Annotated in this window: 36 protein-coding genes, 1 tRNA gene and 1 CRISPR repeat array (1 of these 38 cut by a window edge); of the genes, 12 read left to right on the top strand and 25 right to left on the bottom strand. The window is 32.6% G+C overall.

Going from position 1 to position 57,671, the window contains the following annotated elements; genetic code table 11:
* On the bottom strand, window positions 1-732 hold the beginning of the coding sequence (locus tag H3T96_RS02790; RefSeq protein ID WP_144091219.1) for an acyl-CoA dehydratase activase-related protein. The gene continues 3,546 nt to the left of window position 1, outside the view; 732 of the gene's 4,278 nt are visible here — the first part of the coding sequence; its start codon is at window positions 730-732; the stop codon falls past the left edge of the window.
* 194 nt (window positions 733-926) lie between these two features.
* Complete coding sequence (locus H3T96_RS02785) at window positions 927-1,646, bottom strand: epoxyqueuosine reductase QueH (protein WP_065739022.1); 720 nt, start codon at window positions 1,644-1,646, stop codon at window positions 927-929.
* Window positions 1,647-2,049: 403 nt separating this feature from the next.
* Here H3T96_RS02785 and H3T96_RS02780 point away from each other — a divergent pair, with 403 nt between their 5' ends.
* Both H3T96_RS02780 and H3T96_RS02775 read left to right on the top strand, forming a co-directional pair.
* On the top strand, window positions 2,050-3,462 hold the full coding sequence (locus H3T96_RS02780; protein WP_144091217.1) for an EmmdR/YeeO family multidrug/toxin efflux MATE transporter: 1,413 nt from the start codon (window positions 2,050-2,052) through the stop codon (window positions 3,460-3,462).
* 489 nt (window positions 3,463-3,951) lie between these two features.
* Complete coding sequence (locus H3T96_RS02775; protein WP_144091216.1) at window positions 3,952-4,302, top strand: hypothetical protein; 351 nt, start codon at window positions 3,952-3,954, stop codon at window positions 4,300-4,302.
* Between the two features lie 179 nt (window positions 4,303-4,481).
* Here the strand turns inward: H3T96_RS02775 and H3T96_RS02770 are convergent, their stop codons facing one another.
* The 8 genes from H3T96_RS02770 to H3T96_RS02735 form a co-directional block, all read right to left on the bottom strand.
* On the bottom strand, window positions 4,482-5,501 hold the full coding sequence (locus H3T96_RS02770; RefSeq protein WP_144091214.1) for an SPFH domain-containing protein: 1,020 nt from the start codon (window positions 5,499-5,501) through the stop codon (window positions 4,482-4,484).
* A 17-nt stretch (window positions 5,502-5,518) separates the two neighbouring features.
* Complete coding sequence (locus tag H3T96_RS02765) at window positions 5,519-6,913, bottom strand: hypothetical protein (protein ID WP_144091212.1); 1,395 nt, start codon at window positions 6,911-6,913, stop codon at window positions 5,519-5,521.
* Window positions 6,914-6,999: 86 nt separating this feature from the next.
* Window positions 7,000-7,665 carry a 4'-phosphopantetheinyl transferase superfamily protein gene (locus H3T96_RS02760; RefSeq protein ID WP_086327012.1) on the bottom strand — a complete coding sequence of 222 codons (666 nt, stop codon included), beginning with the start codon at window positions 7,663-7,665 and terminating at the stop codon, window positions 7,000-7,002.
* Between the two features lie 65 nt (window positions 7,666-7,730).
* Complete coding sequence (locus H3T96_RS02755) at window positions 7,731-22,613, bottom strand: non-ribosomal peptide synthetase (protein ID WP_144091210.1); 14,883 nt, start codon at window positions 22,611-22,613, stop codon at window positions 7,731-7,733.
* 680 nt (window positions 22,614-23,293) lie between these two features.
* Window positions 23,294-23,818, bottom strand: a complete 525-nt coding sequence (locus tag H3T96_RS02750) for a low molecular weight protein arginine phosphatase (protein WP_144091208.1) — start codon at window positions 23,816-23,818, stop codon at window positions 23,294-23,296.
* Between the two features lie 411 nt (window positions 23,819-24,229).
* A complete protein-coding gene (locus H3T96_RS02745; RefSeq protein WP_144091205.1) occupies window positions 24,230-26,386 on the bottom strand; it encodes a UvrD-helicase domain-containing protein in 2,157 nt (718 codons plus the stop codon).
* 3 nt (window positions 26,387-26,389) lie between these two features.
* Window positions 26,390-28,636 (bottom strand): AAA family ATPase, encoded by a 2,247-nt coding sequence (locus tag H3T96_RS02740; protein ID WP_144091204.1) that lies wholly within the window; start codon window positions 28,634-28,636, stop codon window positions 26,390-26,392.
* A gap of 853 nt (window positions 28,637-29,489) precedes the next feature.
* The gene (locus tag H3T96_RS02735; RefSeq protein ID WP_144091202.1) at window positions 29,490-29,834 is read right to left on the bottom strand and encodes a MerR family transcriptional regulator; all 345 of its coding nucleotides are present in this window, start codon (window positions 29,832-29,834) and stop codon (window positions 29,490-29,492) included.
* Between the two features lie 75 nt (window positions 29,835-29,909).
* On the opposite strand from H3T96_RS02735, the gene H3T96_RS02730 reads away from it, so the two are divergent.
* Window positions 29,910-30,281 (top strand): EthD domain-containing protein, encoded by a 372-nt coding sequence (locus H3T96_RS02730; RefSeq protein ID WP_144091201.1) that lies wholly within the window; start codon window positions 29,910-29,912, stop codon window positions 30,279-30,281.
* Between the two features lie 126 nt (window positions 30,282-30,407).
* On the opposite strand, the gene guaA is transcribed toward H3T96_RS02730, so the two are convergent.
* The 4 genes from guaA to H3T96_RS02710 form a co-directional block, all read right to left on the bottom strand.
* Window positions 30,408-31,991 (bottom strand): glutamine-hydrolyzing GMP synthase, encoded by a 1,584-nt coding sequence (guaA, locus tag H3T96_RS02725; protein WP_144091199.1) that lies wholly within the window; start codon window positions 31,989-31,991, stop codon window positions 30,408-30,410.
* A gap of 844 nt (window positions 31,992-32,835) precedes the next feature.
* Entirely contained in the window at window positions 32,836-33,312 is a 477-nt protein-coding gene (locus H3T96_RS02720) for a toxin-activating lysine-acyltransferase (protein ID WP_144091197.1), read from the bottom strand.
* 372 nt (window positions 33,313-33,684) lie between these two features.
* A complete protein-coding gene (pta, locus tag H3T96_RS02715) occupies window positions 33,685-35,835 on the bottom strand; it encodes a phosphate acetyltransferase (RefSeq protein ID WP_039126948.1) in 2,151 nt (716 codons plus the stop codon).
* Window positions 35,836-35,900: 65 nt separating this feature from the next.
* Complete coding sequence (locus tag H3T96_RS02710) at window positions 35,901-37,106, bottom strand: acetate kinase (protein ID WP_144091195.1); 1,206 nt, start codon at window positions 37,104-37,106, stop codon at window positions 35,901-35,903.
* A gap of 195 nt (window positions 37,107-37,301) precedes the next feature.
* Here H3T96_RS02710 and yfbV point away from each other — a divergent pair, with 195 nt between their 5' ends.
* Window positions 37,302-37,754, top strand: a complete 453-nt coding sequence (yfbV, locus tag H3T96_RS02705) for a terminus macrodomain insulation protein YfbV (protein ID WP_039126954.1) — start codon at window positions 37,302-37,304, stop codon at window positions 37,752-37,754.
* A gap of 13 nt (window positions 37,755-37,767) precedes the next feature.
* A complete protein-coding gene (gene priC, locus H3T96_RS02700; RefSeq protein WP_144091194.1) occupies window positions 37,768-38,274 on the top strand; it encodes a primosomal replication protein PriC in 507 nt (168 codons plus the stop codon).
* Between the two features lie 515 nt (window positions 38,275-38,789).
* Here the strand turns inward: priC and H3T96_RS02695 are convergent.
* Both H3T96_RS02695 and H3T96_RS02690 read right to left on the bottom strand, forming a co-directional pair.
* Window positions 38,790-39,002, bottom strand: a complete 213-nt coding sequence (locus H3T96_RS02695; protein WP_144091192.1) for a hypothetical protein — start codon at window positions 39,000-39,002, stop codon at window positions 38,790-38,792.
* 33 nt (window positions 39,003-39,035) lie between these two features.
* Window positions 39,036-39,680, bottom strand: coding sequence for an SMI1/KNR4 family protein (locus H3T96_RS02690; protein ID WP_039126957.1), 645 nt, complete (start codon window positions 39,678-39,680; stop codon window positions 39,036-39,038).
* A 338-nt stretch (window positions 39,681-40,018) separates the two neighbouring features.
* Here H3T96_RS02690 and cysK point away from each other — a divergent pair, with 338 nt between their 5' ends.
* Window positions 40,019-40,984, top strand: a complete 966-nt coding sequence (cysK, locus tag H3T96_RS02685; RefSeq protein ID WP_025315738.1) for a cysteine synthase A — start codon at window positions 40,019-40,021, stop codon at window positions 40,982-40,984.
* A gap of 78 nt (window positions 40,985-41,062) precedes the next feature.
* Here the strand turns inward: cysK and ruvB are convergent, their stop codons facing one another.
* The 4 genes from ruvB to dnaX form a co-directional block, all read right to left on the bottom strand.
* On the bottom strand, window positions 41,063-42,067 hold the full coding sequence (gene ruvB / locus H3T96_RS02680) for a Holliday junction branch migration DNA helicase RuvB (RefSeq protein ID WP_025315739.1): 1,005 nt from the start codon (window positions 42,065-42,067) through the stop codon (window positions 41,063-41,065).
* A 13-nt stretch (window positions 42,068-42,080) separates the two neighbouring features.
* Complete coding sequence (gene ruvA / locus H3T96_RS02675) at window positions 42,081-42,689, bottom strand: Holliday junction branch migration protein RuvA (RefSeq protein ID WP_025315740.1); 609 nt, start codon at window positions 42,687-42,689, stop codon at window positions 42,081-42,083.
* A gap of 259 nt (window positions 42,690-42,948) precedes the next feature.
* Window positions 42,949-43,287 (bottom strand): YbaB/EbfC family nucleoid-associated protein, encoded by a 339-nt coding sequence (locus H3T96_RS02670; RefSeq protein WP_025315741.1) that lies wholly within the window; start codon window positions 43,285-43,287, stop codon window positions 42,949-42,951.
* A gap of 32 nt (window positions 43,288-43,319) precedes the next feature.
* A complete protein-coding gene (gene dnaX / locus H3T96_RS02665; protein WP_144091190.1) occupies window positions 43,320-45,386 on the bottom strand; it encodes a DNA polymerase III subunit gamma/tau in 2,067 nt (688 codons plus the stop codon).
* A 405-nt stretch (window positions 45,387-45,791) separates the two neighbouring features.
* Between dnaX and H3T96_RS02660 the strand changes: the two genes are divergently transcribed.
* A complete protein-coding gene (locus H3T96_RS02660; protein WP_144091188.1) occupies window positions 45,792-46,730 on the top strand; it encodes an acyltransferase in 939 nt (312 codons plus the stop codon).
* Between the two features lie 278 nt (window positions 46,731-47,008).
* Here H3T96_RS02660 and H3T96_RS02655 read toward each other — a convergent pair whose 3' ends face one another.
* The 3 genes from H3T96_RS02655 to recQ all read right to left on the bottom strand — a co-directional run bounded on the left by H3T96_RS02655 (window position 47,009) and on the right by recQ (window position 51,515).
* Window positions 47,009-48,187, bottom strand: a complete 1,179-nt coding sequence (locus H3T96_RS02655) for a M20 family metallopeptidase (RefSeq protein ID WP_039126970.1) — start codon at window positions 48,185-48,187, stop codon at window positions 47,009-47,011.
* A gap of 150 nt (window positions 48,188-48,337) precedes the next feature.
* The gene (locus H3T96_RS02650) at window positions 48,338-49,570 is read right to left on the bottom strand and encodes a hypothetical protein (protein WP_144091254.1); all 1,233 of its coding nucleotides are present in this window, start codon (window positions 49,568-49,570) and stop codon (window positions 48,338-48,340) included.
* A 106-nt stretch (window positions 49,571-49,676) separates the two neighbouring features.
* Window positions 49,677-51,515, bottom strand: coding sequence for a DNA helicase RecQ (gene recQ, locus H3T96_RS02645; protein WP_144091185.1), 1,839 nt, complete (start codon window positions 51,513-51,515; stop codon window positions 49,677-49,679).
* Window positions 51,516-51,809: 294 nt separating this feature from the next.
* Between recQ and H3T96_RS02640 the strand changes: the two genes are divergently transcribed.
* Window positions 51,810-51,886: transfer RNA gene (locus tag H3T96_RS02640), tRNA-Val, on the top strand.
* Between the two features lie 1,016 nt (window positions 51,887-52,902).
* Window positions 52,903-53,358: direct repeats of the CRISPR family, unit length 29 nt; unit sequence CGGTTTATCCCTGTGTATACAGGGAACGC.
* 702 nt (window positions 53,359-54,060) lie between these two features.
* On the opposite strand, the gene H3T96_RS02635 is transcribed toward H3T96_RS02640, so the two are convergent.
* Entirely contained in the window at window positions 54,061-54,201 is a 141-nt protein-coding gene (locus H3T96_RS02635; protein ID WP_186279201.1) for a hypothetical protein, read from the bottom strand.
* 24 nt (window positions 54,202-54,225) lie between these two features.
* Window positions 54,226-54,555 carry an SHOCT domain-containing protein gene (locus H3T96_RS02630; RefSeq protein ID WP_039128880.1) on the bottom strand — a complete coding sequence of 110 codons (330 nt, stop codon included), beginning with the start codon at window positions 54,553-54,555 and terminating at the stop codon, window positions 54,226-54,228.
* A 385-nt stretch (window positions 54,556-54,940) separates the two neighbouring features.
* On the opposite strand from H3T96_RS02630, the gene H3T96_RS02625 reads away from it, so the two are divergent.
* From H3T96_RS02625 to H3T96_RS02610, 4 genes are all read left to right on the top strand, one after another.
* On the top strand, window positions 54,941-55,171 hold the full coding sequence (locus H3T96_RS02625; protein ID WP_144091183.1) for a hypothetical protein: 231 nt from the start codon (window positions 54,941-54,943) through the stop codon (window positions 55,169-55,171).
* Between the two features lie 63 nt (window positions 55,172-55,234).
* Window positions 55,235-55,615 carry a S24 family peptidase gene (locus tag H3T96_RS02620; protein ID WP_144091181.1) on the top strand — a complete coding sequence of 127 codons (381 nt, stop codon included), beginning with the start codon at window positions 55,235-55,237 and terminating at the stop codon, window positions 55,613-55,615.
* A gap of 177 nt (window positions 55,616-55,792) precedes the next feature.
* Window positions 55,793-56,137, top strand: coding sequence for a hypothetical protein (locus tag H3T96_RS02615; RefSeq protein ID WP_144091179.1), 345 nt, complete (start codon window positions 55,793-55,795; stop codon window positions 56,135-56,137).
* Entirely contained in the window at window positions 56,110-56,712 is a 603-nt protein-coding gene (locus tag H3T96_RS02610) for a hypothetical protein (RefSeq protein WP_144091177.1), read from the top strand. The genes H3T96_RS02615 and H3T96_RS02610 overlap by 28 nt, the downstream gene beginning before the upstream one ends.
* Window positions 56,713-57,671: the final 959 nt, after the last annotated feature.

Below are 57,671 nucleotides of genomic sequence, written 5' to 3'. Positions count from 1 at the left end.
TTTAACGATTTGATCTTCTGCTAATTTTAATGTCTCTAAAGTCGCCTTGCCTAAGGTTGGAATAAAGGAAAATGGCCCACCAATTAACATAACTTTCGGCACAATATCATAGCCGCGAGCTAAAGTATTAATGAGCTGAATACAAACAGCATGTAAAACAGAATAGGCAATATTTTCTTTGGAAACGTTGCGACTGATTAGATTTTGAACATCGGTTTTGGCAAATACGCCACAGCGGGAAGCAATAGGAAAAATTTGGGTATGATTTTGAGCAAGTTGATCAAATTGTTGAATTGGAATATTAAGCAAAGTTGCCATCTGATCAATAAATGCCCCTGTTCCCCCTGCACAACTGCCATTCATGCGAATATCAGGTGAACGATCAGGGAAGAAGAAAATCATTTTGCTATCTTCACCGCCAATATCGATTAAAGTTCGTACTTCCGGATATTTGCGCTGCACCACTTCAGAAGCGGCTACAACCTCTTGTATAAAAGCAATATCGGCTTTCTCTGAAATACCCATTCCAGCAGAACCCGTTACTTTTACCGATAAATGAATATCATTACCCAACTTTTGTTTGATTTCATTCAGTAATTCAAGCACTGTTGCTACAATATGGGTATTATGACGTACATAATTGGTGTAAACAAAATTATCATGCTCATCAAGCACAACACATTTTGCAGTTGTAGAACCAACATCCAATCCTAATCTATACTTTTTTGTCATAATAAACTCACACATTGTAAAATCAAACAGCCACACTTCACTATAAATTTTATTTATAGTAACAATATTATAGCTAAATACGTTAACTATTTACTATGTTTGTTTAGTATTTTTATTATGTAAAAATGTCAGTTTTGTCAAAAAGTTTCAGGTTAAGGCTACGTTTCAGTATAGTTATATCAGTTATTGAAAAATTAAGCTTGTTTTTCTAATCCTTGTTTAGCAATAGCTATCACATTTTTTAAATCGACACCTTGGGCTTTAGCTGCAAAAATACAACCACAATAGCACTGCCTGTATACATCATACTCTTTGCAAAGTTCTATTGAACGCTTATAACCATTATTTTTTTTAAAATCGGAAGGTAGATAATTAACTGAAAAAATTTCTTGAATTTCAAAACCAAGTTGATTAATTTTTTGACTGTTCTTTTTAGGACTGAGTGTTAACGCACTGGCAAAATAATCAAATCCCAATTCTTGAGCTTTGATTGCAGCTAAATCCAAACGCATTTTATAACAGAGATGGCAACGTTCACCGCCTTCCGGAGCATCACGCAGATGTTCAACTTGTTTAATAAATTCAGCGGGTTGGTAAGGTGCTTCTAAAAACTGAACATTGTTGCCCGTCTTTTCATTAAAATCAGCAATAAATTTTTGCTGTACTACACTCCGATATTCATATTCAACACGAGGATGAATATTTGAATTAGCAAAATAGATAGTAATATCTGCATACTGTGCCAAATACTCCAAAACATATGTGCTACAAGGGGCACAGCAGCTATGAATTAATAATTTAGGGCGAATAGATCCAGATTGCCAATCGGCAATGACTTCTTTAAGTACCGAGTCATAATTGATTTTATTATGTGGGTTTAATTTTTCGAGAATATCTTTAGCATTAATTAACATAAGGACTCATTTATTATTTTGGTGATCAAAGTCTTTAAAGCTCGCTATAATATAGTTATATAAATCACCATTCAAGAAAAGTATGTGAATTTTTATACTGAAACATATGCGTCTCCTCAAACTTTTTGACAAATTTTTTTATATGGTTTAATTAATACTAAAATTCAACCACGATAAGATAATACTGACTATTGTTTCAGGGCTGAATCAATTTATTTTATCAATAGCCTTTTTATTGTCCATTTTTTAATGATACATCAAATTTCGCGATGACTTTAGATGATCAATTTTTTAGTTAACAGTATTATATTTATAAAGTTTATTTTTGAAACATAAGTTCATTTTTATGAAATAAAAGAGTTATAATATCTGCAAAATTTTATGGACAAATTTAGGCTTTAAATTGAATGTTCAATTAGTTGATCGCTTAAAAAAATCACAATTATACCAAAAAAGACATTCAAACAATGTTTTGCTTTGGCGTGAGATTTTCCCCTTAGCCATGCCAATTTTTATTGAAAACCTATCGGTCATATTGATGGGAATTTTCAGTACTTTTCTTGTAAGTTGGATTGGTAATGCTGAAATGGCTGCCGTCGGTATGGCGGAAAGCTTTAATATGATTATTATGTCCTTTTTTATGGCTGTCGCACTAGGAACGTCCGTTGTAGTTGCTTTCAGTTTAGGGCGTCACAATCGAAAAAAAGCAGTTTCAGCGGCACGACAATCCATCACTTTACTGATAATAATCTCACTTTTACTTTTTGTTTTTGTAGAATTTTCAGGCTATTGGATTGTTGAAATCATCGCTGGAAAAGCTGAACCAAAAGTCAAAGAACTTACTTTAACCTTTCTTAAATTAACGGTATTAGGTTATCCTGCATTAGCTTTTATCTTAGTGGGTTGTGGTGCATTAAGAGGTGCAGGTAATACTAAACTACCAATGTATTTAAACATCATTATGAATATATTGAATTTATCAATAAGTTACGTATTGATTTATGGTGTATTTAATTGGGAGGGTTTAGGTTTTATTGGTGCAGGCATTGGTTTAACGGCATCACGTTACTGCGGTATGATATTTATATTAATCGTATTAACGATCAAACCGAGTCGAGCACTATTTATACCATTTAGAAGCTATTTTCACTCGTTCAATGCGAAAATTCTTATTGATATTCTGAGCATTGGTATCCCAGCAAGTGTTGAATCCGTGATGTTTAATATTGGCAAATTATTGACTCAAACTTTTGTAGCCGGTATGGGAACCTCAACCATAGCAGCTAATTTCATTGCCTTTTCGATTGCTGGATTACTGAATTTACCAGGAGGAACACTGGGATCGACATCGACCATTATAGTCGGTAAACGACTTGGAATGGGACAAACCTATCAACCGACCAGACAACTGAAATTTATCTTCCATTTGACCAATATATTATTGTGTTTTTTGGCGTTTCTATCCGTCCCATTTGCGGGTCTATTAAGCTCAATGTATACCGATAATCAAGAGGTTATTCAAATATCTAAACATTTACTTTGGTTAAATGCTTTATTCACCCCATTTTGGGCATCTTCTTTTGTCTTGCCTTATGGTTTTAAAGGTGCAAAAGATGCCAGCTACACCATGTGGGTAGCCATTGGCAGTATGTGGATGTGCCGAATTGTAGTGGGCTATATTTTTGGTGTATACCTCGGCTTTGGTGTTTTTGGTGTTTGGTTTGGTATGTTTTTAGATTGGATTATTAGAAGTATATTCTTCTATCAACGATTAATCAGTGGCAAATGGCTATGGCGTCATAAGCAAAGAATCTAGTTGAATAATTTAAACAAAGCAAATCATTGTATAAAGATAAATTAAATGCAATTAAGCTCAACACATAACATATTGATAAAAATAACTTATTGAATAATTCAAATATTTCAGAAACGACGATCTCTATTTTGTCGACATATCCTATTTATTATAGTCAATAGTGATAAATTTAATGTAACGATTAGATATTATTCTTTTAACCACAACATAAATATTCGATTAGCAAAGAACAATAATAATTAGTATCAAATGATAGTAATCTAATTAGCTCATAGATCAACTTTACCCACCTCTCTTGTTCCACAAACTGATTATTTCCTATTTATTACTATTTTTAATGATAATTTTTCTTACTTGTTACTTCGGTGGTTAATTTTTATAAATGAAATGACAAAATGATGGAAAAAATCCATAAAGATTTACTAATGATAAAAAAGTGTTGAAAATCATAATTAGGATAGAAACTTTCGTAAATAATGAGGTTTAAAATTGGGGGAGGATTTAATTATCTATGGTGAACGTTATGCGGCAGCATTGACCATTATCTTCAACCATGACAAATATATTTTGTGCTATCGTTACAGGTGGATAAAAGATTCAGGTATCGTTGATGAATATCAAGAAGAAATTATGCAACTCAGTATATCTGTTTGCCAATTTAAAGTTGATGTTGGACTCAAGGGGATTTGCCAATTTTATTATGCCAAACAAGATAATCAATGGATAAAAATAACCCGTAATTTTGTCGCAGGTAAAGGGAAATGGGGAGGTGCCAAAGTTGCTATTTTTGCCTCAACTCAAGCAAGACAACCAACGGTAAGTATGAATTCGAATATTTGATAAAATAGATAACTAATTGGTTAGAAAAATTGCTCAATAACATATTGATGAATTGAGCAATTTATTGATATAGATTAAGTTTAAATGAATAATCACATCTATTCTTAATTTTAACTTATAACTGTTTTGGTAAAATAAACAATTATCAACAAACTAATAAATTTCTGTTACATCATTTTTTAAATCTTTTCAAGCAATTGCGCTTTTTTCGCAGTAAACTCCTCTTGGGTTAAAATCCCAGCATCCGCTAGCTCTTTCAATTGTTTTAATTGCTTGATGATTTCTTCATTACTATTTGCTGTATTATTCGCTGTTGAAGCCGTATTAGTATTGTTTAGATCAAACGATTTAGCTAACTCCACACCCGCACCGATTTGTAAACCAGCTCCAGCAAGTCCACCTTCATTTTGTGCAGCATCACGTAGAGCTTTAAGTTTTTCATGTTCAACATAATTCAAGCCAACTTCTTTGGCCGCTAGTGCGTCAGTTCTTGAATCGGCAATTCTATTGATTCGATCCAATGTTTCTTGATTAAACGATGTTGCTTCAACTTGAAAATCATCCAAAACAAGACCTAATTTAGTAAAAGGAACTTGAAGATTATCTTTAATTTGTTGAGATAACATAATTAACTGAGAATCTATATTCTGATATGAATAACTTTCAGTCGCTAACTGTGATGAGATGGTAGGTATAATACGTGACATCATCAACTTATTAAGATCTTTTGCTGTATAAATTGAATTGGCCCCAACAATTTCTTTGAAAAACAACCCAGCATGCTCAATTTTGATCGAATAGGTACCATAAGCACCAAGCTCAATTGGAAATTGATATACACTATCAACATACTTAATTGGTGTTGCTGTTCCCCATTTCTGATCAACTAAGCTAGCTAATCGGAAAAAGTAAACATGCAGTTTATTTTCACTTTCAAAACTCTGTAATATTTTCACCAAGTTCGTAATAAATGGATGGTTTGATGTTGAAAGTTCGTAAATCCCCGATTTGATAATTACATCAATTACTTCGCCTTTGTAAACTAAAATACAACCTTGCCCAGGATTAATAATGAGTTTACTGGCATTTTTTATTTCGCTTGTTGGGGTTGGAAACTCATAGAATAAGACATCCGGCTCTTGGTTTGTCCATTCTATGACTGTTTTTAATTGTCTTTTAAAAAAATTGCCTAAAGCCATTTAGATTACCTTATATTTTATTTTTCTTGAGTTAATGTTATTTCTTTTGAAATCGTTCCATCGGAACTAATAATTGCATATTTATCACAGTTTTGTTTAGCAATAAAATTATCATTTAAATGAGTGACCTCTTTAATCCTAATCTTATCTTCCGATAGTGTCCACAATACTTTGCCTGTGTTTGTATCAAGTCTTTGGTAATTGTAATGTGAATCAGGGCTCGCACTCGCTTTAGTTTTTATGATTAATGAAGTATCGTCAAAATAAACAATTTCAGGGCTAAAATATAATCTGTTCGGCGTTAAATTTTGATGAGAAACTAATCGATATTTAGAATTTCGATAAAAAGTATTATCAATGTTATAAGCACTTGCCTCATCAGTGAATTTACCAGAACCATCTGTTCTTTCATCGCCTACATCAGCGGAAGTAAAGGTATAATAACTTTTGCCATCAGGGCTGACATAGGTGAATTTAATTAATTTAAAATCTTTATCATATCGTTGAGCAAAGCTAAAAGCCGTATGTTCACTGCTATCATTTACTTGATCAAAGTTCTTAAGTGCCATGTAAAAATCGTTATTATCGACATAAGCTTTGTCCTGAATTGGAAAATAATAAATTTTTTGCCCATCATCAGTAAGTATATGGAAAACACGAGCACCTCTTGTACTTTGAGCAGTGGTAATATTAATCGATGCGATACCCGTATTGTATTGAGGGTAATTTTCTAATAATGATGAGGTTACTTCCGTCAAAGTAAGTTTCTTTTTATCAAGTAGGAAAGCGGATCGTTTTCCTGCTGTTAGATAAGTTTTATCTTGAGTAAAATCATAGGAATCCCATTTTACGTTCCCAAAATTATCCAATTTTAAATCTGCAATTTCACTTTCTTGAATAATTTTATTAGCAAGCAAATCATGAACAACAAAAAAGTATTTACTTTGGCTTGATTGGCTGTATTTGCGTTGAGCAATGCTAATAATGAAAGGTTTGTTCTCAACTACTGTTAATGAACAATAATGATAATTAACTTCTTTGATACTATTTTTGGTCTCAGCAGGTAAGGTTGTATTACTCTGTGTTGATTTTGTTGTTTGAGTTACAGGAGGATTTGAATATGAATTATTCGAATAGGATTTTGATTTGAAGAATATTGAAATCAAACTACCGAAAACGATAGCAACAACGATACATGCAACAATAATAATAATTGATTTAATGTTAGCTTCATCAAGATAATTTGTTTGTGTACTATTCTGATTATGATATTTAACATTTACATTTATATCATCACTATCTAAAAAATATTCGGTATTACAATTTTCACAACGATAATGTTCAGGTTTTATTTCCGTTTTTTCTATACTGCCGCAATTTGGACATTTTATTACTTTAATTTGCTTTGCCATTCCGATTTACTCTAATTGTTATTTTATAAATGTATAATTTTTGCTATTTTATCTATTTTATAATTAAGTGTCACTTCAATAATTAATTACTGCCAAAATTGATCGAGTTGCAATGGAATGACTTGTACATTTTCAACGATTGGATATAAAGAAGCCAACGACAACTTATATTCATTGGCAAAGCTTTGACTATAAACAAACCAACGTGTGTGGTTAATTTCCACAATCTCATCATTATAAAAGGGGAAAGGTAACTCAAACGAAGATGGTGAGAGATAGAATCCCTGCCCTTGAGCTTTCATAATTGCTTCTTTTAATGTCCATAATTGAAAGAAGTCAAAATTTGGATGATTAAGTGCTCTTTGGTACTCATTTTCTGTCATAACATCCTGATAATCAATAATATTGATGGGTTTAACATGTTCAATATCAATGCCAACTTCACCGTTACTACTGTATACACAAGCAACCCAATCATGAGAATGTGAAATATTAAAATGCCCTTTTATTGAACGAATAAATGGCTTTCGATAAAGACCATAATCCATGATGGGTAAGTGGGATTGTTGAAATTGTTCATGACATTGTAAAGAATAGAGCAACAGCATTTTGCCAACTAAACTGCGGCATTTATCTTGCTCAAATCTGAATTTCTCGATATCTAACTGCGCGGAGTGGCTAAGTATTTTTTTTTGATCTTGTAAAACAGACCACGATAGGTTATTGATATTCGCTAAATAAATGAAGTTCATTATCTTTACCTAAAAAGCATCCCCTTAAAATAAACTTTATTTTAAGGGGATAGTTTATATTAAGGTTATAAAATTTGAGCTAAGATCTCTTGTTCATGAGATAAAATTGTGTAGTGATCACAATCTAACTTAACCAATTTTAATTGAGAATTATCCTGCAAATAAGTATCAATATTATTTAATACATATTTTTCAGCTAAATCTCCACCTTGTTCAATCTGTTCAGCTTTAAACAACACAACTTGAGTCTGTTTCAATTGAGCAGATATTGGCTGTATAACGAGCTTGTTATCAATTTTTGCATAAACCTCAATCTGATCGCGTACATGGGCAGGTAGATTTAATCGATCCATAGCATGAGTAATGTTTACTGGATGATTATATTGTTCTAAATCCTGCTCTTTTAATAGCCAAGTGTCCAATAGATAAACTTCAATCTTTTCGATTCCTTGCTGCTCAAGTAGTACTGCAATTTGTAACGCAATGTTGCCTCCTAAAGACCAACCAAGTAATTTGATTGGCTGATCTTTTGTTGCAACTTTACTGATATGATCCAGATAATATTGCGCTAATACATTGAGATCCTCAATAGGTTTGTCATGATATAAATTGTAAGAATCTACACCAAAACAGCTGTATTTTGAGGATAACTTATTCGCTAATGATTGATAAACATCACAACCGCCTAGTCCAGGGTGAATCATAAAAATTTGTGGTTTTTCATGATCAACTCTTAATTCCACAATAGGATTAAACTGCTGTTTAGCCGTTGAGATTTTTTTCGCTAATTCCCGAATTGTGTTGACACCTAAAATATCAACTAAACGCATTTTAACTTTAAACGCATCATTAATTCGGTTATTAAGCATCATAGCCAAGATACTATTACCACCTAATCGGAAGAAACTATCTTGCATACTAATTTCTTCAGCAGGAATTTTAAGGATATTAGCAAGGACTTCACATAATGTTCTTTCAGCATCATTTTCTGGCGCGACATATTCAACCTTATCGGTAAGCTCTGGTTTTGGTAGAGCTCGACGATTTAACTTACCATTTGAAGTAATAGGTAATTCAGTTAAATATATAAATGCTGACGGAATCATATATCCCGGTAAAGTTTCATTTAAATGAGCTTGTAATAATTGGCTATCAATCTCCTCATTAGCAAGATAGTAAGCAACCAAATACTTACTGCCCGAAGCCTGTTCATAAGCGATAACAATGCTATGTTTGATTCCATTATACTGGGTTAATCGAGCTTCAATTTCACCAAGTTCAATTCTGAATCCGCGAATTTTAACTTGGAAGTCATTACGACCTAAATACTCAATATTACCATCAGCTAAAGAACGAACAAGATCGCCAGTTTTATAAATTCGACCGTTGTAATCTTGTGCTTTTTCTGCTTCCGTTTGGAACGGATTAGCAATAAAACGTTCATTTGATAATGGAATGTTATTTAGATAACCTCTAGCGACATTATCACCACCGACATACAACTCACCTATTCCGCCAATAGGCACTGGCTGTAATAATTCATTAAGAACATAAGCCGAAGTATTAGCAATCGGTTTACCAATTAATACTTGTGAAATATTCGGATTATTACAATCATAATAAAGTACGTCAATGGTTGCTTCTGTTGGTCCATAAAGATTATGTACCTCACAGTTTGGCATCAACACTTGACATTTTTTCACTTCATAAAGATTAAGTGCTTCACCACTACAGAACAGATATTTTAATCCCTGAACTTTTGGAACCAAATTAGGTTGCGCTTCTAATGTTTCCACAAATGCAACTAACATAGATGGTACAAAATGTAATACAGTGATTTGTTCAGCTTCAATCAACTCTGCAAGATAGACATTATCTTTATAAAGTTCTGAATGAGCAAACACAATACAAGCACCATACCAATTCGCCCAAAATAGCTCCCACACCGACACATCAAAGGTATAGTTTGTTTTTTGTAAAATATGATCCTTTTCAGTAATCGGATATTCGTTATTCATCCAAATAATACGGTTTACCGCACCTTGGTGCTCTAACATTACACCTTTTGGCTTACCGGTCGTACCACTGGTATAAATCACGTAAGCTAAGTTTTTAGGTTGTGCCAATGGCGTTGGATTAGTTGTTGGATATTTACTTAAGCAATCAATCGTTTGTGAGGATTGCAAGTTCAATGCAACTTGATCCTTAGAAACTAAAGAATTGATCTTTTCGTAACTTAAGTTAGTCGTTAATACAACCTTAGCTTTGGTATCTTCTATCATATAACTGAGACGATCTTCAGGCATATTAGGATCCATTGGTACATAGGCCCCTCCTGCCTTCAAGATAGCTAAGATACTTACCAACATATATTTACAACGTTCAAGACAGATCGCTACCAAATCATCAGGCTGAATATTAAAGTTTTCACGCAAATAATATGCTAGCTGATTAGCTTGTTCATTAAGCTCTTGATAGGTCAAGCGATCATTTTCATAAACTAAAGCTAGATTATTTGGTGTTTTTAATACTTGTCTTTCAAACAATTGATGCATTGTCACATCGGTTGGATAATCGCAACGCGTCTTATTCCAATCAAAGATCACTTTTTGATAAGTTAAGTTATCAATCAAACGTAAGTCTGTCAGAGTTTGTTGCTGTTGATACATCTTAGTAAATTGCTGCAAGATTGATTCATAAATAGTGATATAGTGTTCAATCGTCTGCGACTTATAGAGTTTAGTCGCATAATTGAACAAGCCCGTTATCGCTGGTTTAGAATCATCAAGCATCACGGTCATATCAAACTTAGCCGCTTGATAACTTGCATTGTCATTATAATAACGTTGCAATAAATTATCCTCTTTCCCATCTTCACCAAATGACTGTACGCCAAACATTACTTGGAAAATAGGATGCCTTGAAGTATCTTTTTCAATCGATAATGCATCAACTAAGCGCTCAAATGGTAGATCTTGATATTGTTGAGCTTGCGTAATTAATTCACTGGTCTGCAAAATGAACATTTTTAGGCTGTCACTTGGTTCAATACATTTTCTTAATGCTAATGTATTAACAAAGAAGCCAATGGTATTTTCTGTACCCTGATAATGTCTTCCAGCAATTGGTGAACCAATGACAATATCTTTTTGATTGCTAAATGAACTAAGTAGTAAATAGAAACCACTTAGTAGCACAGAATAAACACTAACATTAAGCTCTTTTGCTAATGACCGTATTTGTTGGCTGATATCATAATCAAGCTCAAACATGAGATTTTGACCAGTATAATCAATTTGCTGCGGACGAACATAGTCAGTCGGCAAATTAAGCGGTTCAAAATCAGCTAGTTGATCTTGCCAGAACCGCAATTGCTGATTCAAAATATCACCTTGCAAATACTGTCGTTGCCATAAAGCAAAGTCTTTATATTGCACTTCGACAGGTGGCAAGTTAAGTGCAACCGCTTGATTACTATCACCTAAAGATAAAGCTTCATAGTATTGATATAACTGTCTGAACTCATTAATGAACAGATCAATTGACCAACCATCAAATGCAATATGGTGGATCACAATACTCATATAATTCTCTTGAGCTAATTGATAGCGACAAATCGAGATCGGTAATTCATGAGATAACATGAATACTTTGTATACATGATTATGAATCGCTTTATCTAATTCAGCTTGACTATCACAATAATGATTTTCGATTGCTAACGGTTGTTGTTGCAAACTCATCACTTGTTGGTAGGCAACACCATCTGCGGTATTTTTAATTAATGAACGCAATACTTCATGGCGTTGAACAATTTCTTGTAACGCTTGCTCAACAAACGAGATATTAGTCTCTGGCAGAAGTTTAAATACTAATGGTATATTGTAGGCGTTGCTACCACTTTCATAACAATCAATAAACCATAAACGTTCCTGCGCAAAGGATAATCTCTGTTCTTGTTCATTAGCCACCTGCTGTTTGGTAATTGATTGACGTTTTTGGTGATTACTGTCAATAAATTTCGCAATTTCCTGAATGGTACGATAGGTAAAAATATCACCCACACGCACATCACGTTCGAAAGTTTTAGCTATTTTACTTGACAATTTAATAGCTAAAATACTGTTACCACCTAATCTAAAGAAGTCATCGGCCACACTAATTGAGTCGATATCCATCCCTAATAGTTCAGCAATATCTGCAACTAACTGTTGTTCAGTCTCTGTACTAGGAGCAACATAACTTTCTTGCATAACAAAATTAGGCATTGGCAATGCTTTACGATCAATTTTGCCATTCACATTAACAGGCATAACCATTAGATGAACAAAGGCTGCTGGAACCATATACTCAGGTAATGTTTGTTCTAAATAGCGGGTTAATTCAGTCTGATCTATGGCTGTATCAGATACATAATAAGCAGCAAGATATTTATTACCTTGATTATTAGTCAGCGCCACAACAAGCACCTGCTTAATTTGAGGATGACTGATTAATCTTGTTTCAATCTCACCTAATTCAATTCTGAAACCGCGTATTTTAACCTGAAAATCATTACGACCAATATATTCAATATGACCGTTCGGTAAATAACGAACCAGATCGCCCGTTTTATAAATTCGAGCATTATAATTTTGCGCTTTTTCTTCACTGGTTTGGAATGGATTTGCGATAAATGACTGATTTGTCAATTCAGGGTTATTTAGATAACCACGACCGACACCCGCACCACCGATATATAATTCTCCAATAACACCAGGAGGCACAGGACGCAAATATTCATCAAGAACATACAAAGTAACGTTTTTAATGGCTTGTCCCAAATCTGTATTTAGGTCATCTTTACTATAACGATGAGCCATAGCCCAGACAGTCGTTTCACTTGGTCCATAAACATTAATTAACTTGATACCCTGCTGACAATATCGATTCACTAATTTAGCATTAACAGCTTCACCCCCCACTGTTAAAACAGGGACTGAAAGCAGCTCATCTTGATCGAGTAACGCTGGTGGGATAAAGGCAAAATCAATATGTTGATCTTGGGTATATTTTGATAATGCTATAAAATCTAGACGTTTATCTTCTGACAGAATGTGCAACTGATGACCATTAAGTAAGGCGTTATATATTTCGAAAGCATGCGCATCAAAAATATAATTTGAATACCACAGAACGTTTTTCTGATCTTGTTCATGATGACATGGTTGTAGATCTAAAATGTCTTGCTGAACTGTTGCTAAATTAGCTATTCCATGGTGTTCAATCATCACACCTTTTGGTAGTCCAGTGGTACCACTCGTATAAATAACATACGCCAAATGATGGGCTTGTGTTGAAGTAACCATATTGTGTTTATCAAACTGTGAAAGTTTGTTACCCATAGATGGATCATCAACAGCAATAACTTCTGGTTGCCATTCAGTTTTTAATTGGGTTAATTCTTTAGCATAATGAGCATGAGTTAACACACCTTTTGCTTTAGTATCATTAAGAATTAACTCTATTCGTTCTGCTGGCGTACTTGGACTAATTGGTACATAAGCAGCCCCAGCTTTAAGCACTGCTAAAATACTGACTATCATGTATTGCGATTTATCTAAATATAACGCAATTAAATCATCAGGTTGAATTGATAATTGTGATCGTAAATAATTTGCCAGTTGATTCGATTGTTCATTCAAACTTTGATAAGTTAATGTTATTCCTTCATAAACAACGGCAATAGAGTCAGGTGTTTTCTGAACTTGCTCTTCAAACAATTGGCTCGCGAGTTTATGATGTTCAAATGGAACGATATTCTTTTGTTGGTTAACAATTAATTGGTCATACTCTTGCTCAGTTAATAAGTTAAGCTTAGATGCCTCTATAGCTGGATTTTTAGCTAAATGTGTTAAGGTTAATTCTATTCCTTTCAATACACGTTTAATAGCTAAGTCATTAAAGAGTTCTCCAGCATATTTGATTTTAATCGATAGCTTACCAGCAGCTTCGAAGACCACAATTCCGAGAGGATAGTCGAGTTTTTCATGACCGCCTTGGAACACAATTTTTAATTCATCTTCTTCGCTTTCTGATAATGGGTAATTTTCAAATACAAATAATGAATTAAATAGACGTGTACCCGATTTTTGTAATTCAATCAGATTAATATTACTGTTATTATTCACATTATTAATGTGTGATTGTAACATTTTGATGGTTTCAATGACGCTACCATCACTATGCTCTAAAATTACAGGTAAGGTATTAATATAAAGCCCGATAGAATTTTCTATACCGTCAATCGGCAAATTACGACCCGATACCGTCATACCAACAACGGTAGTTTTACTATTACCAAAAATGCTTAATTGTTGATGCCAACAATATTGAACCAAAGCATTTAATGTAAACTCATTATTTTTACATAATGATTTTAATTGTTCACATTGTTGGGAACCAATCTCTATCGAAATTTCTTGTGGATTTTCAACATATTTATGGTCAGCTAAGTTAATATGCCTTAAATCCGCTTTAAGTAAGCTCTCTAGATTTTCAGGTTCAAGTTCAACATTAAGGTATTGTTTCCAGAATGATGCTGTCTCATTGGTTTTACTTTGTAAGTAAGATTGTGCAGCTAAATAACTGCTATCTTCTTGGATAGTCATCTCTTTTTGATGTAATAAAGCTAAATAATTTTGATGCACATCATTTAGTAAGACAGGTAAACTCCAACCATCCAAAATAGCATGATGATTATTAAATAAACATCGATAATTCTCATCAGAACATTTAATTAAGGTCACTCTAAATAGTTGGCCTTTCATTAAATCATAACCGATTTGTTCATCTTGCTTAATCAATTTATTCATACTGACTTGTTGTTGCTCTTGAGTTTGATTGCTAAGATCAACAAATTGCCAAGCAAAATCAGATTGTTTATCAATAATCTGTACCAGTTCTTCCACCCATGAGAAACGTAATCGTAATGATGGGAATTTTTGCTGTGTAAAATGCCATGCTTGTTCAAGCAAATTAATATTCAGTGAATTGTGATAATCCCAAATCATCTGAATTCGATAAGCGTTATCTGAATCTCCCTGCGATACAGCATGATATATAAACCCTTGCTGTAAACTATTTGCAGGATAAATTGCTTCTATTTCTTTATCACTCTGTAATGAATTAAGCAGTGTTGGAGAGATCACGTTATTAATATCAGATTGTGTCAAATAGCTACGTTCAATCAGTACTAATTGATCAATGAGCTCATTAAGCTGTTGAGTAAAGACCGTAACTAAAGCTTCACCGTGTACATTATTGACGTATCCTGTAATAGCAAATTGTAATTGATCATCCAAAATACCGCCATTAACGGATAAAAAGTCAGTCATGCGATTATTAGAAGACATTGCTAAACCGCTATCTTCATCACTAAATCGCCATTTATTAGCTTTTTCAGTACTGTCAAATTGACCTAAATAGTTAAAACTAATCGCTGGTAAAGCTTGTTTAATATAACCTACCAAATAGCCATAACCTACACCATGGTTAGGTATTTGTCTTAAGGTATCTTTAATCATGGCAACATTATTAATAACATTATGGTTATTCACCATTAGTTTAACTGGATACATACTGGTAAACCAACCCACCGTGTTATTAATATCCATTTCAGTGTAGAGATCTTCTCGTCCATGACCTTCTAATAAAATATAGTGATCATTACCACTGAATACCAATTTTAACGCTTGTGCAAGTGCGGTTAATAAAATATCGTTAATTTCAGTTCCATATACCTTATTAACCTGACTAAGTAAACGAGATGTTTGCGTCTTAGACAGCTGCATTTTGGCTTGATATAGCGTATCAAAACGATATTGATCAAGGTGATTATGATACTGATTAATATCTGCCAAAATAGTTTGCCAATAAGCAGGCTCTTGCGCATTGGCAATAAGCGTTGGATATTGCTGTTGTTTATTGACCCATTGACGATAACTACTACCTTTTTCACCTAAAATATCTTTCACATTGATATGGGCATCAACGGATGATTGTTGGCTTAAATAGTGATAAATAGCTTCTAGATCATCTTTAATGATACGCCAACTTACTGCATCAATATTTAAATGATGCGCAGCAACATGGATACGAGCAGAATTATCATCAAAACCGATTAAATAACCAAAATGACATAATACCCCTTGATTAAAGGTAAAATGACTTTGCCAATCGGTCAATAATTGGTGAATCTTATCTTGAGACCAACCAGAAATATTTTGAGTAGAAAATGGAAATCTCTCTGGTAGTGATTGATAAGTTGCAACTGAATCATGATAATTAACTCGTAACATATCATGATATTCAAGCAATTTTTGGACACTTAGTTTGAGTAAATCAACGTCAAGCATTGGAACTTTAAGCAAAAATGCTTGATTCCAATGGTGATAGTCAGGGAACCGGCCAACTGCAACTTCTTTAAAGAACCACTGCTGAATAGGTGAAAGTTCAAGAGTTCCAGTTAAAATGCCTTGTTCGGTTTCCACTCTGACTTTGGCTTCATGGCGATTATTAATTACATGATTACTTAAAGCTTCTACCGTTCTTAAATTGAAAATATCTTTAATTGATAGATAATAATTAAGAGCCTGTTTAATTCGGTTGGTAAGTTGAATGCTGCTAATACTGTCTCCACCGAGTTTGAAGAAATCATCATGAATACTGATTTCATTGGCCTGTAAACCAAGTATATTTGCAAAGGTTTGACAGAAAATAGCCTCAGTTTCATTTGTTGGGCCGACATAGTTTTGCTCATCCAGAAGCTGTGGTGTTGGCAACGCCTTACGATCCAATTTACCATTCATGTTCATTGGCATAGCGTCAAGATGAACAAACGCAGCCGGAATCATATATTCAGGAAGAGATTGCTGTAAATAACCAACGAGTTGTTCTTGGCTCAATGGTTGTTTAGCCACATAATAAGCAGCAATATATTTAGCGCCAGCACTATTTTTCAAAGCTAGCACGACAGCTTGCTTAATATCAGGATGATTGACTAAACAAGTTTCAATTTCTGCAAGTTCAATTCTAAATCCACGAATTTTAACTTGGAAATCATTACGACCAATATAATCAACATTGCCATCCGCTAAATAACGCACTAAATCGCCTGTTTTATAGATTCGCGCATTATAATTTTGCGCCTTTTCAACAACAGTTTGGAATGGATTTTGGATGAATACTTTATCGGTCAGTTCAGGTTTATGTAAATAACCATGACCAACACCATCTCCACCAATATAAAGTTCACCAATTGCCCCCTCAGGTACAGGACGACGTTGTTCATCTAAAATATACAGTGATACATTTGTTAATGCTTTACCGATTGGTACACTGTAAGTAAATGGTTCTTGTGCTAAGTTAGTTAAATAAGAAACACTAAATACAGTGGTTTCTGTTGGGCCATAAGCATTAACAACATTTAAATTCGGATAAAGTTGATGGCACTTATTAACATGATGTGCGGATAAAGCTTCACCACCAACGAATAGGTAATTTAATAATTTTAAATTAGCAACTTCATTATCGACTAATGCATTGAAGAAAGTGGTGGTACAGCAGAAATTAGTGATTTTTTTATCAGCAATTAACTCGTTAAACTGCTCTAAATCTAAAAATGTCTCTTTTTCAACAATAACCAGTGTCGCACCATTAAGCAAAGGAGTGTAGAGGTCGTAAACAGAACCGTCAAATTGATAACCCGAGATGCTTAGTAAACGATCGTTAGAATTGATTTTGACATAATTAGCATTAACAATAAAGTTATTAAGATTTTGATGCTCAATCAACGTTCCTTTTGGATTTCCCGTTGTTCCACTCGTATAGATAACATAAACTAAATCATGCGGTTTCACTTTAATCAAAAGATTATCTTTCGCATAATGTTTTAGATTATCGACAAAATCAGCTTGATCAACAGCGAGTATGGATACATTAGGGGCTAAACCCGTTACTTTATCACAATGATTTTCGGTTGTAAGAACGGCTTTAACTTGAGCATCTTGCATTATGAATTCGTTACGTGTATCTGGAGCATTAGGATCCATTGGAACATAAGCTCCACCAGCTTTCAAAATAGCTAAGTAGCAAATCAAGATATATTGTGAACGATCAAGATAAAGACCAATCAAATCGTTAGGTTTTATATCAAAATGTTCTTTCAAGTAACGCGCTAACTGATTGGCCTGCTCATTAATTTGTTGATAAGATAGCTCAGTATTTTGGAAAATGACTGCAATATGATCAGGTACTTGCTGGGCTTTTTCTTCAAACAGTTGTGCAATAGACTTGTCTCTTGCATAAATTTGAAACGGTTTATTTTTATCAAAGATCAGTTTATTGAAAGTCGCTGCATCGACTAAACGCATTTCAGTTAACGATTGTTCTGACTCACACATTTGAGCAAACTGTTCTAAAATAGTTTGATAAATAGTGATGTAGTGCTCAATGGTTTCTTGTCGATACAGTTTGCAAGCATAATTAAATAAACCAGTAATAGCTGATTTAGAGTCATCAAGCATTACCGTCATATCAAACTTAGCAGATTGATAAGTGACAGTTTCACTTTGATATAAAGTTAATAGCTCTTCAGTTTTACCATTATGTATTGCTGACCCAAATGATTGTACGCCAAACATTACTTGGAATATTGGGTGCCGTGAAGAATCTTTCTCAATCGCTAATGCATCAACTAATCGCTCAAATGGCAAATCTTGATATTGTTGAGCTTGAGTAACTAATTCACTGGTTTGTAAAATGAATGATTTTAAACTATCTTTCGGATCAATACATTTGCGTAATGCGATAGTATTAACAAAAAAGCCTATCGTATTTTCAATGCCTGAATAATTTCTACCCGCAATTGGAGAACCCACAACCACATCTTTTTGATTGCTAAACGTACCTAATAATAAATAGAAACCACTCAATAATACTGAATAGACACTCACATTAAGTTCATTAGCTAATGAACGAATTTGTTGACTTATTTGTTCATTAAGTTCAAAAGGAATATCATGACCCGTGTAATCAATTTCCCTTGGCCGTGGATAATCTGTAGGCAAATTAAGTTGTTCAAAATCTTCTAACTGTCCTTTCCAGAAATTTAATTGATTATTTAAAAAATCACCTTTTAAAAGATTACGTTGCCATAAAGCAAAATCTTTATATTGAACTTCGACTGCTGGTAAACGTAATGTTTCAGCGTATTGGTCATCTCCTTGAGATAGCGCCGTAACATAATGATAAAGATTGACTAATTCTTCCAAAAAGATATCTGTTGACCAACCATCAAATGCAATATGATGAATGACAATGCTTAAGTAACTGTCACCAGCAAATTGATAACAACAAACATAAATCGGTAATTCTTCAGATAAAATAAATATTCTATGCAGATCATCATAAATTGCAGCTTCAAGTTCTGCTTTGCTTGAACAGTTTTGTTTATTAACCTTCCATGGGAATTGTTCTAAATCAATAATTTGTTGATAACCAATTCCTTGTGCATTGGTTTTAATTAATGAACGTAAAACTTCATGTCGTTCAATAATTGCGTATATTGCTTTTTCAAGTAGATTAATATCTGTAGTGCTTGTTAGTTTAAATACCAATGGAACATTATAAGCATTACTTCCGCCTTCATAAGAATCGATAAACCATAGACGTTCTTGTGCAAAGGACAATAATTGTTGTTCAATATGATCAACAGGCATTACACTAATTGACTGTCTTTTTTCCTGATTCTTATCAATAAATTGGGCTATTTTTTGTGCAGTACGGAAAGTGAAAATATCAGCCACTCGAATAGAACGGTCAAATTCTCGAGTCAACTTACTGGATAATTTGATGGCTAAAATACTATTACCACCTAAACGGAAGAAATCATCAGTAACACTGATAGCATTCGCTTCAAATCCTAATAAACTGGCTATTGCCTCTACGATTTTATGCTCAGAAGTTGAGCTAGGAGCTACATAGCTAGTTTGGGTCAGTAAGACTGGTTTTGGTAGTGCTCTTTGATCAATTTTACCATTAATCGTTACAGGCATAACGAATAAATGAACAAATGTTGAAGGAACCATATAATCCGGTAACAGATTGATTAAATACGCAGCCAATTCTGCTGAATCAAGTTCATTATCCGCAACATAATATGCAGCTAAATATTTATAACCACTTTGATTATTGAGTGCTAATACTGTGGCTTGTTTAATCTGTGGGTGCATCATTAATTGCGCTTCGATCTCACCAAGCTCTATACGGAAACCACGGATTTTTACTTGGAAGTCATTACGACCGATATATTCAATATTACCATCAGGCAACAAACGGACTAAATCACCTGTTTTATAGATACGATCATTGTAATTTTGCTTTCGTTCATCTTCTGTTTGAAATGGATTTTTAATGAACACTTTATTGGTCATCTCAACATTGTTCAGATAACCACGCGCTACCCCTGCACCACCGATATAAAGCTCACCAATACAGCCAATAGGTAATGGGCGTCGTTGTGGATTCAATACATATACCGATGTATTAGGCAATGGTACACCAATAGGAACATTGTTACCGAAAGAGGTTTGACTTTGATTTGTTAAATAAGTCGTAGCAAGCGTTGTTGTTTCTGTCGGACCATAAGCATTAACGAGGTTAACATTCGGGTATAATTTAAGGAATTTATTTACGTGAACGGCTGATAAGGCTTCCCCTCCAGCTAGAATATAGCGCAATTTTGCTAAATTAGGCAACTGAGCATCAACTAACGTATTGAAAAATGTTGATATAGCAAGGAAGTTGGTAATATGATATTGCTCAATCAACTGATTAAATTTATCTAAATCTAAAAGATTTTCTTTAGCAGTAATAACAACTCCAGCACCATTGAGTAAAGCACTGAATATTTCATAAATCGATGCATCAAAATGATATCCTGCAATACATACTATACGATCTGACTCATCAACCTCGACATAATTAGCATCAACAATTAATCGATTAACACTGTGTTGTTCAATTAATGTTCCTTTCGGATTGCCTGTTGTTCCACTAGTATAAATAACATAAGCTAAATCACTAGGTTTAGTTTCGATAATCGTATTATCGGTTGAATAATTTTGTAAGGTTGCAATAAAAGATGAATCATCAACCGGAACACTTTCAACGGCTGGCATTAACACATTCAATTTATCGACATAATGAGAATGTGTAATAACTGCACGAATATGGGCATCCTCTAAAATATATTTATTACGCTCATCAGGTGCGGTTGGATCGATCGGAACATAAGCGGCTCCAGATTTAAGCACAGCTAAAATAGCAACAATAATTTGCTCGGTACGATCTAAATAAAGACCAACTAAATCATTTGGTTTGATAGAAAAATGATCTTGAAGATAATGTGCAAATTGATTAGCTTTGTTGTTCAATTCAGCGTAAGACATCTCAATTTGTTCAAAAAGCACAGCGGTATTGTTTGGTGTTTTTTGGCATTGTTCTTCAAATAACTGAGCAATTATTTTATCACTCTTATAAGGTTGTTGAGTTTGATTTACATCATGAATTAAAAATTTCAAATCATCTTCAGTCAGTAACTCAATATCATTTACTAAAATATCGGCTTGATCATTGCTTAAATAGTTAAGTAATTTTATAAACAGTCTTTGATAGAACATCACTAATTGTTCAACCAGTTGTTTATCTAATTGCTGTTCACTAAATTTAACACGATAGTTAATTCGGTTGTTATGTTCTTCTTGTTCAAACACCAATTTATTAGATAAATCTATTTGAAATTCATGATTAACCCCTTCATCAATCATCCCATTGAGATTCATTTTATGGTCTCGAACAAAGGTTTGCACAAACGCTACATCCAGAATATTAGGATTTTCAGCAAATTGCATAATATCGTAAACTGGTAAGTATTTAGCACTTGTTTGTTTAACCTTTTTATAATGAACCAGAATATTTTGAATAACAGATTCTAAGGTTGAATTTTCTTCAAAATGGTAAACAACAGGTAATGTATTAATATGAGCCCCGTAGATTAATTCTTTACTTTCATTAAAAGCAATTGGATAAACAAGGGGAATTGCGCTTTGAGATGTCATTTTGTTTAATAACAAAGCCATTACTAATTGACCGAATAAATAAGGTGTTATCTTATGTTTACGTCGTATTGTTTTAACTTGATTATAAATATTTTCGTCATAGCTAAAAGTAAATTCACTAATATAAGGCTTAAATTGATTTGATTGCTTTGGTTTTTCGGTTGATAACTTTAAGAAAGTAAAATCGATATTTTTAACATCTTGTAACTCTTCTTTCCAGAAATCTTCCATCTGTTGTTTTTGAGTTGATAAAATTTCATGATACGAATCATTAAGTTCTTGATGCATTTGAGCTTGTACTTCATAAGACGGCAGCTCATAAGGTATATCATTATAGTATTGACTTAGTTTATCCCAAAACTCCTGAGTACTTACTCCATCAACTAAAATATGATGAAATACTAAAATACTTCGATATTGTTCATGACCGACTTTTATAATATGGAATCGTGCAGGAATATCTTTCTCTAAATCAAAGGGCTCCGAAACTATTTTACTGATATCTTCGTTACTTAAGGGTTGATCGTGATAGACTAAAAGCGTTTTTAAATTCTCTTCGGTAATTGATTCTCTTTTTTTCCAAAAAATACCATCGTCCTGATTTACAATGAAACTGCGAAAAACAAAATGCTCATTAATAACATTCCTGAAACTGTCAAAAAGTTTTTCTTTATTAAGCTCTCCAGAGATTATATTATCAGAGACAATGTTGTAATCGCTTCTTGACGGGTTGGCTAGCCATTCATAATAAAATATTGATTGATAAGGAGTGAGTTTTATTTCTTTCATTTTTTTGCCTGCAAAATTGTATTAACTTTATTAATTTATAATCATTATGTATTTCTACTTTTTTTATTCTATAAAACAAGCTTTCATATTTTTTATAAAAGCTTAGTAAATAATGCTTTTAATTTGTGCATTCTTTACAATTTATAATATTATATAGATTATCGGTTTATGTAAACTGTTTAAGTAAAATTTACATTAACATCTTGATATTTATGATTTTTCATTGATTTAGTAATGTGTGAAAAGATTTTTTAGTAGGCTCCAAAAATGGAGTATTTTTGACAAAATAAAATATGTTTAAAAAAATTAGAAAGTTGTGAAATATTATTAATATTTACAAAATTTTAATTTTCTTTACAAAACTTTTTTGATGGACAAATATTGGTGACTTTGATTAAACTTTAATCTACCCTAAAAAAGTCATGTATAATAATATACCATATTAGCTATTTTAATTAGCCACATTTTTTTTCTTTTTTTGATAAATAGCAAAAATTAGATTAAAACAAATTTTTTGTATTATTGATCTATAATTTTTTTAAACTAACAATGTTACGTAAACTAATTTTTCTTAATTCTATTAAGTTGCTTTAATAACACCCAAAGATTTAATTCCATAATTATTAAGTAAAAAATATCTGGGTATTTATAAACTGACTAAACTAAATTTAATTTATGAATTATTCCTCTTTTGCAATTTTATCAAGCGCTAATGGTAAAAATTTATCTAATTGATTTTCAACCTTGATATAAGCAGCTATTGGCATTTTATAAGGATCAGAAAGATCTTCATTTTTACCTGTTGCAAATTCAGCCAATGTATATACTTTACCTTCAGCTTCTGGGTATTTGCTTAAAATACGATCTTTATGGTTTTGTGTCATTGTTAATAAATAATCTGATGAATCAATATCTTCTTTGACTAATTGAGTCGCTTTGTGCGAAGAGATATCAATGTTTCTATCTTTTAATATTTTAACGGTGCCTTCTTCGGGATTGATTTCATTAGGATCAACATTCACACCACGTGATTGAACTGAAATATTTAAATTATGTTTTTTCACATAATCTTTAGCTAAAGCTTCTGCCATGGGGCTACGTCCAGTATTACCGGTGCAAACAAACATGACAACACGATCAAGCGAAAAACAAGAAGCACTAAACAGCACTAATAAACCAAGTAAATATTTTTTAAGATTAAACATCAAATTGCCTTCATAATTAACTATTTATTAAATTTCATGATATCAAAGATAGATCTAATGGAAGTCATATGCAATAACTTTTCTGAATGTAGAATTGGTTTTCCAGTTGTTTAAAAGTTTCTTATGATTATGCTAATTAAGCATTGATAATTTTATTTAAGATCAGTGGTATTTTGTTACAAAACAAAGATCTTTATTAATAATTATCCAATTATATAATTAATATCACTTGTTTCTTAGATTTTACTTAATATTAACTGCCAAAAAAGATTAATTCCGATTCTAATATAGAGCCATATTTTAATTTTTAAAAACAGTAAATTACAATTTTTTCAATTAATTATACTGATTAAATTACCATTGTTTAACTAAAAGTAAAATATTAAATCTACTTAATTGAATTATTTCAATCTAATTAAACTCTTTTATTTTACAAAATAACATTTTAAGACCTTTCTCTATTTCCTCTATATCATCTAAATATAAAATTTGAAGATTTTTCTTTGCTCGAGAGCATGCTACATAAATTAGATTCTGAGTATTTTCTAATTGTTTCTTATAGTTTTTATCCTGTAAATTTTGTTCTTGTTCTTCAGTAGAACATTTAATATGAGAAAAATAGTTTTTAAACTTATTTTTACCATTTCTTATACCACCAAAATCATGCTCCATGATAATGGCTACATTATCGTATTCCTCGCCTTTAGTACCATGGTAAGTATGATAAATTACCTTTGTATTATCATCTCTTTCTTCATTAATAAATGAGATCCAATTTAGCCACTCGCCTAAATTTACATTCAGAATTATTTGTATCTTTTGGTCAAGTTCTTCTTTGATTTGCTCATTTTCATTTTCATTTTCATTTTCATTTTCACTTTGATTTTTGATTATATTTTTATAAATAATATCTTTCATATAGTTATAAAATGAATCATATTTTTTAATGTCGTAATAACTTATTGAAAGAGAGTTATTAAGACAATATTTAATTGCAGGATTAGTATAGTCAGCGTCATTTTGATGTATAATTTGAGATATATTTCTTAGTAATTCTTCCAAAGTTGTAACTTTCATATCTTTAAATAAATTAATTATTCTTTTAGCATTATCAAATGTAACATCATCATTTGTTTTTCCTAATAATTCATAATATGTTGTGTTCGTACTTTTTAAATTTTTATAAAACATAGCTAAATGATAAAAAATAAGTACCGCAGGATGGAGTTTCTCTAACTGATGTGATAAAAGCTGAGAATTAAAATCAGCCCAATAAATAATCTTAGAGTCATAAATAGACTTATAAACTTCCCTAAAACCTCCTAAATTAGCTAAGGAACGATTAACAGGAACTAAGCAGTCTATCTTTTGATCTTGAGGAATAGATTTTTTAAACTGTTTTATAAATTCTTGTATTTTACTTGTTCTATTATCTTCATTCGTATTCTTTAAATAGAAAAATTTAATGTCCCCATTTGTACGACTGGGATCAATAGGTACTTGTTGGATACTGTCACTTCTAATTTTATTAATTAGATTAGTGAGTTGCAAATGAGCTCGTCGATTGAATAATTTGTCAATATTTACTATGTTTGGATGAATTGCCTGAATATTACTACCGACACCATCATCATAAATATTTTGTTTAGTATCTCCAAAGTAACCTACCAGCCATTTTTTATGGCTCTCTTGCGCATAAAAATGCAATTTTTGAACTAATTTTATAACATTCTCATGAGTATCTTGATACTCATCAATAAAAATATAAGGATATCTATCAACAATAATTCTTCGAAGCATTGGATATCGATCAACCAACAAATGGCTATATTCCAATAAAGTATCATGACTAAACTTCATCAAAGTTAGACGATCTGAATTAGATTTACTGTCATATTGAATTTTAATTTTTTTACGTTCTTGAGGGTCATTAATTCTCTCTAATGCTTTTGTGTAACCCTCTTTTTTATAAAAAAGTGCTACGAGTTTCTTAAAGTTAGCTACATTTTTTAAGGCTGAGGTTAGATAATCGTGTTCAGATATATAGCTTTCATAACATGCCCTAAATGTATTTGCAGAATAATCTCTATTTTCATAAAACAATTCTTTTGTTTCTTTAATTAGAGATAAAAATGACTTTAATCTTTCATTAAAAATATCTGAAAGATTTTGATCCTCTTTATATTCTTCTAATTTTTCTTTAATATTACTTAATTCATTATTTAACTTTTCCTTATGTAAGTCGATTAATTCGCTCTTTTGATATAATTTTATCTGTTCCCATAACATCTCATGAATAGTTGAAACTAAAGTAAATTGTGTATTTCCAAGACGTTTTTTAATTTCATGAACAGCTATATTTGTATATGTAATACAAATTATTTTTTGATTATTCTTTCTCAGTTCTAATTGTTTTCTACTTAGAATATAATTTATAGATTCAATGAGTGCATATGTCTTTCCTGCCCCTGCGCCTGCATTAAAACGAAAACTATTAAATTCATCAATAGCATTAAAAATTTGTTCTTGTACTAGATGTTCTTTCTCAAGATTTTGTGCTAATGTCATCACTTATATCTCTTTCCTCAGCTTATTTTCCAACCAAGAAAAGCCATCCTGAATATATTTAGGTAATTTAGGTTTTTCGGTATCATCAGAAGTAATTAGCTCATAGAGTAACTTACTTGCAAATTCAGATTTACCACTATTATTGCCAAAACTTTGTTGTAGTCTAAAAGAATTCTCTTTTAGTAGATCTTTATTTTTTCCATTATTGGTTATATTTTTATAAATTGTTGGTTTAAGGCTGGAGATTAAGTTATGAAGAAGATTATTTTCGTGATTAGTTAGTATAATTGCTTCTTCTAAACTTGTTGCAAATTGCCCCTCTATAGGATCTTTCTGATAAACAACATAGAGAAAATCTTTTTCAATATAATCTTTTATTTTAATCAAGCTGATAGTTTTATTTGAATTTTTTGAATTTTTTGAATTTTTTGAATTTTTTGAATTTTTTGAATTTTTTGAATTTTCTAACAAATAAATTAATGTTGAATTAGTGGTTTGTCTATTATCTAAAGATGTTATTTGTGCATATTTGATTGGATAAGAACCATCATTATTACAAATAGGACAATCAGAATCTTCTTTTTTATGCTTTTTATTTCTTTCACAACGATACCGTTGTATATCTAAATCAGTAATGATTAAACAGGGAATATTTAGTTTTTTAATCAATGGAAAATAAACTTTACTATGAGCCCCATCAACTCTAAACATTGATATATAGTAATTATTTAAAATTTGATTTTGTTCTAAATAATAATGTAATAGTGTTTCCTCGGTTGCTCCTTCCACAAAAACAACAGCATCTGAAAAAAATAATTCAGATACTTTGTATTTAATATGTTTTTTCAAAAATAGAATGTCATTCTCTTTTGTCGGACTATTTTTTTCTAGAATATTTTTATCATCTAAAGGGATTACAATTGAATATTTATCTTTTATTGTTAAGTAATTAATATTATTAAAAGAATTACAACTATGAATTTTGCTATTTACAATATGAGAAGAGTGCGTCGTAACCACAATTTGACACTGTAGTGATTTTTTATTTTCAGGTACAGTATTAGCCAGATCCAAAGCTTTATTGACAGCATTATCAATACGAGAAATAAAGAACTCCTGCATTTGCGGGTGCATAAATATCTCTGGCTCTTCAATAAATAATAAATTTATTTTGCTTTGATGGCTATTTTCTTCATAATTATCAATATAATGAATAATTTCACCTATAATATTAAGTAAATTTACATATCCCAAACCAAATTGATCTTCAGGTATGAAATCATCACCATCAGTAAAGCTATATTTAATCAAATCTCTTAAAATAGTTTGTTGGGTTACATTGCCTCTTAATTGCATACCAACGTGATTTTCTTGTTCAATTTTTTTTAAGATTTCAGAAACAGATTCATTTCTACTTTCGACTTTATGGGTAATAGCTTGATTGATTTTTTCAATATCATCCTTAAAAAAATCTTTAGAGCTATCATTATCAAATTGAGAAGACACAATTCGCTGAAACACTTTTGTAAGTATATTTTCATTTAAATGCCGATTAGCTCTTATATTTTTAATTGAAAATAGATTACTTAATGAAAAAGAACTAATGTCAGTATCGTTTATGTTTTTATACATAACTTTATATTCAATGAGTTCTTTATCATCAAGTAGCTCATGCAATTTCTCTAATTGTATATTGGTTTTAGAAAAACCATCAGTTTGGGGGTGATTAGTTTCAGTTTCTTTAATAATTTTTCTAACATTTTCATAAAAAATTTGTGACTCTTTGAGTTCATATATAACTTTAATTTCAATCGGTTCTTCTAAGGAATCATTACTCAATGTAATAAAATTAGAAAGATTAGTGATGAGATCCTCACCTCTATTAGAATCAATTTTTATTTTTAAGATGAATTCTAACTTAGGGATTGGGAGATTATCAAAAGGTTCGTTTTTTTGATAAGCTACTTGATATTGCTCGAGCAATTTCTTTAGATAATATACATTAAAATCAGAAGATTTAGGCGACTTATTTTTTTCCTCAGTAATAAAGATTAATGCATTAGTTATTGTTGTTTTACCTGAATTATTTTTACCAATTATTAATGTACTTGACGGAGATATTAAAGGCTTTGTTTCCCCAATACTTTTATCAAAGGAATGATAAATCTCATTAGAATTAACAAAATATATTGTATTATTCTCTTCACCAAACTTTCGATAATTTATAATCTTCAAACTCTCCAGATACATTATTTATTCCTTATTTCAAACATTAATACATATTTTTATATCTAATACCATATTTTTTATGAGATTATTTTTTCCTATTTTCTTTAAAAAAATCTATTAATTATCTAATAATTTCTGAAAAACTTATTATAAATACATAGTTACATTATATATCAACACATAGTATACTTACTAGCCAATTATTTTAAACTAGCTTTAATTAAATTGTTCTTTTATGTTGTTTTTAAACGGCATTCAGATCGACACGAATTATATAAATAATATGTATACATTTATTTTATTCTTGTCTTACTAATCTAATGTGTTGTAAAAACTTTTAGTGATAATTATAACTTTCCTGATAAAATGTGCTTAATTGCTTTAACTCATAATCTCATCTCCAACAAAGAGCTTTTTAATATGATTTTCTAACTCAATTAATTTCATTCGTTTAACCTCATTCACTTCAAATATATATATATTTAGCATCCCTAATTAAGGATAAACATTAATGGGATTTGGACTATTTATATAACCATTCTGAACAATTTAATAACAGGCTTTTATTGGCATTATCACCTTTATAGTTCCATCAATTTTGCTAGCGGAATTTATCGCACCCGTTAGATGTATACCGATATTTTTACAATACTAAATAGAAACCCAACCTAATATGCCATTTTTTAGAGTTGAAAAACAAATATACTTAAAAGATGTCAGTTTTGACATTATCAGGAAAGGCTTATAGAAGCTATATGTGATAACTTTTCATAGTGGGGGTTAGTTTATTAGTTGTTTAAAAGATTTGTGTAATTACCTACTCTATTTTAGCATTTTGCTTTTAAGAACCTATTCAGGAATTGAAAAATGAATCTTAATTTTCTTCTAACAAGGTTAATAAACGATTACGACTTTGCTGTAAAAGTTGAATTTGCTCATCTATTTTTAATAAAGTGTCACTCAACCCCATTTTGAATTCTTCACAGGGAGAAAATTTTTTTTTCTGATTTTGCCAACAAGGGAGGATCCTACGAATCACTTTTAATGTTAATCCAGCCTTATTTAACTTATGAATTAGTTTTACTCGGTCAATGTCCTCTATTTCAAACTGACGATAACCTGAAACTGTGCGTTTTGGTGAAAGAAGTCCTTCTTCTTCATAATATCTAAGCATTCTAACACTGATCTGACTTAATTTTGATAATTCACCAATTTTCATATCACTTCCTATTGACTCTTACAGCAATGTCATACTTTATCATATGATTAGATTATTTTTAAACGGAGGTATTAAATGATTAAATTAATAACGCTAGTTAAACGCAAAAAGACATTAAGTTATCAAGAATTTGATGATTATTGGCGTAACCATCATGCAACTTTAGTTAATTCACAAAAAGAAGCACTGGGAATTCTTCATTATGTCCAAAGCGTACCATTACAAGATAAAAAACCGGGAAATGCTATGCGCAATAGTAGAGGTGCACCCATTTTTGATTTTGATGGAATGGCAGAAATTTGGTGGCAAAGTAAAGAAAAGATGCTAAATATCAGAACTTCGCATGAAGCAAAAAAAGCTATACAACTACTATTGGATGATGAAAATCAATTTGTCGATCATTCACAATCGTTAATCTGGTATGCAACGGAACGAACGATTTTTTAAATTCACATGTTTTACTATAATTTGTTGTTATCATTTTAAATTCTAATAATTTTATTCTAAGTAAAAAGCCATTCTGAAATGAATGGCTTTTATATAGATTAACAGAAATTAATAACTGTAAAATCTTTACTCCCACTCTATAGTCGCAGGTGGTTTTCCGCTTATGTCGTATACAACTCGTGATATACCATTTACTTCATTGATAATGCGGTTCGACACTCTTCCTAAGAAGTCGTATGGAAGATGAGCCCAGTGGGCGGTCATGAAGTCGATGGTTTCAACGGCACGCAGTGAGACTACCCAATCATATCGGCGTCCATCGCCCATGACGCCAACCGAGCGTACTGGTAAAAATACAGTAAATGCTTGGCTAACTTTGTGATATAAATCGGCTTTGTAGAGTTCTTCGATAAAAATCGCATCGGCTTGTCTTAATAAATCACAATACTCTTTTTTCACCTCACCCAATACCCGAACACCTAAACCCGGTCCAGGGAATGGATGGCGATAAAGCATATCGTAAGGTAAACCAAGTTCCAGACCGACTTTACGTACCTCGTCTTTGAATAATTCACGTAATGGTTCAACTAAGCCCATTTTCATATCTTCAGGTAATCCACCCACATTATGGTGAGATTTGATGACATGAGCTTTACCTGTGTCAGCAGCAGCAGATTCAATAACATCAGGATAGATGGTTCCTTGAGCAAGCCATTTGACATCTTTTAATTTTGCTGCTTCTTCATCAAAAACGGCAATAAATTCACGACCAATAATTTTACGTTTAGCTTCTGGATCGGTTTCGCCTTTTAATGCAGCCATAAAACGGTCTTCAGCATTGACAGCAATAATATTTAAACCAAATTTATCGCCAAACATCTCCATTACTTGCTTTGCTTCATTTAAACGCAGTAAACCATGATCAACAAAGACACAAGTTAGCTGATCCCCAATAGCTTGATGTAATAATAATGCGGTAACAGATGAATCAACACCACCAGAAAGACCTAATAATACTTTATCTTTGCCAACTTTTTCTTTAATACGAGCAACTGCATCCGTGATAATAGATGAAGGTGTCCATAATTTTTCACATTGGCAGATATCAATAACAAAACGTTGCAGTAACTCTAATCCCTTAACAGTATGCGTTACCTCCGGATGGAACTGCACGCCATAAAACTGTTTTTCATCGTTAGCCATAATGGCAAATGGGCATGTTTCTGTTTGTCCGATTAAAGTAAACGTGTCGGGTAATGAAGTGACTTTATCGCCATGACTCATCCAAACATCGAGTTGATCAAGCCCCGCATCACTTGTGCTATCTAAAATACCTTCGGTTAATTTGGATTTTGCAACAATATCAACTTTAGCATAACCAAACTCACGTTGATTAGATGCTGTAACTTGTCCGCCCTGACCTACTTGGATTGCCATAGTTTGCATACCGTAGCAAATACCTAACACAGGCACGCCAGCGTTAAATACATATTCAGGCGCTCTTGGGCTATTTTGTTCGGTCGTACTTTCAGGGCCACCTGATAAAATGATGCCTTTAGGATTAAATTGTTTAATTTTTTCTTCCGAAACATCCCATGGCCAAAGTTCACAATACACACCGATTTCACGAACTCTTCGAGCAATTAATTGCGTTACTTGTGAACCAAAATCCAAAATCAATATACGTTGTTGGTGGATGTCTTTATTCATCAATTTTAATTCCTAAAATATAAGCCAATATAAAAATTGCTTGGTATTGTATCATCTAATCATTATGCTTAAATAGCGTATCAGCATTTTTTATGTAATAAATATTCATAAAAAAGATATTTAGCATATTAGGGAAATAAAATTTGCAATTAAGGTGAAGCATGGCTGAGGGATTTGCAGGCTTACTCACTGATCAATATTTAAAGGAAAATATCTGAATAATAGAAAAATATACACAGTAAATACAATTTCACTAGGTATATATTAATTAGGATGTTAGTTTATTGTTTGCTTTTTATTTGAACAACAATTACCATTTTTTCAACACCTATATTATTTCGATATTTTCGGGGATAGTATTGCCAAGATCATGTTCAAAACGTGCATCAATCTACAAATAAGTATCTTTAATTATGGTTGTTTGCACCTACCAATTCCCCCCAGTATTATTATATTTTTCAAATTGGTATTTACTTATATCTACGTGACTAGATTTTTTAAAATTAATCCAAACATTGGCGACGCTATAAATCATAGCCCGCTGTCAAAATTTATCCTAATTATGATAAGTTACTCATGCAATTTACTTTGAGTTCAAGTATAAAACTTACATGAGACTTAGAGTTTAGTTGCAGTATTGATATTGTTATCACCGTACTAGTTTGTCACACTCAACAGAATCCATAAGCACTTTTGTGCAATATAAGTAAAAGGTTAAATCGGCAAAATTAAAACTGTTATGATTTATTGAGTAATACCTCTTACTAATTCAGAAGAAACAAAGCCCGCTCCAATAATATTAATTTTTTTAGATATTTGTTTCAAAATTCTTGGCTAATATACCCTAACATTGAACTGTTTTAATAACAGGTTTTGCTTTTGACTTGTGATAACCAAAAAAGCAAAGATTATTTTTTAATACTTTTTTACATATTGATTTCATAAGTAAAACTTCATTCAATCCAAATGGGCAAAAAAAAGATAAAAGCCATAGCCGTTTCGTTTCATCCTTTTCGTTGCATTGGACAAAATTGAGATAACTTTTCATTTTATTTAAATATTGCCATTCTTCTTCCTTATTCAAATAAGCCCAATTGAGGTACCCTAATGGTCTATTATTTTTAATCAATAAAATAAAGTTTTTAGACTTGATGATAGGAAGTAATGCTTCTAATGCTGAACTTATCGCCGCATTTCGATAATTAGGGTTTCTATTCCATAACCACATGGTATAGCCTAATACTTCGGATTCATTCCACGCAGTATCTTGATAAATATTTGGTGCAATGATTTGGATTAAGTTTTGATTAGAACGGTTCATTTAGTTTTACCTCTAATAACATTAATTTAAAACCAATTTATTAAAAGATAAGAGTTATTTTTATGTAGTAAATTAGAATTACTGACATAAACATTACTTGTTTAGTCATTTAAAAATGAATGAAATGAGCAAATACAAAAAATAACTATTTAATTAGATCACTAAAAATAGAATTAGCTTAAAACTAAAAATAAATTAAACTAAATAAATTATTCTTAAATGTAATGAATTTGAACGCAATAACAGCTATAAACAATATATAACAAACATTATTTTTAACTATTTTTGTTTTTATAAAGGACAAAACGTTATAGTTTGGTTGAAATGAGAGGTTATTGAATAACCTCTCACAAATTGAAACATCAATATAAACTATTTACCAGCATTTTGCTCTTGCGCTGATTGAATAGCTGTTAATGCAATAGTATAAACGATATCGTCAACTAATGCACCACGAGACAAGTCATTAACAGGTTTACGCATACCTTGTAACATTGGACCAATTGATACAAGATCAGCAGAACGTTGTACTGCTTTATATGTGGTATTACCAGTATTTAAATCAGGGAAGATAAACACTGTTGCTTTACCCGCTACTTGTGAATTTGGTGCTTTAGATTTAGCCACATCAGGCATAACTGCTGCATCATATTGTAATGGACCATCAATCATTAGATCTGGGCGTTTTTCTTGAGCAATACGAGTCGCTTCTTTCACTTTTTCAACATCAGCGCCTTGACCAGAACTACCTGTTGAATATGAGATCATCGCAACACGTGGTTCAATACCAAAGGCAATTGCAGTATCTGCTGATTGAATAGCAATTTCAGCAAGTTCTTGTGCGTTTGGATCTGGATTGATTGCACAGTCACCATAGATATAAACTTGGTCTGGCATTAACATAAAGAAGACAGATGATACAAGTGAACTACCTGGGGCAGTTTTAATTAATTGTAATGGTGGGCGAATGGTATTGGCAGTGGTATGAACCGCACCTGATACTAGACCATCAACCTCGTTAGCTTCAAGCATCATTGTACCAAGCACAACATTGTCAGCTAATTGCTCACGCGCAATAACTTCAGTCATACCTTTATTTTTACGTAATTCAACTAAGCGCGGTACATATTTTTCACGGATATTTTCTGGATCAACAATTTCAACGCCAGCACCTAATGTAACGCCTTGAGACGCTGCTACTTTACGAACTTCATCAGGATTACCAATAAGTACACATTTTGCAATATTACGCTCTGCACAGATAGCTGCAGCTTTGATTGTTCTTGGTTCATCACCTTCTGGTAAAACAACCACTTTTTTCGCATTACGTGCAAGCTCAGTTAGCTGATAACGGAAAGCTGGCGGAGATAAACGACGAGTTGAATTCACCACTTCATTTAATGATTTGATCCAATTTGCATCAATATGGTCAGCAACAAAGTTTTGTGTATTATCCATACGTTCTTTGTCATCAACCGGAATTTCTAAATTGAATTGTTGTAAATTAATTGAAGTTTGGAATGTATTTGTTTTAACAGTAAATACAGGTAAGCCTGTATCAAAAGCTGGTTGGCATAATTTATAGATTTTTTCATCAATTTCATAACCGCCAGTTAACAATACACCACCAATTGCCACACCATTCATAGCAGCTAAACTGATTGTTACTAATACATCAGAACGGTCAGCTGAAGTCACAAGTAATGCATTTGGTTGCAAATGGCTGATGATGTTTTGCACACTGCGTGAGCAGAATGAGATATGTTTAATACGACGGCTTTGAATTGAACCTTCATTAATGATTTTGGCATCAAAATGTTTAGCGATATCAATTGCACGGCAAGCACTTAAATCAATATTCCAAGGAATACAACCAAGCACAGGAATTGGGCTATGACGATTTAAATCTTCAATTGTGATTTTTTCACCATCAAATTTATGAGTATGGTAAATTTCTGCAACATCTGGACGAGCAAGAGATTGCTCTTCTACAGGTGCATTTACTTTATTAACAATGACACCCACGATTTTTTCATTTTTAACGCCACCAAAATTAGAACGGGCAATTTCAATACGATCTTTTAATTGTTCTGGTGTGTCTTTACCCATATTAACAACAAAAACTATTTCAGCGCCAAGCGTTTTAGCGATGTTATTATTTAATTCATTAGCAAACGGATAATCAGCAGTTGGAACAATACCTTCAACTAATACAACATCAGCACCTTTAGTATTTTCAGCATAAAGGGCAACGATTTCTTCCATTAACACATCTTGTTGATTTAAACCTAATAGGTTTTCAACATGGCTCATTTTAAGTGGTTTTAAAGCGGGAATTGATGTGTTATTACTCACTAATGTCGTGGTGTTGTCAGGGGCATCACCACCTGCTCTTGGCTGCGCAACTGGTTTAAAAACGTTTAAGTTAATACCTTGACGCTCCATAGCTCGAATAACACCAAGACTCACACCTGTTAACCCTACATTGGTTCCGGTTGGAATTAGCATAATAGTACGAGACATAATTATTTTCCTCTTAATTCTTTTATGTAAAAACAAACCGCCATTTCGGCGGTTTTAATCGTTTATTAAGCAGTTAGACGCGCAGCATCCTGAGCGATAACAAGTTCCTCATTGGTTGGAATCACCATTGCAATAGCAGAGCCGTCTTTAGTGATTGTACCACCTTTGCCAAAACGTGCAGCAAGGTTACGTTCTTGATCAAGTTCAAAACCTAGAATACTTAATTTTTGTAAGGCCATACGACGAACTTCTTCAGAATTTTCACCAATACCACCAGTAAATACGATTGCATCTAAACGACCGTCTAAAAGCATTGCATAACCACCAATGTATTTAACTAAACGGTGAACAAAGACATCTAAAGCATTTGTTGCATTTTCATCTTTGCCATAGTTGTCAGTTACATAACGACAATCGCTACTTACACCTGTTAAACCTAATAGACCAGATTTTTTATTTAAAAGATTGTTGATATCAGCAACTGACATATTTAAGTTATCGTGTAAGAAGAACATGATAGCAGGATCGATATCACCACTACGTGTACCCATTACTAAACCTTCAAGTGGAGTTAAGCCCATTGAAGTCTCAACGCATTTACCGTTTTTAACAGCAGTAATTGATGCACCATTACCTAAATGACAAGTGATTACATTTGTTTCTTCAACTGGTTTATTCAATAATCTTGCAGCTTCACGGCTAACATAATAGTGGCTAGTGCCGTGTGCGCCATAACGACGAATACCGTGTTTAGTATAAAGTTCGTTAGGAATAGCATACAAATAAGCTTCTTTTGGCATAGTTGTATGGAATGCAGTATCAAATACAGCAACATTTTTAGTTTTTAGATGAGGGAACTCTGCAAAAGCTTCACGAATACCGATTAAGTGCGCAGGATTATGTAAAGGTGCAAATGCTGCAGCTTCTTCAATACCTTTTAATACTGAATCATCAATTACGACAGATTGAGTATATTTTTCACCACCGTGAACGATACGGTGTCCAATAGATTTAATACTATCTAATAATTCTGGTTTTTGAGGGAAGATGCTATTAACAATAAATCTGATTGCTTCACTATGAGCAGCGCCAGCACCTAAAGAAGCTTCGTTCTTAACACCATCAAGTTTCCACTTAATACGTGCATCAGGAAGATTAAAACATTCAGCTAACCCCGATAAAAACTCATCACCATTTTCAGGGTTAATAATGGCAAATTTTAATGAAGAACTTCCGCAATTAAGAACAAGAGCGTTATTACTTGATGACATAGTAATTCCTATAAATTGAATAAAAAGATATATACCAATCAAAATTGGTAACTCAACACATGATTTAAAAATCGATGTGACTACGTTAAGGTGACTTCTGATATCTTGCTTTTTGAGATAAAATAGAGAGAGTCTCCAATTTGAATGACATTATTTTAAGACAATAAGAAGTGAATGTCGAGGAATCCCAACAAGATGAATTTAGTTAATACATTTAAGGCTGGACAAAGGTATATGAAGCTTTGTCCGACTGATCAGCAATTGATGCATTCGTTTCCTGAATTAAAAATCATTAACCACATAAAAACCATAACAAAATATTTGCCACCCTGCATTGTAGGGCTAATTGTTTGGCAATATTATATGCCAGCGCAGCTTGCAGTAACAATCTTAACTATTTTGTTTGCCTTGAGCTTACCATTACAAGGTATATTTTGGTTGGGTCGACGTTCACAATCACCTTTACCCCTAAATTTAGTGGATTGCTATAATCGAATCAAATTACAACTCATTGAGAAAAAAGTATTAAATGTTAACGCAAACCCAAATGAAAAATTAACATTTGAATCATTAATGCAACTTATAAACTTATCTAAAATTCATTTAGGTAATTATTTTGGACAAGATGATGATGCATCTAACCAATAATGAAGATTAACTCATGCAAAATTTTTTGGAAAAATTAAAAAATCAAATAAATGTACTTGAACAAGAGATCAATTTAACAGATCAACAATCTTTTCAAGAACATTATTTCGATGAACATTTGTTTAACACTAGCAAAATCGAATCCAATAACCAATTCTATCTTGATAAAATAAAGCAGACTTATCAAGCCCTTTGCGATGCGGTACTCTCTCAAAAATTGATGCAAATTGAATTTTTTTCAGAAAAGCTTATTGATCAAATCTCCGCCCTTACCCGCGAACTTGCTACTGGACATTTACGTAAGCAGCCTACCGACTATGTTATACTGGAAACACTTGCAGAAAAACACTCAAGACATTTGGATTATCTAAGACGATTACAAGATATGAAATATGAATTTGAACTTTCATCTGATTCAATTGATCATATTAAAGTTGCTACATTGGATAATCGAATCTACCGCTGTGAACAAGCGATAAAAAAAATTGAATTAGAAATGGAAAACGATAGCCTAGATTAAATTATTTGCTTACATCTGCTCTTTTTTAATACAGCTTTTAACATCTGTCTCGCTCAAGAACTAGGTACTTAAAAGAGTTGTTTCATTACAATAAAATAATATGATTCAATAGAATAGAATTTGAAATTACATTAAACATCAATATTTCTTATAAATTTAGGGCTTATTATATCGGCTTTATTATCTAATTCGTCTTGCTTTCCACTTTGATTTTTTTCTTCTCTTTTTTTATATACTGTCCGATAACAATCACGATTACCAACATAAATCTCATTTAGCGTTAAATCTGATGGAATATCTTTAAAATAGTCATCGAGTTCATCCCATGGAGAAGGAAGTGCAATAGCTATACCATAGTCGTCATCAGGAATAAGTTCATCCCAAAAAAATAAGCTGTTTTTTTTTTAAATTAAGCAGTTCTCCCATTGAAATGCCAGAATATAATTCATTTTATATTTATTTGTGTATTTTCCTTTATAATTTTGATTACACCATAACTCTTCAATTCGGCCATTTCAATTTGTAGAAATAGTTATTGTTCCATTATTCAAGCAATACAAATATTTTAGTTCGTATCCAACTTTATTTGAAGAACTTGGTTTTTCCCACGTGCTTTCTTCAACATCAAAATTTTCATATAATTCGTCTGCATAAAATTCCACATAACGACCAATCTCAATATTACCCAAAGATTTATAGCTTATTATATCTTCATTAAAATCTATCATTTGGATGATCCTTTTTAATGAAATTATCCTTTTTTATCTTATAAGCCCTTCTCTTTTAAATTTCGCTATCAACTCACGTCCTTTTTCAGAAAGTTCTAATTTTTTTAAACGCACCTGAATTATTTTTTTCGAAGACATAAAAAAGTATTTAGAATCGTTCATCAAAAAATCTATGTAATCATCAGAATAAGGAACATTAGGATCAAAATCTTCGATTTCGGTTTTAATAATTTTTGTTAGAAATTCATCAAAGGAATTAGCGACAAGCTTTAAATCTAGATTCTGCTCTAAATAACCATTTCTGACTGTCATATCAAAATATAGATCATTTACTTCATGATCCCAATGATAAACTTTGCCATTTGGATACAAACAAAGTAAATCTCCGAAATTTAAAGATGCTATAGCAATGGACCGTTTAGGGATTCTATTTAAATACATCCAGTTATTAGCAATTACATCTTCCCGATCTCGTTTCTTAGAGAATCCGAACATTACTTCAAGCGGAAGTGATTCACCTTGACAGTCAATGGAATAATCAAACACATCCTCATCAAAGGCAATGACATTATATTTCTTTAAAAATTTAATATAAGAATTATGAGAATCTGTTGTAATTTTTAATTTAGAAATAAGCTTATCAATATTTCTTGGCACAGCATATTTTGATTCAAACATTCGATTTCCTTAAATAACATCCATCCATAAATAAAATCTTATTTCCTACTAATCTAACAGTACCTGTTTTATCGTTTTGCTTCATTAAAAGTCAATAATTTATCAAATAATTCTGAATTTTTATACTGGGATGATATCAAATTATATTAACTTCAATTGTGTACTATTTTATGAATACATTTTTAGTTATCAATAAAATTACATCTTTCTTATATCAAAAACGAATATTGTTATAATTATTATTTAGTATCATCTTTTTAAGTAATCTTTATAATATTGTTATCGTCAGCGATTATTAAAACGCTATTCCCTTTAAAGTTATTTATAAGGATTATTTAATGAGTAAAATATTTGATGATAATTCTCAAACCATCGGTCACACGCCTCTAGTTCGTTTAAAACATTTTGGTAACGGTAATATTTTAGCCAAAGTGGAATCTCGCAATCCTAGTTTTAGTGTTAAATGTCGTATTGCATCAAATATGATTTGGGATGCAGAAAAACGCGGGTTATTAACATCGGATGTTGAATTAATCGAACCTACTAGTGGTAATACGGGTATTGCTCTTGCAGCAGTCGCTGCAGCACGAGGTTATAAACTAACCTTAACCATGCCAGAAAGCATGAGTATAGAACGTCGAAAATTACTTAAAGCTTTAGGTGCTAATCTAATTTTGACTGAAGCGGCAAAAGGCATGAAAGGCGCAATTGAAAAAGCCGAAGAGATTGTTGCTAGTAATCCTCAAAAAAACATCATGCTGCAACAATTTAGTAATCCAGCCAACCCAGAAATTCACGAAAAAACCACTGGACCAGAAATTTGGAACGATACGGATGGCCAAGTAGATATTTTTATTGCTGGTGTAGGTACTGGAGGTACTTTTACAGGTACAGTTCGGTATATTAAAAAGACTCAAGGCAAAAACATAACAGCCGTAGCTGTTGAACCGGCTACATCTCCAGTTATTAGCCAAGCCCTAGCGGGTGAGCCAATTAAACCAGGACCACACAAAATTCAAGGTATTGGAGCTGGGTTTATTCCAGAAAATTTAGACTTAAGCTTGATTGATATAGTTGAAAAGGTCACAAATGAACAATCCATTGAAACTGCGCGAGAATTAATGGAAAAAGAAGGTATCTTAGCAGGTATATCATCCGGTGCAGCCGTTTATGCAGCTGATCGTTTAGCAAAATTACCTGAAAATGCCAATAAAACCATTGTGGTAATTTTACCGTCATCTGGTGAGCGTTATCTTAGTACGGATTTATTTAGTGGTATTTTTACTGAAAAAGAACTTGGTTAAACCAAATCTCGAAACGAAAAGCGCGACCAAGTTTGAGTCGCGCTTTTGTATATCTTTTTTACTTTTTTAAAAAAGTAATCACTCATCTTGAATAATACCAAAATGTCGATAAGCATGTGGTGTTGCAATTCGACCCCTTGGCGTTCTTTGAATATAACCTTGTTGAATCAAAAACGGTTCGAGCACATCTTCGATGGTTTCACGCTCCTCACCTATGGCAGCTGCAATGTTATCAAGACCTACAGGCCCACCCATAAACTTTTCAATAATGGTGAGTAATAATTTACGGTCCATATAATCAAAACCTTCGTTATCCACATCTAACATATCAAGTGCTTGGGACGCAATTTTTTGATCAATCACACCTTTTGATTTTACATCAGCATAATCACGCACGCGACGCAATAAACGATTAGCAATTCGAGGCGTTCCGCGTGAACGTTTGGCAATTAAATGAGCACCCTCATCAGATAAGTCCATACCTAAAAATTTAGCACTACGACTAACAATATATTCCAAATCCTCAACCCGATAAAACTCAAGGCGTTGCACAATACCAAAACGATCACGTAATGGCGAGGTTAACGAACCCGCTCGCGTTGTTGCACCAATAAGTGTAAATGGAGGCAAATCGATTTTAATTGAACGTGCTGCGGGACCTTCCCCTATCATAATATCAAGCTGATAGTCTTCCATAGCTGGATATAAAATTTCTTCTACTACAGGTGAAAGGCGATGAATTTCATCAATAAATAGCACATCGTTAGGCTCTAAATTGGTTAACATTGCAGCTAAATCACCTGCTTTTTCTAATACAGGGCCGGAAGTGGTACGTAAATTAACGTTCATTTCGTTGGCAACAATATTAGCTAAAGTTGTTTTACCTAGTCCAGGCGGACCAAAAATTAACACATGATCAAGTGCATCGCTACGTTGCTTGGCAGCTTGAATAAAAATTTTCATCTGTTCACGTACTTGTGCTTGCCCAATATATTCATCCAAACTTTTAGGACGAATAGCACGATCCAGTGATTCTTCTTCCTTTTTGGCTTGAGGTGCAATCAAGCGATCCGCTTCAATCATAGTAAATCCCTATTTATAATGCTGATTTTAATGCTTCGCGAATAAGCGTTTCACAATCCATATCAGGTAATATAACTTTATTAATAATTCGACTGGCTTCTTGTGGTTTATAACCTAATGCGATGAGTGCTGATACAGCTTCGCTTTCTATTTGGTTAGATGATTTTTTAACGCTGCTGGCTTCTATAACGGTACTTATCGGTGAAAGCTGCTCAGCAAAACGTTTAAGGCGATCTTTCATTTCCACAATCAAACGTTCTGCTGTTTTAGTGCCAACACCTGGCAATTTAACTAAAGTTTTAATTTCACCCTGCTCAACGGCACTAATAAATTGTTGTGCAGACATTCCAGACAAAATTGCCAACGCTAATTTAGGGCCTACGCCATTAACCTTAATCAATTCACGAAACAACTCTCGTTCTTGTTCTTGATTAAAACCATATAAAATTTGTGCATCTTCCCGCACCGCAAAATGGGTTAATACTATCACTTCTTGCCCATTGTCAGGAAGTTCATAAAAACAGGTCATCGGCATAAAAACCTCATAGCCGACGCCACCCACTTCAATCAGAACTTTAGGTGGTTGCTTTTCAATAATGGTTCCACGTAGACGACCTATCACAATTTATCCTTAATAATTTACTGTTGGTTGAAATAATTGACGGCTCTTGAAAATAACATATTCATTATTTAATCATTAATTTTTTATTGACGAACAAGAGTAGCAATTAATTTGAAAGTAAGTGGTTGTTAGTTTACCTGATAGAAAAAAATTAATAAAGAAAAACTGTATAAATAGACAGGCAATAGCTGAAAAGAATTTGCCGATTGCTGTTAATAATCGGCAAAAAAGTTAGATTAAATTAATATAATAAAATCAATTAAAACGGCATTTTAAAGCCTGGTGGTAACTGCATACCGCCAGTTACTTGTGCCATTCGCTCTTTTTGTGCGTCATCTAAACGACGAGTCGCATCATTGTAGGCAGCAGCAATTAGATCTTCCAACATCTCTTTATCATCTTCCGTAACTAAAGAGGGATCAATTTCAACACGTTTACAGTTATGTGAACCATTTATTGTTACTTTAACTAAACCAGCACCTGATTCACCTGTCACCTCTAATTTGGCAATCTCTTCTTGTGCTTGTTGCATTTTTGCTTGCATTTGTTGAGCTTGCTTCATTAAATTGCCCAAACCACCTTTTCCACCTGAAAACATATTTATTCCTCATTAAAAAATTTAGCCCATAATTATACAGGACGAATGCTCGCCTCATCAATCTTCGCTTCAAAATATTGACAGATCATCGATACTTTTGGATCTTCATTTATGGTCACCTTAGCTTGTGCAAGCTTTTGTTGATAAAGATCTTCACGCATTTCTAAAGGCGTTTTATTATCCTTATTATCATCAAGAATGATCTTAACATTTAATGCTCGTTGGCGATAATTAGCTATCGCTTTTTCAACTTTAGCCACATTACTTGATGAGTTGATCAGATGTTTTACCGCAGATCGCATATGTAAAATGATATTATTTTCATCTGTCTGTTCAATAAACGAATTACTGACAATCTGTTTGATAAGTGGCGATAAATCCAACTGTTCTATTTCAAAACACCACGCATCTTTCTCTGCCATTTCCTCAATTAATTTTTTTGTCATTTCAGGTGTTTTATCACCGTTAAGCGATTCCCGAAAAGTTTTAGTGTCAATAATTAAATCATCTTTAGTCTCAACATAACCACAAGCTTGCCACTGATAATTTTCAGCCGTAATGACTTCCTCTGTCTCGTTATCATGCTCATCTTCATCATTATCTTTAATATCGACTTGTTTATTATCAGCGAGTTGAGTGATATTTTTAGCATGAGTTAATGATGAATGAATTACCTCTGATTTTGGCTGCAAAGGCTCGACTTTGGGTTCAGACTTTTTTGCTTTTTGTTCTCCTTTGATTAACTGCATCCTCATTTCTAATATGTTTTTTGTAACAGAGGATGCATCATCAGGAATAGATAGATCTTGAACATTTGATTGAGCAATCGGTACAGGTTGAGAGTCAACAGGTATGTTGCTATTTTGATTTGAAGTTAAGTTAGATTCCGATTCTGGATTGCTCTTTTTTTTTGATAAAAACTGAGTTGATTGTATGTGTGACTTAGGTTCAGCAACAATTGATGGCTCAACCTGTGGTTTAATACTTGGTTTAGGTGCTATAGTTGTATCATTATTTTTAGGCATGAAAGCTAAAGCACGTAAAAAACTCATTTCAGTACCTATTTTTTTATCTGGAGCATACGCCAAATCTTTTCTACCCATCAATAGGATTTGATAATATAACTGCACGTCATTTGGCGCCATATATTTTGCTAGAAAACGAATTCGTTCTTCTTGATCGGTATAATCGCCTAATGCGGTTGGTACAACTTGCAACAAAGCAATTTGATGTAAAAGTGCAATACTTTCTGCTAATAAATTATCCCAATCTGCACCTTGTGCTGCTGCCATATCAATTTGCTGCATTAAGACATTACCCTCATTATGGTACAGTGCTTCGATCAGTGAAAAAGGGATGGATTTATCAAGAGTACCTAACATCAACGTCACTGATGCTGTATCAACTTCGCCATTACCAAGTGCGATGGCTTGGTCAGTTAAACTTAATGCATCACGCATACTGCCATTAGCCGCTTTAGCCAATAACGATATCGCTTTTGGATCGTTTTTAATCTGCTCCAATTTTAAAATATGAGTAAGTTGCTCACCAATGAGCGACGTATCAAGAACATTTAAGTGTAAATGCAAGCAGCGCGACAATATAGTAATAGGTAATTTTTGAGGATCAGTCGTAGCTAACAAAAATTTGACGTGTTCTGGTGGCTCTTCTAATGTTTTAAGTAGTGCGTTAAAACTACTGCGTGATAGCATATGCACTTCGTCAATTAGATAGACTTTAAAACGCCCCTTAGTAGGAAGATATTGAATGTTATCCAAGATCTCCCTAGTATCCTCTACTTTAGTTCTAGAAGCAGCATCAATTTCAAGCAGATCAACAAAGCGTCCTAACTCAATATCACGGCAATTATCACATTCACCGCAAGGTGTGGCGGTTATACCTGTTTCGCAGTTTAAACCTTTTGCTAATAGACGAGCAATAGATGTTTTTCCAACGCCTCGAGTACCCGAAAACAGATAAGCATGATGAACACGTCCTAGAGATAGCGCGTTAGATAAAATTTTTAAAACATGCTGTTGACCAACCACTTCAGAAAATGATTTAGGCCGCCATTTACGTGCTAGAACTTGATAACTCATAATCACCATTGCTTATTACTAATGAAATTGGTTTTTATCATAGCATAAAGTCCTAAGTTAGTCTGCAACAAGACAATAACCGGCCTAATATTAGACAGCATCTTTTTACATAAACGTATGCTTAACCTGAAACTTTTTTACAAAGTAGTGATAAACTAATTAATTTAATATTAGACTTAATAAAATTGAAAAAGTAAATTCCTTTCGTTAAAAAATCCTTATTTAATAAAAAATAAGCAATCAATTTTAACTAATAATTAAGAGCGAGTATTCAATTATGTACAGTCTCTTTATGATATGATATTTTTTAAAACATTTTCTTATTAATGGAGAAAAATTTTGAATATATTAAAAACTCTAGACAATAAAACTGATATACCGTTTGAAATTTCAAAAGGAATTGAGATGAATTCCTCATATATTGAATTTTTAGATACCAACCCAAAAATAAAAATAGGCTATGGAACTAAACTCAATTCCGCATCGATAACCGTTCGAAACGGTGGAGAGTTAGAAATCGGCGATCTATGCGAATTAAGAGGTCGAATTATCATTGAACCAAATTGCAAATTATTTATAGGTAATGGATTAATTTGTAATGATCTGATTTTTATACATGTGGCTGAAAATGGAGCAATTCATATCGGTGATGATTGTTTATTTGCCAACTGTAGGATTTATAACTCAGACCTGCATGGTGTTTATGATATGCAAACACGCAAAAGAATAAATCCTTCTAAAGATGTTATCATTGAAGATAAAGTCTGGTTAGCCCGCGATACGATTGTATTAAAAGGAGCAAAAATCAATAAAGGCTGCGTTGTTGGTGCAAGAACTATCGTTAATAGATCATTTTCAGATTTTTCAATGATTACTGGCTCTCCAGCCAAAACAATAAAAACAGGAATAATGTGGACACGCAACGCTTACGAAACACCTCCTGAACTTATTCATCCTGATTTTCCCCTCAGTAAGTTTTGTTCACTTGCTAAGCAATTTAAACATGATGACGTGATATCAATTGGCATACTACTTTGGAGCAAGAGAAAAGAGATTACTGGATCGGATTATTATATTATTTACTACTTAGCCAGAGCTATTTTACTTAAGTATTTTAAGCAACAAAATATTGATGTGGTAAAAATTGGTGATATAGATATAACACTTATTGAAATCTATGATACGTTATATGATTGCTTTGAAAAAAGTAAAAGAAAAAACTGGCCATGTGGTTGTTACGCTCGACTTGCAGCTAAATGTGCAGGAAATACAGAACAAGCTGATCATTTATATAACAAAATTAAACCTTTTTTTCCAAGTATTGATGGACCTTTATTTAATTAATACTTTATTATTAATTAAATTTAATGAAGTAAGTTAAGTAACAACAATGACTAATCTGTAGGTTTTAGGCAATGTGTTTAAACAAAAAAGATGACCCAAAAATACGTGTTGTTGATAATAGAAGATGTAGGTATAAAATGATGATATATTGAATTTTCAAATTTAGCTATAATCTAAAAAAAGCAATAACTCACAACACCAAATAGTCCAAGGCAAGCTATACTAAAAACAGAATTTTTACATAAATGTATAGCTACCCTGAAACTGTTTTACAAAATTTAATTTTGATTTAAATAAGCCCAAGCATATTGCGCATAGAATTCAGCGCCTAATGCCATTCCATCTTCATCCACATTAAAACAACCATGATGATGTGGCCATTGAGTATCTTTATCAGGATTACCCGACCCAACTAAAGCAAAAGCACCCGGTATATTTTCTGTATAGTAACTAAAATCCTCACCACCTGTTGTTGGTGCTTCAAAGTATAGTGCCTCTTCACCAAATGATTCGACAATTACTTTTTGGGCTAGTAATGCGCTTTCTTTATCATTAATTACTGGCAAAGTGCCATAGATATATTCAACTTCGGCTGTTGCTCGGTACATTGCAGCAACTTGATTAGCATAACGTCGGATTGCTGATTCAATTTTGTCACGCACGGCAACGTTAAAACAACGCACTGTTCCATCTAATACCGCATTTTCGGCAATAACATTAAAGCGTGTACCAACATCCATACGGCCAATTGTCACAACAGCGGGATCAAGTGGCGACACTTCGCGCGACACAATGGATTGGACATTCATAACAAATGCGGAAGCAACCATTACTGCATCAACGGTATCATGTGGCATAGAACCATGACCACCTCTTCCTTTAAAACGCACAGTCAATAAATCAGCAGAAGCAAAACTCGAACCGACTACACAAGATATTTTACCAACTGGCATTTGTGACCAAATATGCATACCAAATGCACTATCTACACCATCAAGCACACCTTGTTTAATCATGCCTTTGGCACCTTGAGCAACCTCTTCAGCGGGTTGAAAAACAAGTCTTACGTTACCTTTTAGTTGATCGCGAATCTCATAAAGCGCTTTTGCCGCTGTCAGTAACATAGAAGCATGGGTATCGTGACCGCAAGCGTGCATTTTACCGTCAATCGTTGATTTATAATCAATGTTTTCACTCAGTTCTTGTACGGGTAACGCATCAATATCAGCTCTTAATAAAATTCTTTTACCTGGCTTGCCTCCTTGAATTTCAGCAATAATCCCTGTAGGTTCCGTACGTCGATAAGCAATTCCTATTTTATCAAGCTCCTGAGCAATTCTATCTGTGGTTCTAAACTCTTCCCACGGTAATTCAGGATGACGATGAAGATCGCGACGAAAAGCGACCATCTCATCAATATTTTGTTGTATTAATTTTTTTATGTTTGGATTCGTCATTTCACTACCTTTAATATTTCAATTTGTTCTACTTTTATAACACTAGCCATTGTTGAGCTATCATTAAATAAATACTGTTAATTTACATTAATTGCTATTGATAATGCTAATAAAGGTGATTATCAAATTTTTTTTGGATTTTATAATTAATTATTGCACTGCTGATGCAGGGCCTACTATCATATTCACCATTATTCCTGCTAATACAACTGAAACGATAGTCACCGATATAAATCCTCCAATCAACATTGGCGGTAACATATGACTAGTTAGTATTTCTTTCTCTTTTGGATCTTTAGTTAAATTATTAATGACTTCATTAGTGATTATGTAATCGGCAGGAAAACCATACAACGCTGTAAGCGCAATTGAAAAAGCCAATTCTTTACTCACTTTTAATATTTTGCCTACAATAACTGAAAAAATAAACATACCGACAACTGCAGATAAAATAAAGATGACTAGAGGCGTTAGCAAACGCATAAGCATTTCGGGTGTTGCTCGACTTAATGTATCAAAAATAAATAACATTAACCCCATCACGGTTATTCCAAATCCACCTGCTTTTTTTAATGGATGGCGTTCTAAAAAACCAAATGACGCAGCAATCACACCAAATAACAAACATAATACAAATGGACTTACACTAACTATCGGTTTTAAAACGTCTGAAACAAAGTAAGCTAAAAAACCGATGATAGCAATACGTAAAAAAATGAAATACGATGAATTATAGCTTGAGGGAATTTTTGCAAACAAACTTGGCATTGGATTTTCGTCTGACGATATTGCTTGTTGTTTATCAATGGAGGATTTAGGGTCATCACTTACATGCCAAGTGCCTGCATAATATTGCTTTAAAACTTTTCGCCCTTCGCGCTTTAGCATAATAGAAGTAAGTGGATAACCAATAAATCCTTGCATCACATAAATAATAATGGCAAAAACAGCCAAATCAGGCAATCCTGCGTCTTTTGCCCCATTAGCCATAATAATTGCCGAAACAATACCACCCACTAAAGGAGGAATAGCAACCACTACCGTATTAAAATCGAAGAACAGATACCCAACTATGATAGCAATAATAATAATACCAACAATTCCAGCAAGAGAAATTAAGATGGTTTTCCATTGCAATAATAATTCTTTAACTGATAAAAGAGTACCCATGTTAACAATGAGTAAATACATAAACATAACAGCAACGACTGTTGGTACTCCTGCTCGTGCCACAATATCGGTAGGAAAGAATGTCCAATATCCTAATAAAAAAAGAACAGCGCAGATAAATACAGACGGAACCCATGCTTTGGTGCGGATCGAAACGATATCGCCAAGATAAAGAATAACCAGTAACAGCACTAATGCCAACATTTGTGGCATGTCATTCATTGGTGACATAAAAACTCCATTTTTACTATTTTTATTTACTATTTTGAAATACTATATTTTTTCGATAATCGTTATTATGGCGGAATTATTCATCAGATTATATATTTTTTACTATAAAATCTTTAATTTCCTCTAAAAATAGATTGCCATATTTTTCCAATTTGATTTTTCCAACTCCCGTAACATTAATTAGCTCTTTTTTACTTGCTGGCGTTGTTTGCACCATTTCTAATAATGTTGCATCACTAAAAATAATATAAGGTGGTACATCTTCACTATCAGCAATATCTTTACGTAATCGTTTCAGATTATTGAATAACATACGCTCTTCAAAGGATAACATCGCTGTCATATTTATTGATCGAGCATAACGATTTAGGCGGCTTTTCTTAACAATTTCAAGGCGAGGTTTGGCTAGCGATAATGGAATTTCACCTCTAAGTATTTTTCTAGCTTCTTGAGTTAATTGTAAGGTTGGCAAACTTGAAGAAGTTGAAATATTTTGAATCAAATAACCTAAGTGAACTAGCTGTCGAATCACACTTAGCCAATAATTACTAGATTGATTTTTACCAATACCATAAACGGACAATTTATCATGACCATTGTCTTTAATTTGAGAACGAGCAGAACCTCGTAAAACATTAACAATGTATTGTGCACCATAACGTTGTTCTACTCGATAAATGCAAGATAAAACTTTTTGTGCATCAACTAAGCCATCGTATTGTTCAGGTGGATAAAGACAGATATCACAATTATTGCAAGGCTCCGTTCGTTTTTCGCCAAAATAGTTAAGCAATACAATTCGCCGACAAGTTAAACTTTGTGCAAATGATTCCATAGCCTCAATTTTATGTTGTTCAATATCTTTATGTACCCCATCTGTTTTTTCGGCGATTTGTTGATAATACCAATTCAAATCATTTTTATTAAACAATAAGATTGCTTCTGCAGGGACGCCATCTCGCCCCGCTCTGCCCGTTTCTTGATAATAGGCTTCGATAGTTCTAGGGCAATCAGCATGCACGACAAATCTAACATTAGGTTTGTTAATCCCCATGCCAAATGCAACGGTAGCAACAATGATTTGCACATTATCTTTTAAAAATGCTTCCTGGGCTATTTGACGCTCACTATAAGAAAGCCCTGCATGATAAGCCATAACGGAAAATCCCCGACTGGCAAGTCGAGTTGTCATATCTTCAACTTTGGAACGGCTAGAACAATAAATTATCCCACTATTACCTTTTTGCGTTTCAATAAAAGAGACCACTTGTTCTGTTAAGTTAAATTTTTCAACAACATTATATCGGATGTTGGGGCGATCAAAACTACGAACAACAACCAAAGGATCGACCAATTGAAGTTGATGAATGATATCCGTTTGTGTCATTTTATCGGCGGTGGCGGTTAACGCAACAATCGGAACGTTCGGAAATCGAGAGGACAACTGTCCTAATTGTCGATAATCAGGTCTGAAATCATGCCCCCATTGTGATATGCAGTGAGCTTCATCAATCGCAATGAGTGAAGGGGGATGGCTTTGAATCATTGATATAAATGAACCTACGGCAAGCCTTTCAGGAGAGATATATAATAATTTTATCGAGTGATTTAAATATTTTTCAACTACCTCTTGCTGTTCTGCCAAGGACTGAGTAGCATTGAGAAGCGCCGCCGGAATACCGTTAGCAAGCAATTGATCAACCTGATCTTTCATTAATGAAATTAATGGGGAAATGATTAACGCAGTGCTTGGCAATAGTACCGCTGGAATTTGATAGCATAACGATTTTCCCCCACCCGTTGGAATAATTGTTAATGTATCTCGTCCATCGATAATTGATTCAATAATTTCTTTTTGTTGATTTCTAAATGATTTATAACCAAATACATTGTGTAAAACATCTTCAATCTGATCTTTTATCGACATATTAACCAAAACAAATAACCCCCTTTATCAATTCAGGGAGTATAGCTAAAATAATTTCAACAAACCACTACCGACTGACATTTATTTGCTGTTTATATAAAGCATAAAATTTTTCGGTTAACAGAAACAAAGAGAAAACATTCATCTATCAATCATCTTTGACTTAACAATTAAATGCCATTTATTGATTATTTTATCAACGTTATGTTTCGACAGATTAAAAAAACGGCTATTTTTAAATTTTTTACTTGATACAAATCGAATTGCCCGTTAATATTTGCGTGTTTCCAATATACGCCCGTAGCTCAGTTGGTTAGAGCATCACCTTGACATGGTGGGGGTCAGTGGTTCGAGTCCACCCGGGCGTACCATTCTTCTTAAGAATTTATAGCAATTTTGATCTTAAGTCTGTTTACTATAAAATTTTCACTAATCGAATACAGCTAAAATAGCAAGCAGTGATATAATAAAATCAATTAAAATAACAGTAAACTATCCTAATTTATAGATAGTAAGTTCTATTATTCGGCTTTTCTCGTTGATTTCTATTAAACTACATCGACAATATTCCTGTTATAAAGACTGGTAACACTATGAACCAAAAAACAAAAGGAAAGCATCGTCATAAATAAAAAATTAATATAATCATGTTTAAATTATTTTAATAAAAACAAGAAAAATCAAACCAAAACTAATTGTTAAATATGGGCAATATCAACATTTGTTATCAATAATCATGATAAATCACCACTAGCTTATCGCATTAAAATCCGGCAAAGATATCAAAATAGGTCTAGGACGAATATTACCAATCTTTTTTTAACCATTTAGCACTGGCTATGATTGAACCCGAGTTATTATCTTTGTCAAGATAAACTCCATTTGCCTTAATTTTATTAAGCAAATCTCTTATTTTCTCTGCTAAAAGTAATTTATTATCATCATGAATTATTATTGCAGTAATTATTTGGTTAACAGAACTAATTAAATTGTTTACTTCATTAACTAATTCAACTAAAAATCATTATCTCAATTTCGACGTTTTAGATTTAGCAAATAGTTTGATGTAACTTCTAAATGTTTTATCATTATAATTTTTTTCTTGGTTAATTTCGAAATTGGCAATAAATCATATTTGAGTACCATTTCTAACAAAATAAATTGTTTGATACACAAAAAATTATCGTGAGACCAATAAGATTTGGGAAAAGTCCGAAATTTCAAGAAATCAACCATATCATTTGGTTTATGATAATTAAATCCCTTTTTTAGAAGATTTTTTATAATTTTTTTAAGTTATCATTCTCAAACGCTTACCTGAAAAATTATCCCTAAATTAACAATATTGTTCTTATTAATAATAACGAGTTTTATCTATAGAATATATTGGTTTATCCCTGTGTATACAGGGAACACATGTCAACTTGACGCTCTCTAAATCCATCGACCGGTTTATCCCTGTGTATACAGGGAACGCATAGCCTTTTGAATCGGTGTGATTTCACAATTCGGTTTATCCCTGTGTATACAGGGAACGCAAATCAATACAGCCTAAATCACAATATGCAGCCGGTTTATCCCTGTGTATACAGGGAACGCTTGGGTCTGGATGCTGGCGATGTGGTTAACGCCGGTTTATCCCTGTGTATACAGGGAACGCTGATAAAAGTGTTTACCAATACAATTTTAGGACGGTTTATCCCTGTGTATACAGGGAACGCGGGAAAAATTCAAAATTAAAAACAACTGTCGACGGTTTATCCCTGTGTATACAGGGAACGCCAATTCTTCGCGTTCTTTTAATGAAAAGTTACCGGTTTATCCCTGTGTATACAGGGAACGCTCTAATTATAACATACTGTTTTATAATTAAAATATTGACTGTCAAATTTCTACCGATTTTTTGGGATATTTTTCATTAAAATCACATTTTATAACACTATGTTTTTATTTAATTAATTAAAATTAATAGAAATTAAAATTACATTCTACGGGATTCTACCGATAAATTTATATTTTTCATATAATTAAAAAAATGGTAAACAATGAAATATATAATTGCGATTTTTGAATAGCAAAAAATGCTATGTAATATTGATGCCCGCCGATTTATCCTTGTGTGTACAGGGAACATAAAGTTAAGCTAAATTGTTTATTGATATTTATACTGAAACGTATGGTTAACCTGAAACTTTTTGACATATTTTACCCCTATATAGAGGAAATGCCTGACTTTCTCGGTAACCAATACAAATATCTACTTTTTTGGTAATTGTATCGCCATGGTTATCATAATTTACTCTTATGGTGAAATTAACTTCACCTTAAGTTTAATTTAAATGTTTATGGTTTTCAGACATAAAAAACCGCTTAATAAAAGTGTCCAACTTTATGGGGTCACTTCATCGCCCAAAACGGCTATTTGTTTACCCATGGCACATCCTCACATTGTGGCATTATATCCATTGTGAACATGTATATAGTTTATACAATATAGTTATATTAATCTGATATTTCGTGTTAATAAGTGTAAATAGATATTTGGTTATGAGCGGGTATCTGAAAAAGTAAGAAATTTGACTAACCACATTTGTGCGCCCTGTGATTCTGTAATGGCAAGATATACAGGGAGCATTAAATTAGCTGCATTCGACGAGGCATTGGAATTGGATTGATCCCTGTACATACAGGGAACACATTTATCTTATAATTAGTGATTTAATAGTTTACTTTTTTGAAAATCAAATTCTTCTTGTGTTAAAACACCACTTTCTTTTAGATCATGTAATTTTTTTAGTTCATCAGAAACAGATAAATTAGAATTATGATTTAATTTAATATTATTATCTTTTTTATTTGGTGACACTGCTGGGATTATTGTTAATTTGTCGCCCAAGCATAAAGGACATCGTTTTTTATAAAAAGGAATAAATAAAACCCAAATAAATCCTGTAAAAAAAACGCCAATTAGTGTGCCCACCCCGATTTTTCGTTTTGGAGTAACATTTCGTTGACAAAGGGTGCAATACTTTACGGCCATCTCAAATTCCTTAATGTTTTGAAAATGCTGATTATATCAAACCTTGTCAAATTTTCCACCAATACAAACTAATTTACTATGCCAATTAAAACCATATAAATCCCCGTTATGCTCTATTGATATTATTTTATAGTCACCGTTATTCGGTGAGTTTCGATTCAATGCGAACTAGCGGTTTATCCCTGTGTGTACAGGGGACATTTTTAGCAAATTTCCTTTTACCGCCTTTTAGAAGCTGAAACAGATACTCTGATAATTTTATCTTCGCCTTAGGTTTAGTTAAAAGTTTAATATAGTTTATTTAAAACCAGACCAAAAACAAAGTAAAGTTTACTTTTTGCTTATTTAGTAAATACTAAATAAAATATAAAAAATAGGAGCTTCTATGAATAAAACTGAATTAAAAGAACTTAGAGCTAAAAATTTAAAACAATGGTTTTCAAATAAAACAGTTCCACCAAAAGAAAAGAGTTATATTTCTCAATTGATTAGTGGTAAGGCTTCTTTTGGGGAAAAATCGGCTCGTCGTTTAGAGTACGATTACGGTATGCCTCAATTCTATTTAGATAAAAATAATACCCAATTAACAAGATTGAACTGTAATAATCAATATTAACTTGATAATAATAACTATGTAATTGAGGTTTTAAATATAAACGCCAGTACAGGAAACGGATTTTTGAATAACGATATTGTAGAAGTTATAAAATGTATTGAGTTTTACAATGAACACGCAACAACATTATTTAATGGGATACCGTCCGAAAACTTAAAAATAATTAATGTTTCCGGCGATTCAATGCAAGGAACTTTTGAAAGCGGTGATGCTATATACATAGATATTACGGTTAATCAATTCCAAAGCGATGGTATCTATGTTTTTACTTTTGATCGTGGTTTGTATGTAAAACGTTTACAATTAATAAAAAATAAGCTGATTGTTATATCTGATAATAAAAAATATCAAAATTGGGATATTAGTGAAGAAGAAATTGATCAGCTTTATATACATGGCAAAGTAATGTTAAGCCAGTCGATGATGTTAAGGAAACATGGCTAGGCAGGATTGCGCATAAATAACGAACCGCTTTCGCGGTTTTTAATAAATTTAAGCCGATAATCTAAACAAGGTAATTTTAGGTGTTTAGTAAATTAATGGTGTTAAAGAAGATCGGTTATTGCATCGATAATTTTTCATAAAATTCAAATGGGTAAATGGAATAGGTTAACAAATAAAATGAATAAACAAAATCAAGTTCAAGTTCAAGGCAGTCTATTTTCTCCTTCAACTGTAGATGAATATAATATATCTATAATGGGTATACTAGATGATGGAACCCCTTACTTAACAATGTTTGGTTTAGCAAAATTGTGTGGTGTTGAACTATCTGCTTTATGGGCTTTAACATCTAACTGGAATTCAGAAGATGGCAAACCACGAACTGAATACATAGCCAATATATTGTTTAAACAAGGTTATGATATAAAAAACTTGTCTACAAGGGTTTCATCTGATAGGGGCAAGAAACCCATGCTTATCCTGATTATGTATGTATGGCTATACTTGAATATTATGCATTAGAAGCTAAAAGATTCGATAATTCTATCGCTAAAGATAACTACAGAAAACTAGCGTCATATACATTGAGAAAAATGATATATGAGCAATTGGGGATTGAACCCCCTCAAGATACTATGACTAAATCGTGGCAAGTATTCCAAGAAAGGATCTTATTAAATGACCAAATACCCATAGATTATTTTTCTGTTTTTCGCGAGATGGCTGATTTACTTGTTAGGTTAATCAATAGTCGATTTAATTTAGATCCTTATTCAATACCAGACATTAGTGTTGGTATGCATTGGGGCAACTACTGGGGTTGTAATAATTTTAACGATACTTATGGTGAAAGAATAAAGCACCCTCACTACTACCCACAATCATTCCCACAAAGCAACTCTGGAGCAATACAGGCATGGATATACCCTATTGAATCTTTAGGAGTATTTAGAAAATGGTTAATGACAACCTATGTAAAAGAAAAATTAGAGCCTTATTTGGAAAAGAAGGTCCGACAGAACACCATACCAAAAATAGAAAAAGAACAGATATTAGCAGCTATTGAAAATAAAAGTTTATTAAATAAGAAATCATGATCATAGTCTAAAACTCTTTTACTATAGGGTTTGAAGTAAATTTTTGTTATTTTGGATCATGGCTATATTTTACACCCGCTCGGCGGGTTTTTTGTCCCTAAAATTCATTAAATTCCACTTTTGCACGTCACATTGATTAAAAATAAAGCGAACGCACAATTATTTTAATTACTTAACTCATTGTTAACTAAACAATTTGCTTTTTTATGCTTATACAGTTTAGTTTTTGTTAAATTATTTACTTTAGTTAACTTCTTACTAAACTAATCACATCAAAACAAATCAACCTACCGAGCAATTAGCAATACCACGAGTTACTAATTAGGTAGCAAGATTCAAGTAGCTAGCAGGGGCATATGAACATACTGCGGTTTTGGAAAGTAGCAATCACAAGAGTACGCATCGGGTGAGCGACGCAATCACTCCTAGCCTCGAGAGAGACCGACTAGCCATCAAGTTCTGAAGTAAAGATTGCTAATTGCTGTTTAGCATTCAAATCAAAGCCCATTCAGTGAGTAATCAGTGAGCTTGAATTTGAATTAGGTATAAGGAATGGTTATGACAGTTAAATCAAATTTTTGGATTTAGACATTGAATAAGCTATCCAAAATATGATAATCCAAACAGAGGAACAGGACAAAAAAATAGAGTTAATAGAATCATTAATAAAATAATTATATGAGAACATGAATAATGATGATTCTCTCGAAATTGAAGACAAAATTAGAATGGCATTTGGCTAGAAATTTAGTTATTTTTGTTTAGATAATAAAAAACCACATTAAGTGGTTTAGAGAAAATGAAACTTTTGAAGTAAAAAGTGAAATTTTGCTTATCAAGATAAATGATTACGCTTTATTATTTTTTTAATGTGTCTTTGATTATAATTACCTCTCAGGCCAAACCCGCAGCATTCAATATGTTTTCCCCAAACCACCTTTTGTGTGTTTAATTCCTTT

It is taken from the genome of Gilliamella sp. W8136 (assembly GCF_016101285.1).
GTDB classification, from domain to species: domain Bacteria; phylum Pseudomonadota; class Gammaproteobacteria; order Enterobacterales; family Orbaceae; genus Gilliamella; species Gilliamella apicola_N.
This window is presented reverse-complemented; position numbering and strand designations above follow the sequence as displayed.

What these genes read in the sequence shown, in the direction of transcription:
- yfbV (WP_039126954.1), top strand. Translation starts at nt 37,302, where the DNA reads ATGAATTTAGTTAATACATTTAAGGCTGGACAAAGGTATATGAAGCTT.
- dnaX (WP_144091190.1), bottom strand. Translation starts at nt 45,386, where the DNA reads ATGAGTTATCAAGTTCTAGCACGTAAATGGCGGCCTAAATCATTTTCT.
- cysK (WP_025315738.1), top strand. Translation starts at nt 40,019, where the DNA reads ATGAGTAAAATATTTGATGATAATTCTCAAACCATCGGTCACACGCCT.
- H3T96_RS02765 (WP_144091212.1), bottom strand. Translation starts at nt 6,913, where the DNA reads ATGGCAAAGCAAATTAAAGTAATAAAATGTCCAAATTGCGGCAGTATA.
- H3T96_RS02670 (WP_025315741.1), bottom strand. Translation starts at nt 43,287, where the DNA reads ATGTTTTCAGGTGGAAAAGGTGGTTTGGGCAATTTAATGAAGCAAGCT.
- H3T96_RS02610 (WP_144091177.1), top strand. Translation starts at nt 56,110, where the DNA reads ATGGCTATACTTGAATATTATGCATTAGAAGCTAAAAGATTCGATAAT.
- H3T96_RS02720 (WP_144091197.1), bottom strand. Translation starts at nt 33,312, where the DNA reads ATGAACCGTTCTAATCAAAACTTAATCCAAATCATTGCACCAAATATT.
- H3T96_RS02695 (WP_144091192.1), bottom strand. Translation starts at nt 39,002, where the DNA reads ATGATAGATTTTAATGAAGATATAATAAGCTATAAATCTTTGGGTAAT.
- H3T96_RS02650 (WP_144091254.1), bottom strand. Translation starts at nt 49,570, where the DNA reads ATGCCACAAATGTTGGCATTAGTGCTGTTACTGGTTATTCTTTATCTT.
- H3T96_RS02710 (WP_144091195.1), bottom strand. Translation starts at nt 37,106, where the DNA reads ATGTCATCAAGTAATAACGCTCTTGTTCTTAATTGCGGAAGTTCTTCA.
- H3T96_RS02740 (WP_144091204.1), bottom strand. Translation starts at nt 28,636, where the DNA reads ATGTATCTGGAGAGTTTGAAGATTATAAATTATCGAAAGTTTGGTGAA.
- H3T96_RS02760 (WP_086327012.1), bottom strand. Translation starts at nt 7,665, where the DNA reads ATGAACTTCATTTATTTAGCGAATATCAATAACCTATCGTGGTCTGTT.
- H3T96_RS02755 (WP_144091210.1), bottom strand. Translation starts at nt 22,613, where the DNA reads ATGAAAGAAATAAAACTCACTCCTTATCAATCAATATTTTATTATGAA.
- H3T96_RS02635 (WP_186279201.1), bottom strand. Translation starts at nt 54,201, where the DNA reads ATGTACAGGGATCAATCCAATTCCAATGCCTCGTCGAATGCAGCTAAT.
- H3T96_RS02735 (WP_144091202.1), bottom strand. Translation starts at nt 29,834, where the DNA reads ATGAAAATTGGTGAATTATCAAAATTAAGTCAGATCAGTGTTAGAATG.
- H3T96_RS02770 (WP_144091214.1), bottom strand. Translation starts at nt 5,501, where the DNA reads ATGGCTTTAGGCAATTTTTTTAAAAGACAATTAAAAACAGTCATAGAA.
- H3T96_RS02655 (WP_039126970.1), bottom strand. Translation starts at nt 48,187, where the DNA reads ATGACGAATCCAAACATAAAAAAATTAATACAACAAAATATTGATGAG.
- H3T96_RS02730 (WP_144091201.1), top strand. Translation starts at nt 29,910, where the DNA reads ATGATTAAATTAATAACGCTAGTTAAACGCAAAAAGACATTAAGTTAT.
- H3T96_RS02660 (WP_144091188.1), top strand. Translation starts at nt 45,792, where the DNA reads ATGAATTCCTCATATATTGAATTTTTAGATACCAACCCAAAAATAAAA.
- H3T96_RS02750 (WP_144091208.1), bottom strand. Translation starts at nt 23,818, where the DNA reads ATGTTTAATCTTAAAAAATATTTACTTGGTTTATTAGTGCTGTTTAGT.
- guaA (WP_144091199.1), bottom strand. Translation starts at nt 31,991, where the DNA reads ATGAATAAAGACATCCACCAACAACGTATATTGATTTTGGATTTTGGT.
- H3T96_RS02630 (WP_039128880.1), bottom strand. Translation starts at nt 54,555, where the DNA reads ATGGCCGTAAAGTATTGCACCCTTTGTCAACGAAATGTTACTCCAAAA.
- priC (WP_144091194.1), top strand. Translation starts at nt 37,768, where the DNA reads ATGCAAAATTTTTTGGAAAAATTAAAAAATCAAATAAATGTACTTGAA.
- H3T96_RS02785 (WP_065739022.1), bottom strand. Translation starts at nt 1,646, where the DNA reads ATGTTAATTAATGCTAAAGATATTCTCGAAAAATTAAACCCACATAAT.
- recQ (WP_144091185.1), bottom strand. Translation starts at nt 51,515, where the DNA reads ATGTCGATAAAAGATCAGATTGAAGATGTTTTACACAATGTATTTGGT.
- H3T96_RS02625 (WP_144091183.1), top strand. Translation starts at nt 54,941, where the DNA reads ATGAATAAAACTGAATTAAAAGAACTTAGAGCTAAAAATTTAAAACAA.
- ruvB (WP_025315739.1), bottom strand. Translation starts at nt 42,067, where the DNA reads ATGATTGAAGCGGATCGCTTGATTGCACCTCAAGCCAAAAAGGAAGAA.
- H3T96_RS02690 (WP_039126957.1), bottom strand. Translation starts at nt 39,680, where the DNA reads ATGTTTGAATCAAAATATGCTGTGCCAAGAAATATTGATAAGCTTATT.
- H3T96_RS02745 (WP_144091205.1), bottom strand. Translation starts at nt 26,386, where the DNA reads ATGACATTAGCACAAAATCTTGAGAAAGAACATCTAGTACAAGAACAA.
- H3T96_RS02615 (WP_144091179.1), top strand. Translation starts at nt 55,793, where the DNA reads ATGAATAAACAAAATCAAGTTCAAGTTCAAGGCAGTCTATTTTCTCCT.
- pta (WP_039126948.1), bottom strand. Translation starts at nt 35,835, where the DNA reads ATGTCTCGTACTATTATGCTAATTCCAACCGGAACCAATGTAGGGTTA.